This is a genomic window from Flavobacterium gillisiae (assembly GCF_900107635.1).
GTDB lineage: Bacteria > Bacteroidota > Bacteroidia > Flavobacteriales > Flavobacteriaceae > Flavobacterium > Flavobacterium gillisiae.
Map to the genome: position 1 here is coordinate 1 of NZ_FNRD01000018.1, position 48,680 is coordinate 48,680.

Genomic DNA, 48,680 nt, shown 5'->3' on the forward strand with positions numbered 1-48,680 from the left:
AATAAAAGCATTTAGATCTCAATTTAGAGGTGTGAGGAACATAGACTTTTTCCTTTTTAGGCTAACTAATATTTACGCCTAACTTTTGCTACTCCACAGGTTTTCGTTATGATCCCTGAAAAGAATACTTCGGTTCAGTTTAGAACAAAAAAAAAGCCTTTACATTGCTGTAAAGGCTTTCTGCTTTTCGCTCCCTCTCTTGGGCTCGAACCAAGGACCCTCTGATTAACAGTCAGATGCTCTAACCAACTGAGCTAAGAAGGAAACTGAGCGATAAATTGTAACGTGTGTTACAGTTGTAAAGCGGTGCAAAGATAGGTTATCATTTGATTTGTGCAAATAAAAATTAAACTTTTTTTAATTTTTTTTACTTCCCTATAATTGCTTTGTAAATATCGTTTCCATTGGCAAATAATAACAGCGTTATAAGTAATACGAAACCAACCATTTGTGCGTTTTCAAGGAACTTGTCGCTTGGTTTTTTACCACTAACAATTTCATATAATAAAAACATCACATGACCTCCATCAAGTGCCGGAATAGGCAATAAGTTCATAACACCAAGCATGATTGACAGCAAAGCGGTGATAGTCCAGAACGTTTCCCAGCTCCATGTACTAGGAAAAATATCAAATATGGCTTTAAAACCACCTACTTGTTTGTAGGCTCCCGTACTTGGGCTGAAAATCATTTTCAATTGTTTTCCGTATCCTACTAACTGGTCTTTTCCTTTGGTGATTCCAACTGGAATCGATTCCATAAAGCCAAATTCTTGTTTGCTTACTTTGTAGTAGCCTAATTTCTCCATGGAAGCAAAACTTAATCCGCCACGTTGAACGCCTAATTTTCCGTCAGTATTGATTGTAACCTGAATTTGCTCCTCTTTTTGATCGCGTAAAACTGTTGCCGGAATAGTCTTTCCTTTATTGTTTTCTAGGATGGTTACTGCCTCGTCAAAATATTTTGTAGGTTGGCCATTAAGGGCTACTACAATGTCTTTAGGTTGCAATTGGGTATTGGTAGATTCGTCAGACACCGCACCAATAACAAAAGGAGTTCTAATATCTAGTAAGGTTCCCTTTTCAAATTTAGACAATTGATCTACAAAATCAACAGGCATTTTTATGGTTTGCTGTGTTCCGTTTCTTTCGATAAGAACTTCTTTTCCCAATATAATTTTCATGTTGATGTCATTATCGAACTTTGCGATTTTTGTACCATCAACCGAAATTATTTTGTCTCCTGTTTTAAAACCGGCATTAATCATCGCTTGATTTTCAATCAACATACCGTCTTTGAAATCTGAATTGGCAATATAAGTATCGCCATAGGCAAAGGCCATTCCGATATAGATAATAAAAGCCAAAATGAAGTTTACCGTAACTCCACCTAACATGATAATCAATCGTTGGTAAGCTGGTTTAGAGCGAAATTCCCAAGGTTGCGGTGGCAATGCCATTTGCTCCTTGTCCATGCTTTCGTCAATCATCCCTGAAATCTTCACGTAACCACCTAGCGGCAACCATCCGATTCCGTATTCAGTCTCTCCAATTTTCTTTTTTATAAGGGAATATTTAACGTCAAAAAACAAATAGAATTTTTCGACTCTGGTTTTAAATAATTTAGCAGGAATAAAATGTCCTAATTCGTGAAGTATAATAAGTAATGATAAGCTCAATAAAAATTGAGAAAGCTTGATAAATAGATCCATTTTTAAATTTTAATTCTTTTTATGACTCACAAAAGTAAGGTTTTCTATTTGTATAATTTGCAATAATTGTTCCACATGGGTTTAAAAGTTTGTTAATTAATGGAATTTGAGTTTTATGTTTCGGCGATGTCCACTAACTTTACTTTTTAGAAAAGTGTGGTAGGTACCCACAAGTCAAGAAAAACATTTTTAGATACCCGTCTTTTAGAAAATGCCGCTTTTAGGTATTGACTTTCAGCCTGTATCTTTTTTTTGTAATGCTTTTGCAAAATATACCAAAGCAGGTACGACTTGTGTTGCTTGATCAACTTCTCCATTTATTATATTAACCTTTAAAGACCTCACGTATATATGTCTTCAAAATTATTTACTTCGTTACAATTAAAAAGTATTTCGCTTAAAAATAGAATCGCTATTTCACCTATGTGTCAATATTCTGCTGTCGATGGTTTTGCCAATGATTGGCATTTGGTGCATTTGGGTAGTCGTGCCACAGGAGGTGCGGGTTTAATAATTCAGGAAGCCACCAGTGTTTCTCCAGAAGGTCGTATCTCTCCCGAAGATTTAGGTCTATGGAAAGACGAGCAGATAGAGAAGTTAGTGCAAATCAATCAATTTATTATTAGTCAGCATTCAGTTCCCGGAATTCAATTGGCGCATGCCGGAAGAAAAGCAAGCAGTTCTGCTCCTTGGAATGGTCATAAAAAACTGGATGCCACAGAAGGCGGATGGGAAACCGTGGCGCCAAGTGCAATTCCGTTTCAAGATACGGATACGATGCCAGTAGCTTTAGACAAATCCGGAATTGAAAAAGTGATTGCTGATTTTAAAGCGGCCACCATAAGATCGGTAAAAGCCGGATACCAAGTGATGGAAATTCATGCTGCTCATGGTTATTTATTGCATCAATTTCTTTCTCCTTTATCCAATCTTAGAACGGATGCTTACGGAGGAAGTTTTGAAAACAGAATCCGTCTAACGCTTGAAGTGCTAGAAGCAGTACAATCGGAATGGCCAAAAGACTTGCCTTTGTTTGTACGTATTTCGGCGACTGACTGGGCAGATGGAGGTTGGAATGCAGAAGAGTCTGTGCAGCTTTCTACAATTTTAAAAGAAAAAGGAGTTGATTTAATTGATGTTTCATCAGGTGCATTGGTACCTTATCAACAGATTCCCGTAGCGCCTAATTACCAAGTACCTTTTGCGGAACAAATTAAAAAAGAAAGCGGAATCCTAACGGGAGCTGTAGGTCTAATTACCGAAGCGCATCAAGCAGAAGAAATTATTAGCTCTGGAAAAGCAGATTTGGTTTTGTTTGCGAGAGAATCTTTAAGAGATCCTAATCTAGCATTGACTTTTGCTAGAGATTTAAATGAGGATATTGCTTGGCCAAAACAATACGAAAGAGCTAAAAGAAAATAAGCGGAGTTTTTAAGATATAGTTTATTTTTTCACCATTAAGGAATTTAGAAAAATTAAGGTTGGCTTTTTTTTAAAACACATAGAGTCATATAATTTAGAAGTGTTAGAAGGCGTTTCACTTTTTTTAAGCATTACATAGATATGTCATCTGAGAATAATGGTAGGCGAGACGAAGTAATAGACTCTTGGTTTTATAAAGTATCAAAAAACGTATATGACTTATATTTTTAAGAAAACGGTTTTTGAATTTGTGTGTTCTATGTCAAAGCGTAGCTTTCTCAGCCCAATAAAAGAAACCTATGTTTCTATGTGTTTAAATAAACGTAACAGAATTAAAATCATTAAAAGGTTTTGTTACATAGTTTCTTTTTTAACCATTAAGGAATTTAGAAAAATTAAGATTAGTGTTTTTTTAAAACACATAGAGGCATAGAATCTAGAAGCGTTAGAAGGCGTTTCACTTTTTTTAAGGATTACATAGTTATGTTGTCTGAGAATAATGGTAGGCGAGACGAAGTAATAGACTCTTGGTTTTATAAAGTATCAAAAAACGTATATGACTTATATTTTTAAGAAAACGGTTTTTAAATTTGTGTGTTCTATGTCAAAGCGTAGCTTTCTCAGCCCAATAAAAGAAACCTATGTTTCTATGTGTTTAAATAAACGTAACAGAATTAAAATCATTAAAAGGTTTTGTTACATAGTTTCTTTTTTAACCATTAAGGAATTTAGAAAAATTAAGATTAGTGTTTTTTTAAAACACATAGAGGCATAGAATTTAGAATCGTTAGAAGGCGTTTCGCTTTTTTTAAGCATTACATAGTTATGTCATCTGAGAATAATGGTAGGCGAGACGAAGTAATAGAATCTTGGTTTTATAAAGTATCAAAAAACGTATATGACTCCTATGTTTAAAAAATCCATGTTTCAATAAAATAATAAATATGCAAAAAATAAAAACCGCCTTACTATCCTACGGCATGTCCGGAAAAGTATTTCACGCACCATTTCTTGAGTTTCACTCTGGTTTTGAACTGCTCGGATCTTGGGAGCGAAGTAAAAAATTGATTCAACAGGATTATCCCAATGTAATAAGTTATGCCACTTTGGAAGAAGTTTTGGAATCTGATGCCGAATTGATTATTGTCAATACCCCAGTGGGAACCCATTTTGAATATGCCAAGAAAGTACTACTGGCGGGCAAACATGCCGTAGTCGAAAAAGCCTTTACCACCACGGTAGCCGAAGCAAAGGAATTGGTCGCTTTAGCAACTGAAAAAGGAGTGAAGCTGGCCGTTTTTCAAAACAGGAGATGGGACAGTGATCTTAAAACCGTGCGACAAGTTCTTTTAGATGGTGTATTGGGAGAGATCGTTGAAGCCGAATTCCATTTTGATCGTTACAATCCACTTTTAAGTCCGAAGCAACACAAAGAAACGGCCAATGATGGGGCTGGAATTTTGAAAGACCTCGGGCCGCACTTAATAGATCAGGCTTTGTATTTGTTTGGTTTTCCGCAAGCGGTTTATGCGGATATCCGTACGACACGTGAAAATTCTCTAGTTGACGACTGGATTGATATTTTACTGTATTATCCTGAATTCAGAGTGCGCTTAAAAGCTAGCTTTTTTGTTCGGAAAGCGAATCCGGCTTATACCATTCACGGAAAAAAGGGATCTTTCCTGAAACCTCGTGGTGATGTGCAGGAAGACGATTTGAAATTAGGTAAAAAACCTGATCTAGATACTTGGGGAACAGAATCAATAGAAAAAGAAGGGCTATTGCATACCGAAATTGACGGCAAAATAGTGCAGGGCAAAATTCCAACACTACAAGGGAGTTATTATGAGTTTTTTGACGGGGTCTACAATTCTATTGTAAATGACAAAGAAGAACCTGTTACCGGAGAGGATGGATTGAGGGTCATGCAAATTATTGAGGCCGCAATTCAAAGTAGTGCTCAGAAAAAAGCAATTGATTTATAGATATTAGCTAACCATTAAGGAATTGAGAAAAGTTAAGAGTTCATTCCTCAGTTAGCCTTGACTCCCTAATGGTTTAAAAGTAAAATTTTTAAGTTTTCCCAAAGCACATAGCTCTTTTTATAAACAATAACGTTGTAATTACGGACCGGTGTTGTTTTGATACAATCCTCGCCTCGCTTTTGTGTATTTTTGTGCCTTTCAAATAATAAAAGAGCTTGTTTTGATAGATTTAAATTTTATAGACCGTTTTAAAACCGAAGGGAAACTCAAGAAATCCTACACAAACGCAAAACTTTCTTATCTAAGAAGGATTCGTTGGGCTGTTTCGGCATTTTACTTTGGGATGGGGTTGTGTTTTGCAACCTGGGCTAGTAGAATTCCAGATATTAAAATGGCATTGCATTTAAGTGACGCTGATTTAGGGACGATCTTATTCGCACTTCCGGTAGGACAGTTAATGATGATGCCTTTTTCGGGAAAATTAGTTACTCGATTTGGGAGTCACCGTATCGGAATATTTTCGTTAATAATGTATGCTTTTAGCCTTACTAATATGGGATTGGCCACCACTTCATGGCAATTGGCATTGGGTTTATTCCTATTTGGCTTATTCGGGAATATGAATAATATCGCTATCAATACACAAGGTGTTTACACAGAGAAATTATACAAGAAAACGATCATGGCTTCTTTCCATGGAGTATGGAGTTTTGCAGGATTTACAGGAGCACTGATTGGTTTAGCTATGCTTTCATTAGACCTTGCTCCGTATCATCATTTTTTAATCGTTGGTTTTATTGTGATTACATTGATTGCATTTAATTATAAATTTCTGATAAAAGCCAAAAGAACTCCTGTAACCGTAGAGAAGAAAAAATTATTTACAAAACCAGACAGTGCCTTGATTTGGCTGGGTGTCATAGGTTTTGGGTGTATGGCGAGTGAAGGAATTATGTTTGACTGGAGCGGAATCTATTTTAAAGATGTAGTCAAAGCACCCGGTCCTTTAATTATTTTAGGATACACTTCTTTTATGATCATGATGGCGAGCGGACGCTTTTTAGGTGACGGCTTGATTCTCCGTTTTGGAAGAAAAAAAGTAATACAAACCAGTGGTCTTTTGATATCTACAGGGCTTTTTACAGCAGTAGCTTTTCCGTACTTAATTCCATCTACACTTGGTTTTATGCTAGTTGGACTTGGAGTTTCCACTATCGTACCTACTTTATATAGCCTTGCAGGAAAAAACCCAACGGTTCCGCCTGGAGAGGCTTTAACGATCGTTTCGAGTGTCAGTTTTCTTGGGTTTTTAATGGGGCCTCCCGTTATTGGCTACATTGCAGAAATGATGGGTTTACGGTTTTCTTTCGCCTTCATTGGTGTTTTCGGCGTTTTAATCGCTTTAATGGTGAGCCGAATCAAAGCCATTCAGTAAATTTTCAGGAGCACTACTTTTTATATTTTTCAAGAACGTAACACCTGCTCTTCGCTATATCTTTACTCTCGTTTTAAGAACGAGAGGAAAGGATGCCGCTACGATCAGGGCTATTTATTGCGTTCAGTGGTCTTAACTATGAAAATATTTTTCTTTACTAAAACACAGCGTTACTTTGATTTTAATGTCAAGTAAATAGTCAAATTAACATTAAATAGTATTATTTAATTAAAAATTAACAACGGTGTTAAATTTTAATTACATTTATAATGTGAAACTAATAAATAGAATTGTTCTATAGGTTTCTCAATACCACTTTTTGTCCTGTTTTCAAATTAGTCCATTTTGGTTTTAAACCAAATTTCCCAAAAACACTTTTCTTTTATTACCGCTGCCTTATCCTTTTTTGGATATTTTTTTATGCCCGGAAATAAAGTCAATCCTATTTTATATTAAAAGTTTACAAATCACTTTGCGGACCAATTGCGGTTATATAAAAAAAGGAATCTATGAAAAAAGCTGGGCTGATATTTTTCGTTCTATTACAAATGGGGTTTGCTTTCGCACAAAATAAAACGGGAATTTCAGGAACTGTTTTGGATGCCAAAACACAACAGCCTTTAGCCTTTGTAGTTGTTTCTATCCAAAACACTAATGCGATGCAGCTTACTGAGGCCGACGGAAAATTTATTTTCGATGACTTAATTCTAGGCGATCAATTGGTGCTTTTCCACAGTCAGGGCTACAAAGACGCTTTGTTTCCGGTGACGCTTCAAGAAGGCCAACTACTCGATTTAGGCACGATAATGCTAGAGGAAGATGAAATTTCAGACCAGCAAAGGAGCTTGATAAGGCTTTTCGAAAATGATTTAACTGATGACAATAGTGGTTCAGAAAGTACTTCGGGATTGCTGCAGTCTTCTAGAGATGCTTTTCAGCAAGCTGCCGCTTTCAATTGGGGTCAGGCGCGTTTCCGAATTCGAGGATTAGATAGCGAAAATGCAACCACCATGATCAATGGCGTGTCCATGAATAAATCCTATGACGGCAGGCCACAATGGGGCAATTGGGGCGGACTAAACGATGCCACCAGAAATCAGGAATTTACGGTTGGTACCGCGCCATCTGATTATACTTTCGGCGGAATTTTAGGAACTCAGGAAATCAATACTCGTGCTTCCATTTATAGAACAGGGACTAGAGTCACAGTGTCAGGAACTAACACGAATTACAGTTGGCGCATGATGGGAACCTTTGCTTCAGGGATGAGTGACAGCGGTTGGGCCTTTGTCATTTCGGCGGGAAAACGATATGCAGAAGAAGGCTATTTTGAAGGAACCACCTATGATGGGAATTCTCTTTTCCTGAGTGTCGAGAAGAAATTAAGCGACAGTCACTCCCTGAATTTTACCGGTTTTTATACCCCAAATAGTCGAGGGAAGAATTCTCCAAATACCGCTGAGGTAAGAGAACTAACCGGTGGAACCTACAATTCCTATTGGGGATATCAAGACGGAAAGAAGAGAAATTCCAGAGTAAAAACCATCGAAGAGCCCATCTTTATGCTCAATCATTATTTTAAGATAAACGATCATAGTAATCTTAATTCAAGTGTGATGGTGCAGTTTGGTAAAATTGGCAACAGCAATCTCGATTACCAAAATGCTAATAGTCCAGATCCAACTTATTTTAGAAAACTGCCTAGTTATTACAGTTCGCTATATGGCAAAGACGAGGGAGAATATTCAGGGGCTTTTACACCAGATTATGAAAACGCTGAAAAGAGCCGCGTCCAGTTTCTAGCAAATTCTCAAATTGATTGGGATGCGCTGTATCAGGCCAACCAAAAAACAATTATAGATTCTAATGGGAATACCACAGGCTACGAAGCAGCCAAAAGTCATTATGTTTTATATGAAGACCGTACAGACGATAAAACTGTAGTGGCTTCTTCGAATTTCAATACGCAACTCAATGAAAACTTGATTTTTAATGCGGGTGGTTCATTCCGGAAATTAGAATCACACAATTACCAACACGTTTTGGATTTGTTGGGTGGTGCTTATTTTGAAGATATTGATGGTTTTTATAAAGGAAATCAAGCACAGTCTGATTTGAATAACCCAAATAGGCAGGTCGTTAAGGGAGATGCTTATGGCTACAATTATAAGTATGCAGCTAACGTTTTTGATGCTTTTACCCAGTTTAAATTTTCTTATGATAAAGTGGACTTCTATTTGGCGCAGTCTTTTTCGGCTACCAATTACCAGAGAGATGGCTTGTACAAAAACGGAATTTATGAAACGATTTCCTTTGGCAAAAGCGAGAAAGTACCATTTGAGAACTTTGGGTTTAAAGGCGGAATGCTATTTAAAATTTCGGGAAAACAATCATTAAATTTCAACGGAGCCCATTTGTCTAAAGCACCTACGATCCGAAATACGTTTCCCAATTCCCGACTGAATAATTCCGTCGTGGACGGACTACAAAGTGAAACGATAAATAGCCTTGACGCAACCTATGTTTTCCGTTCGCCAAAACTAAAAGCACGATTAACTGCTTATTATTCGACCATAAAAAACGCCACTAAAACTTCCTTTTTTTATGCAGAAGGTATTTTTGACAATGGCGCCGGATACACGAATACGAACGCTTTTGTGAGCCAAACATTAACCCAGCTAGATCGAAAGAATATTGGTGGAGAATTTAGTTTTGAGTACCAACTAACGAGTACAATAAAAGGCAATTTTTCCGCGGGATACGGTCAGTTTACTTATGATAGTAATCCTAATGTGAGTATTAATAACGATGCATTGGCTACGGTAGAAAATACAAAACCTTCATTCGATTTTGGAACGGCACTTTTAAAAAATTATAAACAAGCAGGTATGTCACAACAGGCGTATGGTCTAGGGATTGAATACCGTGATCCCAAGTACTGGTGGATAGGAACCAATATTAATTATTTGACCGATAACTATATTGATGTTTCGCCAATAGCGAGAACGGATGGTTTTTATACTAATCCTGCCAGCGGATTTGCTTTTCCAGAAGCTACAGAAGAACGCGCTAGGGAATTATTGAGTCAAGAAAAATTCGATCCAGTCGTGCTGCTTAATCTTATAGGAGGGAAGTCGTGGCGCATCAAAGGGAAATTTCTAGGGCTTTTTGTTAGCGTGAATAATGTGCTCGACAGTAACTATAAAACGGGTGGCTACGAGCAAGCAAGAAATGCTAATTTCAGACAACTCAATCAGGATGTTTCAAGTGGAACACCTTCTTTTGGTAATAAATATTTTTACGGCTACGGAAGAACGTATTTCGTTAATCTCTACTTCAGTTTTTAAATTAAAAAAACACATCTTATGAAATCTACTTTTTATAGTTTCCTTATGTTGATGGTATTTGTCACCGTTTTTTCGAGTTGTACAAACGATGTCGTTGAGGTACCAAAACTGCGTTGTACCCAGCCAGATTTTACAAAAAATAAAACGGTAGCGGAAGTTCACACTAATGCCGGTGCCATCGTTACACAATACACATATGACGACATCATTGAAGCCTACGTGGTTTCTAGTGATGAAAACGGTAATTTTTTCAAAGCTATTTCTTTGCAGACTATTGGAAGTGCGACAGCTCCTGCGGTAGGATTTAGCGTTCCTGTTGATGCGACGAATACCTATGTTGATTTTAGAGTGGGAAATAAAGTATATGTGAAGTTAAAAAACCAATACACTGATATCAATTATGGAAGCCTGCGTATCGGCGGTATTTATGTTAACTCCTATAATGAAGGTGCGGTGGGACGACTTTCGCAAAACGATTATAAAAATGTTTTACACGCTTCTTGTACAACCTTGGGAGAAGATGTTTTAGTTCGCCGCCTTACGATTCCGGATTTAGTTTCCGATGCCAATATAAATACGTTGGTAGAATTGTCTGATGTGCAGTTTACCGAGGCAGCGATTGGCCGACACTATTTTGAAGCGACAAATAATGTGGGTGGTGCGACTAATTGGAGTCTGATAGATAAATTTGGGAATCAGGTGCTTTTCAGAACCAGTAGTTATGCTGATTTTGCCCAAAGTATGGTTCCCGGCGGAAATGGAAAGGTAAGAGGGGTTTTGACTAAATTTGGTTCGGATTATCAGTTACTGGCTCGTTCCGAAAAAGATGTGGTTATGACTGCGCCAAGAACAGTTCCTTTTTTCTCTCAAGATTTTCAGACGGTAGTGGATAAAACCAATTTGAGTCTTCCTGGCTGGGCCAATATTGTTCAGAGTGGCACGATATTCTGGAAAGGAACCGTGTATTCTGGTAATGGATATGCCGAGTTTAATACCACGGGAGCCAAAGTGCTGTCTAATATCGCCTGGTTGATTTCGCCCAAAATTGATATGGATACACATACTAATGAAATACTCACTTTTAGAACTGCGCAACATCATCTGGATGTGGATTCTCCGCTGAATTCGTTGGAAGTATATATCTCGTCTAATTTTGATGGCTTGAATGTCACGAAGGCAACTTGGACACCGCTCAAAGTAATTTTGCCAAAACAGGCCACGCCTTGGTATCAGTTTGTTGGTTCTGGCGGAGTGGACTTGTCTTCTTACACTGGGAAAATCAATATCGCTTTTAAGTATACTGGTTCTGGAAAAAATTTGGCTTTAGACGGTGCTTTTCAGGTGGATGATGTGCAGGTTTTTGGGAAGTAAGAGGTTTTGAAAAATAAGAATCCTTTTGTTATGCGATAGTTTTTTGTCGGAAATTTGCAAGTTTTAATGTAAAAAGAGGAAGCAGTTATCGAGTGATTGTAAAAAAAATAAATTATGAGTATCAAATGGTTTGGATTCGTTTTATTGGAACCCATTCAGAATATGATAAAATTAACGCCAACGAAATTTAGAAATGGAAATTAAACCTATAAAAACAGAACAAGATTATAATAAAGCACTTCGTACTTTATAATTGCTCCGTTAATATTTTTAATTTTATTTCTAATAAGTGATAAGTAGCATATGTAATATCATTAGAGCGAGTTATAAAGTCTCTTAATTTTATATATTTGCAACTCTATAAATCAAATTAAATTATGAAATCTATTTTACTATCACTTGTTTCTTTATTATTTGTTTCTTGTCTATCAGATACAGAAAAACAAACGAATACTGATTATACAGTTCAAAATGAAAAAGAAATTGTCGACTATATTGCGGCAAACAAATTAATTGCGCAAAAAAGCAGCACAGGTTTATATTATGTAATTAATGAGGTTGGAACTGGAACTCAACCTACTGCATCATCTAACGTAACTGTAGCTTATAAAGGGTATTATACTAACGGAAATGTATTTGATAAAAGTAGTGATGAAGGTATATCGTTTGGTTTAAATCAAGTTATACGAGGATGGACAGAAGGGATTCCTTATTTTAAAGAAGGAGGTAGCGGTATTCTATTAATTCCATCTGCTTTGGGTTATGGAAGCAATGGTAGCGGCCCAATTCCAGGAGGTGCCGTTATTCTTTTTGATGTTAAATTAATCAAAGTGAATTAGTTTAAGTTCACTATAGAAATAAAAAAAGGCTGTCTAAAAATTTAGACAGCCTTTTCTACTTTTATAAAGGAATTGTTATTTAATTTCAGTAATGCTAACGGCATAACCTCCGCCTGGTGCACTCAATTGAGATAGCTTAGACTTGCTAGTCACAACTACTTTACGAATGACATAGGCTTGCGGGTTTGTTTTGTAATGCGCATCTTTAGCATCGGCATAGATAGTCGCGGTGTATTTTTTTCCTTTCTCTAAGAAGTCAAATTTAATATTTGAAGTACGAGGCGTTTCACCATTTACATTCCCTACAAACCAGTTGTTAGTTCCTTTTGCTTTACGAGCGACAGTAATGTATTGTCCTGGCTCTGCTTCAAGGTATTTGCTTTCTGTCCAATCGATAGCCACATCTTTGATAAATTGAAAAGCATCCAAAAAGCGGTTGTAGTTCTCCGGTAAATCAGCCGCCATTTGAAGCGGACTGTACATAGTAACATACAAAGCCAATTGGTTTGCAATCGTACTGTTTACATGCGAATGATTGTCAGGATTCAATTTGCTCAAATCCATTTCGAAAATCCCTGGCGTATAATCCATTGGTCCTCCAATTAATCGTGTAAAAGGCAATAAAGTAACATGGTTAGGTTTAGAACCTCCAAAAGATTGGTACTCCGTTCCTCTAGCTGATTCGTTCCCGATTAAGTTAGGATACGTTCTGGATATTCCAGTAGGGCGAACAGCCTCATGCGCATTCACCATAATTTTATATTCGGCTGCTTTCTCTAATGCATACTGGTAATGGTTTACAACCCATTGGTTGTAATGATTTTCTCCTTGCGGCAAAATATTTCCTACATAACCACTTTTTACAGCATCATATCCATTGTCATTCATGAATTGGTAGGCTTTGTCTAGATGGCGCTCGTAGTTGCGAACAGATCCTGAAGTCTCATGATGCATAATCATTTTAACTCCTTTAGATTTTGCATACGCTTGAATTCCTTTCACATCAAAGTCTGGGTAAGGAGTTACAAAGTCAAAAACATAATCTTTAGAATGACCAAACCAGTCTTCCCATCCTTCATTCCAACCTTCGACTAAAACACCACCAAAACCATTTGCAGCAGCAAAGTCAATATATTTTTTGACATTTGTAGTTGTCGCTCCATGTGTGCCATTTGGTTTTGCTTTCGAAAAATCAGTTATTCCTAATTGAACAGCAGGGTATTCATTAGTATACGACCAAGAACTTTTTCCTGTAATCATTTCCCACCAAACACCAACGTATTTCACTGGTTTAATCCAAGAGGTATCCTCGATTTTACAAGGATCATTTAAGTTCAATGTCATTTTTGAAGCCAAAATATCTCGGGCATCATCGCTCACCATTACAGTACGCCAAGGAGAGGTATTTGGAGCTTGCATGTATCCTTTGTCTCCTATTGCATCTGGAGTTAACCAAGATTCAAAAATCATGTTTTTATCATCTAAATTCAAATGCATACAAGAATAATTAATCAATGCAGCTTCGTGAAGGTTGATGTATAATCCGTCCGCCGATTTCATCATTAATGAAGTCTGTACTCCCGTAGTTGAAAACGAAGTTTGAGATACATTAGCTGTTTTTGCTTTTTCACTTAAACCTCTAATTTCAGATAATTTAGAAGTGGTAAAATCGTATTCCTGAGTATCGTAATCACCCGGAATCCAAAAAGCAGTATGATCAGCTGCCATCGCAAACTGCGTTCTTTCTTCTTTAATTATAAAATAAGTAAGGTTCTTTTGGGATGGAAACTCATAACGGAAACCTAGACCTTCGTCAAATAAACGAAAACGAATTACGATTTGTCTGTCTGTTCCTTTTTGGTTTAACGTAACAGCAAGTTCATTATAATGATTGCGAATTTCGGCTACTTCACCCCAAACAGGTTTCCAGTTTTCGTCAAAAGTGGCCGTTTTTGTATCTACTACAGTGAAGTCATTTAGCAATGATTTTTCATCGTTTTTAAGCTCTAAACCTAATTTACTGGTTTTTATGACTTCTTTGTTTTTGTATTTTAAAGCATATGTAGGAGTTCCGTCAGATTGTAACGAAAAGTCCATTATAAAGGCTTGATTCGGGGATTTTAATTGTTGTGCATGGGCACCACTAAATAAGGCAAGCCAGATAAGTGAAGTGAAAATTAAATGTTTCATTTTTTGGAATAAATTAATGATTACTATTTTTTGGATCGTACTATTTTTTTGTTGGTCTTATATAAGTTCGATATAGTAAATATATGCCCTTTATGCCTTGAATGTTTTTGTGATTTTTAAAAAGTAGATTGCATAATGTTTTTAAACAATTAAATACCTGATTTATAGATGTTTATAATTATTTTGTAATGAAAAAAAGTAGTGTATTTTTAATCTAAAAAGGGAACAATCAGACTGTTTTAACGATCAAATCTACTTTTAGTATTTAGGTTTCGTTATTTTATACCCGTTCCTATTCGCATGACATTAGCCTCGAATTCTTCACGAGGACCCGCTGCTTTGTTTTTGATTTGGGAACGATAATTATAAATAGTGGATACAGAGTAGCGAAGAAAAATAGCAATTTTAGCACTGTCTTTAATATCCAAACGAATCAGTGCCACAATTCTTAATTCGGTGTTCAGAAACTCTCCGTCTTTCAGTTGAGTCAATTCAGTATCTATAAGCAACCCTTCAAATTCGTTGATAAAGTCAGGAAATAGCAGTAAAAAGGTTTTGTCAAAATTAGTGTAAAACTCTTTTAATTCGGCTTCAATAAACTGTTTTGATTTAATGGCGCTGATGAGGTTATTCATTTTACCTGCGGTTGCCATCACATTCAGTTTTCGGCGATAACCTTCTAATTTCCCAATATAATCCGAACATTGATCCATGTATTTACCAATGTAAATCTCTTTTACAAGGTTGGCTTCCGTAAGCGTACTGTTCGTCTCCTTTAGTTTTAAATTAATGGCTTGTAAGGCAATATTTAGTTCTGACAATTGTGAATTTGCATTGTTCAGATCCTTTTGAGCAATCTTCAATTTTTTCATTTGCTTGAAAAGTAGAATCAGTACAATTAACAAAATTACAGTCAATAGACTCACACTTACTAGAAATAACCAGAGTTGCCTTTGGTTTGTTTGGTTCTGATGTTCATACGCTTCGCTGATAATGGGCATCATTTTAGATATCTCGTAGGTTCTTAAACGCGCGTTACAAAAGAGCGCATCTTCTAGCGAGCGTTGTATGTATTTGTAAGCTCTGTCGATGTCGCCTTCTTCGTATAGTAAAAAGGCAAGATTTCGCAGCGAAATATTTTCTTTTTTGGCCAACTTTAAGTCGGAAATTGCAGAAATGGCCAACCATTTTTTCTCAGAATCTCGGTCTTTTTTTTGATGGTAGGCGTGAGAAATGATATAGGCAAAAACCGCCCTGTCGGGATCAGAAAGGGAAATAGTAGGGAAAATACTAAGGAGTTGTTGCAACGCTTGGTCCTCTTGTCCTTTTTCGATTAGTAACTCTGCTTGAATAATTAGGTGTTGGCGAGACTGCTTGGGGAAATATTGAAGCGTGGAATCACGGTATTTTTGTGTTAATGTAGCATATTTTTCTTTTTCATAAATAGAGGTTGCATAATCGTACATATAGCCATAAAGCACACGGTTTACAACATAGTAAGAGCCTTTTAATTCTGGAGAACGATTGCCAGGATTTTTTGTAAGAATGTCGGTAGCTTCTTTGTACATTCCTAAAGTACCCATTATGGAAGCGAGATTAAGGGCGGCTTGATCACTTCTTTTAGGATCGTTCAAACGAATTGCGATTTGCATACTTTTTCGAGCAAAAACCAATGCAGAATCCGATTTGTAAACTCGGTATTCTTCATAAAGTTGACCGTAAACTTTTTGTTTTTGAAGGTCGCTCAAAGCAGGTTTTAAAAGCTGTTTAAGGGAATCAATGGTGTGCTCTTTTTGGTTGGAATAGAATTGATGATTCTCGATTGTCTGATCCAATTCCCTTAGCAAAGACGCTGAATTCTCCTGAGCAAAAAGCAATGCTGGAAAAAGAAGAACAAAGAAGAATGGCAACAATCGATTCATTAAAAGGGAATTATGGTCGGGTAAAATTAACTAAAAATACAAAGGAATCTGTGTTTGCTAATACTAAATATATAGCGGTGTTTTTGGTTGTAACCAGAGGGAAACAATAATTTTCAAACCGCGGGTAGCTAACAGTGACAGGATTTCGTAGTTGAAAACGATAAATACTATCATTTTTTACGGCTTTCGTTTTTTATAAAGACATATATTCCATAAGTAGCGCGTAAATCATTAAATTTGTAGCTTATACAAAGATATGTTAGAAAAAGAAGTATTAAATTTCGAAAAAACAGCCATTGTTGGGATTGTAACTCAAAATCAAAGTGAAGAGAAGCTTAGAGAATATCTTGACGAATTAGAGTTTTTAACCTTTACGGCAGGTGGGCAAGTGGTCAAGCGTTTTTCACAAAAAATGGAACGACCAAATCCTAAAACATTTGTAGGAACAGGGAAAATAGAAGAGATCCATCAGTATGTAAAAGAGAATGAAATTTCAACATTGATATTTGATGATGAATTGACTCCTTCGCAACAAAAAAATATTTCTAAAGTAATAGTGGAATGCAAAATTCTTGACAGGACACACCTTATCTTGGATATATTTGCGCAAAGAGCAGAGACTTCCTATGCTAGAACCCAAGTAGAATTGGCACAATGCCAATACCTTTTACCTCGACTTTCTGGAATGTGGACTCACTTGGAGCGTCAAAAAGGGGGAATTGGAATGCGTGGACCTGGAGAAACAGAAATTGAAACAGACAGACGTATTGTACGTGATAGAATTGCCTTATTGAAAGATAAAATCAAAGCGATTGACAAACAAATGGGTACACAGCGCGGCAATCGTGGGGCTATGGTTCGTGTGGCTTTAGTGGGATATACCAATGTAGGAAAATCAACTTTGATGAATGCCATCGGAAAAAGTGATGTTTTTGTCGAAAACAAGCTTTTCGCTACTTTGGATACCACAGTTAGAAAAGTAGTCATTAAAAACTTGCCTTTCTTGCTTTCTGATACGGTAGGTTTCATTCGAAAATTGCCTACACAATTAGTAGATTCTTTTAAGAGTACGCTGGATGAGGTTCGTGAAGCTGACCTGTTATTACATGTAGTTGATATTTCACATCCTGAATTTGAAGATCATATTGCCTCGGTAAATCAAACGTTAATGGATATCAAAGCAAGTGACAAACCGGTAATTATGGTTTTCAATAAAATTGATGCCTACACTCATTTGACGATTGACGATGATGATTTAATGACCGAAAAAACACCAAGACACAATACACTTCAAGAGTGGAAGTCTACTTGGATGAGTCGAGTAGGAGAGGAAAATGCCTTGTTCATTTCGGCAACAAACAAAGAAAATTTTGAAGAATTAAGAGAACGTCTTTATGAAGTGGTAAGACAAATTCATATTACCCGTTTTCCATACAATAAGTTTTTGTATCCTGATTATAAAGATGCGGTAGAGAAAGAAGTAGATGAAGAAGATGAGGACGAATAATTAAATCTTGTCATTATAAAAAGCCAAATCCCTTTTGAATTTCAAGAGGGATTTTTTTTTGGGCATGCCCCAGCTTCCACTCCGTTGCAGCTGCGTCGCGCTGTACGTTGCAATCTTTTATTTCGCTGCGCTACATAAAAGGATTTCCACTTCCATCCCTCATGCAAGACTGCTGCGATAATAACGATTAGTTTTAAAATTACTGTGGGTATAGTATTTAGACTATTTGCAGTAAAAAAGATTATATTTGATAGTAAATTCTGACTGCTTCTTAATAATAAGCCCCCTCTGGTGCTCGTCTGCGACGAGTACCTACTTAAATTGGAAGACAAATTTTAGCGTTTGCAACGCGGTTCACTACATCTATAGTAGTAAATGGCAATTCTGCTTCTATTTTTTCATATTATGGTTTTCTTAAAAGTAATATATTTGAATAAAAAACAATGTCTGAGAAATCCCTCTGGTGCTCTGGTGCTCGTCTGCGACGAGTACTTACTTAAATTGGAAGACAAATTTTAGCGTTTGCAACGCGGTTCACTACATCTATAGTAGTAAATGGCAATTCTGCTTCTATTTTTTCATATTATGGTTTTCTTAAAAGTAATATATTTGAATAAAAAACAATGTCTGAGAAATACAAAGTTATCGACAGTACAGTCCCAACTTTTATTACGATAACAATTGTAGACTGGGTTGATTTACTTGTACGACCTATCTATTGTAATATATTAGATGAATCCTTAAATTATTGTATCAAGGAAAAAGGTTTGAGTGTACATGCGTATGTATATATGACCAGTCACATTCATTTAATTGTAACTGCATTTGATGGTGAATTGCAAAATGTCATTCGGGATTTTAAAAAATTCACATCAAAAAAATTAATTGAAGCTATTAAAGAACATCCAGAGAGCAGACGAGAATGGTTATTACGAAAATTTAGTTTTGAAGCTCAAAAAACAGGAAGGGCTACAAATTATAAATTATGGAAAGATGGTTTTCATCCCGTTTTATTGAATACTTTGGAAAAAATTGAGCAACGTGTAAACTACATACATTATAATCCAGTTGAAGCAGAAATCGTTTTTCATGAGAGAGATTATGTAAACAGTAGTTATAGGAATTATGAAGAAGATAACACTGTTTTTTGTAATGTAAATGTCGAACCTTTATGGTAAGTTACTTATAGGAGCCGCATTGCAAACGCTTTATATGGTTCGCGCAAGAAAGTAGGTACTCGTCGCAGACGAGCACCAGATTAAAGCGGAAAACCTGCCTATCAAATAATTGAAAAAAACTTTATAATTGAAGGCTGGAGAGAAAGAAGTAGATAAAGGCAATGAGGACGAATAATTAAATCCGGTCATTATAAAACACCAAATCCCTTTTGAAGATTTTCAAAAGGGATTTTTAGATTCTTATTATGCTTGGTTTCTAGAAACCGTAATTCACGCCTATTCCAAAGACTTCTTTGACTTGCACTGCTTGTACAGAATTGTCGTCATATATAGTTTGTAAAGCGACATTTGCCGATAGGTATTTGTTGATTTTCATTACCACATTCATTTGGTAATCGATATCCACATTTTGTGGGTCATCTAAATAATTAGAATATAGATTTAGACGATTCTCGATAGAAACGTTCGCCATCACACTCAACTTATAATAGGCTGAAATACTAGCTCCAAATTCAAATCTAGAGTTGTCGCCTTGCAAAACACCAAAAGAAGGGCCAAAGTCAGTAAAGTGATTGTGTACCAAGATTAGTTTTGATGTAGCGGGAGAAAAGTTGACACTCAGGTTATTGCTTTTCTTCCATAGCATCCCAGGTCCCAATTGGAAATAGGCCGGAGAGAAAAAATGGGATATATTCAGATCATTTTTATCGTAACCCACGTCCATTTGCGTTTTAAAATTAAAAAAGACCGAGTAGTACCAATCGCCTTTTGCTTTTTTACCCCAAATTGAATTCAGCTCTAGACGGTCATCTGTTTTGGCAGTTTTATTGTCGCCTTTAATTTTACTTAATCCATAAGCAAGGATAAATTTATTATCCCAAACAACAGCGTCTTTTTTATAATTGAAGTCGTAGTTAACGCCAAAATTCCCTGCTATGTTTGATGTTCCTCCACCGAGCCACTGTCTGTTGTAAGCAGATTGGTTAAAAAGCAACGAAAGATTTCCTTTTTTTGTCCAAAGTTTGGTGGTGTCTTGTTGAGTTTCCTGAGCACTTCCAACAAGTACAGCTAGAATGAAAACAATGGAAAGTAGTGATTTTTTCATGTTTCAGTGTTTTTAAATAATTCTATTTTTTTGCTTTATATAAGGGAACGGCAGAGCAAGCTTCACCATACATAATGCTACGGGCGAAGGGTTGCAAGTTTTGCGCAGCCAAAACATAGGCACGCATAGGTACCGGTTTTTGCGAACAGCCTTTTATAATAATGGCTTTATTAGCATACGCCGAGTAGTCAATTTTAGCTAGTAATTCCTCATACAAAGCAGCATTTAGATCGTCGATGTTTCCATTTACGATTTTCTTGGCAAAAGGAGCAAGTTGAATAGTCACTAAGATGGAAGCCCATGCCGGAACAATGGCGTCCGTACTGCAATTGACTGCCACAAACTGATCCTGATACTGTGTCCAATCGTGATTTTTAAGATGTTCCCTAAAATCTTTTTCTTTCAATAGAAAGCCTTCCAGAAGCCATTGTGAAATGTCAACCTGAGACCGAATACCTTTTGGATAGTAGTCTTCTAAATCGAATACCTCCAGTGCACTATTTGCCACTTTATTTATTATCTCTTCCATTTTGTTAGTGTTCAATAATCAGTGTTCAGTTTTTCAGTGTTCAGCTACTAACGGAATACTAAAAAACTGACTACCGAATACTATCTTTAAAGCATTCCTAATTCTAATTTTGCTTCTTCGCTCATTAAGTCTTTGCTCCATGGCGGATCAAAAGTAATTTCTACTTCAGCGTCTTTTACATGCTCGATTGACCTTACTTTTTCTTCCACTTCTCTTGGTAAACTTTCCGCAACGGGACAGTTAGGAGAGGTTAGAGTCATCAGGATTTTTACTTCGTAATCCGTGTTTACCATTACGTCATAGATTAATCCTAATTCATAAATATCTACAGGGATTTCAGGATCGTAAATTGTTTTTAATTTTTTTACGATCGCTTCTCCTAATTCGTTAGTGTCTATATCTTGTTCCATTTTATTTTAATTTTTTAATCTGTTTTAGTGTTTGTTATTTTTCGAACCATATAAGTAAAATGAGTTTTTTAATCAAGTTCGCATATGACTTATATGTTAAAATTATTTTTGTGAGTTGAATGCCAAAGCATACATTTTTATATTCTTAATCATTGATACTAATCCGTTGGCGCGAGTAGGTGATAAATGTTCTTTCAGTCCTATTTCGTCAATAAAATCCATATCAGATTCGAGAATGTCTGAGGCAGTTTGATTTGAAAAAGTACGAATCAAAATGGCGATGATTCCTTTTGTCAAAATCGCATCACTATCTGCGGTGAAGACCACTTTATCATCATTTTTCTCTCCTTGCAACCACACTTTCGATTGGCAGCCTTTTATCAAATTACTTTCAGTTTTAAATTCTTCTTTAATTAACGGAAGCTTTTTTCCTAATTCGATGATGTATTCATAGCGCTCCATCCAGTCGTCAAACATGGAGAATTCGTCTACTATTTCATCTTGTATTTCTTTAATTTTCATCGTTTTGTTTTGCAAATGAATTTATTTTATTTACGAATTTTTTAATTTCTTTTGGTGGAAAACCATGGTCAAAACTAGTTGTTTCGTAGGTTTTATCTTGAAACGTGATTTTAAAATTAGCAATAGCAGCACCGTCATAAAAACGTTTTTCAGTTGGTGCTTTCAGTTTTGGTAAGCTATCTAATTCCATTTTTTTGAAACAGTTTACTAGTTCTTCCCAATCTTCGGATGCTATTTTCGTAGCCACGGCTTTGTCTTGTCCGCTTCTATCTTTTGAAATTGTGACCATTTGATTTTGAACCGTTATCTTTTGGTAAAACCCTCTTGTATTTGCGGTGTATTCAATAACAGCAGATTCTAAATCTTGTTTGTTTTGGCCTTCACAGCTTTTTCCAAGAAAAATTGTCAATAATAATAAAGATAGTATTCTCATCGTTTAAATAGTTAAGATAACATTAGTGTTGCTCTTTTTACCGCTTCAACCATAACGTCAATTTCTTCTTTGGTATTGTAAAAAGAAAATGAAGCTCTTATTGTGCCCGGAATATTGAAATAATTCATAATCGGTTGCGCACAATGATGCCCCGTTCTAACCGCTATTCCTAATTTGTCAATTATGGTGCCAATATCGTATGGATGAATGCCTTCAATATTAAACGAAATTACGGAAGTTTTTTCTTTTGAAGTACCAAAAATTTTCAATCCTTCAATTTCTAATAAACGTTTGGTTCCGTATTCCAACAATTCCAACTCTTGTTTCTGAATGTTTTCGAAACCAATCTCATTCATATAATCTATTGCAGTTCCTAAAACGATTCCACCAGCAATATTTGGCGTACCCGCTTCAAATTTATGAGGTAGTTCAGCATAAGTTGTTTTTTCGAAAGTCACCTCTTTGATCATTTCTCCACCGCCTTGATAAGGAGGGAGTTTATTCAACCAGGCTTCTTTTCCGTACAAAACCCCTACACCGGTTGGGCCACACATTTTATGTCCTGAAAAAACATAAAAATCACAATCTAGTTCTTGAACGTCAGGCTTTAAATGGGGAACGGCTTGTGCTCCATCAATTAAAACAGCAGCGCCAACAGCATGTGCTTTATCAATCATATACTTGATCGGGTTGATTGTCCCCAGCGCATTTGATATATGATTAGTTGTAACAATCTTTGTTTTTTCGGATAGTAATTTATCGTATTCGGCCATGATCAATTCCCCTTTTTCATTCATAGGAATGACTTTTAGGGTTGCACCAGTTTTCTCACACAACATTTGCCAAGGCACAATATTACTGTGGTGTTCTAATGCCGAAACTAATACTTCGTCACCCGGTTTTAATATAGCTGCAAATCCGTTAGCTACTAAATTGATTCCAAAAGTAGTTCCGGAAGTAAATAGCACTTCATGGGGAAATTTGGCGTTGATGTGATTTTGAATTTTACCACGTGAGATTTCATAAGCATCAGTAGCCAATTGGCTCAAAGTATGTACTCCGCGATGAATATTGGCATTAATTTCTTGGTAATATTTTGAAATGGCATCAATCACAATTTGTGGTTTCTGCGATGTGGCTCCGTTATCGAAATAAACTAAAGGTTTTCCGTTCACTTTTTGCGAAAGTATCGGAAAATCGGCTCTTATTTTTTGAATGTCTAGCATAATTATTTAGAAAAGTTCTAAATACAAAAGTACTAAAATCCAATTTGTTTTCGGTGCTAATTTGCTGTTTTTTATGTTTGTTTCTTATGCTTTCATAGAAATATCCTATTGAATTAATAAGGAGAAATTTTACTAAATTGCAGTAAAATAGTATCACATGAAAAAACTCTTCAAACTTGTTGGTTTTGCCTCTTTTATCGGGATTCTTTATTATGGATTCATAACCTATCCCAAATTGGATTTGATTTCTGGCTTTTCAGCCAAAAGTATTGCCTCAGGACATTTTATAGACCAGCGTTCCATGGAAATGATTGAAAAGGGAGACAACGATATTAAGATGATCGACTTGGCTACAAACACAATTGATGAAAACGGACAATTTGCGACCGCTTCCGTTTATGGGTTGAAAGAAAGAAAGGCGATTTACCGCGAAGGTTTAGGTGCTACTTTAATTGATGATAATTTTGATATCAACAAGCCTTATGATACTCCAAAGCGAAATAAAACGACGAACAATCTAATTTTTCCTTATGGAGATATAGAGCAAAAGGATACGGTTTTTAGCGAGGTGGATTATGCTAAATTGAATGCGGCTGTAGCCAATGCATTCGACGAAAAGGGGATAGTTGATAAGAGAACCCGATCCTTATTAGTGATTTATAAAGACAAAATTATAGCCGAGAAATACGATACGGGTTTCAATAAAGACAGCAAAATTCTCGGCTGGTCGATGACTAAAAGTATAACGGCAACACTATTTGGAATTCTTCAAAAACAAGGGAAGTACGATATTAATAAACCAGCTCCAATTGTAGAATGGAAAAATGATAATCGTAAAATAATCACGACCAATGATTTGCTACATATGAATTCTGGTTTGGCGTGGGAGGAAAATTATAGTGCAATCAGCGATGCGACTAAGATGTTGTTTCAAGCAGAAAATATGGGAAGAGTGCAACTAGAAAAAGAAGTGGCATTTAAACCTAACACGCATTGGAATTATTCTTCAGGAACAACCAACTTATTGTCCTACATTTTAAGAAATCAGTTTAAGTCGCATCAAGAATATCTGGATTTTTGGTATTCGGCGCTGATTGATAAAATAGGAATGAAATCGATGATTGTTGAAACGGATATGGCAGGAAATTTTGTAGGATCATCTTATTCTTGGGCTACTACGAGAGATTGGGCAAAATTTGGTTTACTTTATTTACATGAAGGAAATTGGAATGGCGAACAGTTATTCGACAAAAGTTGGGCTAAATACGTAGCTACACCAACGAATGATTCGAAGGGAGATTATGGCGCACATTTTTGGTTGAACGCAGGAGGAAGATATCCGGATGCGCCAAAGGATTTATACTCGGCTAACGGTTTTCAGGGACAGAAAGTATTTATTATTCCGTCACATGATTTGGTGATTGTACGAATGGGATTAACCGAAGATGCTAAGTTTGATGTAAACGGAATGTTGAAAGGGATTCTTGGAAGTTTGAAGAAGTGAGTGTAATCTTTTTCGTCTATTTTAAGTACATTAGACAAGAATTAAAGCTTAGTTATTGCAATTTATGAAAAATATAATTTTTATTGGAGGAATTCACGGTGTTGGTAAAGGGACAATTTGCAAAGAATTAGCTTCGAATACAACTATAAGCCATATCACTGCAAGTGAAATATTGAAATGGAATGAAATAAGTGATAGTGATAATAAGTTTGTAGCAAATATTTCTACTACACAAGAAAGATTAATTAATGGTCTTAAAAATTTAATCAAAAAAGATAAACAATATCTTCTAGATGGCCATTTCTGTTTATTAAATTCAGAAGGTTTTCCAATCAGAATTGATGAAGTTACTTTTGACAAAATTAATCCAAAAGCTATTGCGATTGTAATTGATGATATTGAAAAAATATCAAAGAGGTTAGAAAAAAGAGACGGTAAAATTTATGATATTAAAATTTTGAATGAATTACAACAAATGGAAATAGAATATGCCAAATATCTTTCTAAAAAATATTCGGTTCCTTATATCGAGATACAAGACGGAAATTATACTAAACTAATTGAAATTATTTAATAATGAAAATTTTACTAGATACCAATATCATTATTCATAGAGAAGCGAGTAAAATATACAAGCCAGAAATTGGCCAACTTTTCAAATGGATTGACAATCTTAAGTACTCAAAATACATTCATCCTTTAACAGTTGAAGAATTAGAAAGATATAAAGATCCGAATGCTCTCGATACGATGAGCATTAAGATTCAGAGCTACAATTTACTAAAACATCAAGCTCCATTAGGGGAAGAAATATTAAAAGTAAGCAAAAAAGTAGATAATCAAGACAACGATATAAATGACACTCAAATATTGAATGAAGTTTATGAAGGGAGGGTTGATATTTTAATTTCAGAAGACAAAAAAATCCATACTAAAGCAAAGCTTTTAGGGATAGAAGATAAGGTTTTTAAAATTGAAAATTTTTTAGAAAAAGTAACAGCTGAAAACCCTGAATTAGTTGATTATAAGGTTTTATCTGTTCAGAAAGTTGATTTTGCTGAAGTTAACATAAGAGATGTTTTTTTTGATAGTTTTAGGGAAGATTATGCAGAATTTGATAAGTGGTTTAATAAAAAGTCTGATGAGATCTGTTATGTCTGTTATAGCGAGGGTAGATTAACCGCTTTTTTATTTATAAAGAGAGAAGATGAAAATGAGAATTATTATGAAATCAATCCTGTTTTTGCGAAGAAAAAAAGATTAAAAATTGGAACATTCAAAGTAACTGCAAATGGTTATAAAATAGGGGAACGGTTTTTAAAAATAATTTTTGATAATGCCTTACAATTTAGAGTTGATGAAATATATGTAACTATTTTTGACCAAAGAGATGAACAAGAGAGGTTAATAGAACTTCTTAAAAACTGGGGTTTTAGTCATTACGGAACAAAAACAACTCATAATGGAGATGAACAAGTTTATGTTAGAACCTTTAGTAAAGAAATAATTGACGTTGAAAATCCTAAACTAACATTTCCATTTTTTTCTCGACAACAAAACATTTTTATTGTTCCAATATATCCGGATTATCATATAGAGTTATTTCCTGATTCAATTCTAAACAACCAGTCGCCAAAAGATTATATTGAAAGTTTTCCCCATAGAAACGCTTTAAGTAAAGTATATATATCACGTTCTTATGAAAAGAAAATGCAATCTGGTGATGTACTAGTTTTTTATATGACGGGTGGAAAATATAAAGGAGTTGCTACCACTTTAGGAATAGTTGAATCATGCGTACTAAACATCAATACTGAAGAAGAATTTCTTTCATTATGTAGAAAAAGAAGTGTGTTTACAAACGAAGAATTGTCTAAGCATTGGAATCACAATCCTGCTAATAGGCCTTTTATCGTTAATTTTCTTTATACATATTCATTTAGAAAAAGACCTAATCTTGAATGGCTAGTTGATAATGGAATTATTTTAAATTATGAAAATGTCCCAAGAGGTTTTACAAAAATTAGTATCGAGCAATTTGACAAACTTCTGAAATACGCTTATTAACATGAAAAGTATAGCGATTTGGTATAAACCCTTAGATTTCAATCTAGAAACTATTGAAAAGTTAGATTTGCATTTCAATTTTTGGAAAATTCCTAATGGAACAAGTAAATCTCATAAGTTCTTAGACATAGGAATTAAAATATCTAACACTAAAAATATTGAAGCCTTAAAAATCTATTTTCCAGTAAGAATCAAAGACGCAGATTTTGAAGACATTGTTGAAAAATTTATTCATAAAGTAGATTTAGTTAGTGCTATTTTTAATGAAAATTATAAGGTTATTTCGACAGCAACAAGCAAATCTTTTGAAATAAAAGATACAAAGAACGAATTTGTATTTAATATATATAAAACATCTATCTCCGACTTAATTTTTGAAGATAAGTATGAAGGAACTGTCGTTAGCATTTGTATTCCTAAAGAAGAAAAGACAAATTATTTTAGGTTCAGAATTAAAGGAGATTTTATAAATTCATTAACTACAATAAGTAGGCCTACAAACTCAATTTTTCAAAGTGCTTTTTCTGAAATTGAAATGATAGACTTTAGAGTCAATGAAATACGAGATTTAAATCACGATTTGCTTGAACAAATTAATGTAGAAAGATTATTGAAAATTCAAAAACAACATTTTTTCTTTATTTGTTCAAAAGATGAAGAATTAATTGGTAATCACCAACCTTTTTTAAGTTGTAGAAATTTAGAAAATTATAAGTGGGATGATTATGTAGGAAACAAAAAAATAGATAATCAAACATATTTAGCTTATCATTGGAAAGAAAAAGAAGTCGAAAGCGTTAGTACACTTATAAAAACAAAATATGAGAAAAATAATTGGAAAACGATAGCCAAATATACGATATTTGCAGTCATATTTGCTGTAGTTGTGAATTTGGTTAGTAACTGGCTATATGAAGTTATAAAAGGCATATAAAAGTTTAAATCTAGGTAAAGAATGAAAGTAGTAATGTCAATTAAGCCAAAGTTTGCAAATAAAATATTTGACGGAACTAAAAAATTTGAATTTAGGAAAGCTATTTTCAAAAACCAAAATGTTACTTCCGTTTTGGTTTATGCGTCATCACCAGTGCAGAAAGTAATTGGTGAATTTGAAATTGGAGAAATATTTAATTTTGACCTTAAAACTCTATGGGATAAAACCAAAGAACATTCAGGAATAACGGAGGATTATTTCTATGAATATTTTGCTGATCGTAAAAACGGATTTGCAATTCAAATAAAAAATAAGAAAAAATTTAAAATACCCAAAAGCCTTAAGGAGGATTATAATTTGACTCCGCCTCAATCTTTTGCTTATTTTAACTCAGATGAATAGTGTTTTTTAGCCCCGATAGAAGTGAAAATCCTTTTTAAGGTTTTTACCGAAAAAAGATTGTAGCGGATAGCGGGAAATAGCTCCAAAAAAAATAACCCTTTCAAAGTTCAAAACTCTGAAAGGGTTAAATGTTTTAAGTCCTTAATTATTACAAATCAAATCCAATTTTAACGCCTAATTTGTTGGCGATAATTTTAGTAATTCTCTGTTTTAATTCTGGTATTTTGATGCTTTCGATAACGGCATTCGAGAACGCGTACATCAATAAAGCTTTGGCTTCTTTTTGTGGAATTCCACGTTGTTGCATGTAGAACATGGCAGTTTCATCTAATTGTCCTATGGTACAACCGTGTGAACATTTTACATCATCAGCAAAAATCTCTAATTGTGGTTTGGCGTTGATAGTCGCTTTATCACTCAATAAGATATTATTGCTTTTTTGGAATGCGTTGGTTTTTTGAGCCTCTTTTTCTACGAAAATCTTCCCGTTGAAAACACCAGTTGAACGGTCAGAAAAGATTCCTTTGTAATCTTGGTGGCTTTCACAATTTGGAGTAGCATGTTGTACCAAAGTGTAATGGTCTACGTGTTGTTTTTCTCCAATAATCGTAATTCCGTTTAAGTAACTTACTATTCTTTCTCCAAAATGGTAGAAGTTCAAGTTGTTTCTAGTTAGGTTTCCACCAAAAGAAAAAGTATTAACTGCCACACTACTTTCTTGTTTTTGCGAGACATAAGTGTTGTCAATCAAGTTAGCGGTTAGCTTGTCGTTTTGAATTTTATAGAAATCTACAATGGCACGTTTTTGAGCAAAAATCTCCGTAACCGAATTGGTCAATACTGGGTTTTCAGTCAAACTTTGGTGGCGTTCAATAATTTGAACATGTGAATTTTCGCCCACAATCACCAAGTTTCTTGGTTGTACCATAAGTGCAGACTCATTTCCTGTTGAGAAATACATGATCTCAATAGGTTTGTCAGCGACTTTGCTTTTTGGGATATTGATATAAGCTCCTTCAGTGGCGAAAGCCGTATTCAATGAAGTTAAACTTTCCTCTTTGTTGGCAATTTGATTATAATAATTATCAATAATCATCTTGTATTTTGGTTTATTCAATGCCGAAGACATTAAGCAAACATCAATTCCTTCGTGAGTTGTAGACGATAAGTATGAGCTGAAAATACCATCAATAAATACTACTTTGTAAGTGTCTACCTCATGTAAAAAATATTTTTTTACATCAGAATATTGAATGCTGTTTTCTTTTTTAGGGAAAACGGTAAAGTCGTTTTTTAAGAGAGCGTTTAGCGAAGTATATTTCCAAGCTTCGTCTTTCTTAGTTGGGAACCCTTTATTTTCAAAGTTTTTTATAGCCGAAGTTCGTACATCATGAAGTTCAGAGTGAACATCAAGGCGCTCTTCAAAAGCCATAAAAGACGAGATTAATTTTTCTTTCAAATCCATTTTCTTTGTTGTTTAAAGTTTAAGGTTTAAAAGTTTAAAGTTGTTGTGGGAACTTTAAGCTTTAGACTTTAAACAAATTTTATGCTTCTTGTTCTTGTTTAATCCAGTCATATCCTTTTTCTTCTAGCTCTAAAGCCAAAGAAGCGTCTCCAGATTTCACGATTTTACCATTAAGTAAAACATGAACGAAATCAGGAACGATATAATCTAATAAACGTTGGTAATGCGTGATTACTACAATTGCGTTTTTTTCGCTTTTTAATTTGTTCACTCCATTAGCTACGATACGTAACGCATCGATATCTAATCCAGAATCAGTTTCGTCAAGGATAGCCAATTTTGGCTCTAGCATTGCCATTTGGAAAATCTCATTACGTTTTTTCTCTCCACCAGAAAATCCTTCGTTAAGAGAACGAGAAAGAAACTTTCTGTCAATTTCTAATAATTCTGATTTTTCACGAATCACTTTTAGCATTTCGTTAGCCGGCATTTCTTCTTGTCCGTTTGCTTTACGCGTTTCGTTGATTGCTGTTCTGATGAAGTTCGTTACCGATACTCCTGGAATTTCAACAGGGTATTGAAAAGAAAGGAATACCCCTTTGTGGGCTCTTTCTTCCGGAGCTAATTCACTAAGGTCTTCTCCGTCTAAAGCAATTTCTCCACTTGTAACTTCGTAGTTTTCGTTTCCAGCAATGATGGACGCAAGTGTACTTTTTCCAGCACCGTTTGGTCCCATTATCGCATGAATTTCTCCTGCTTTTACCTCAAGGTTGATTCCTTTTAATATTTCTTTATCTCCAATGGAGGCGTGTAAATTTTTTATGCTTAACATTAGTTTTTTATTTTAAACCATTAAGGTATTAAGATTCATTTAGTTCTCTTTTTGCAATAGGAAAATTATCCTACAGATCCTTCAAGAGATATTTCCAATAATTTCTGTGCTTCGACAGCAAACTCCATCGGTAACTTGTTCAGTACATCTTTACTGAAACCATTCACGATTAAAGCAATTGCCTTCTCAGTTGGAATTCCACGTTGGTTGCAATAGAAAACTTGGTCTTCACCAATTTTACTTGTTGTCGCCTCATGTTCAATTTTTGCTGATGGATTTTTGCTTTCGATATAAGGGAAAGTATGCGCTCCACAGTTGTTACCCATTAATAAGGAATCACATTGTGAAAAGTTTCTTGCGTTATCCGCATTTGGCGAAATACGAACTAAACCTCTGTAACTGTTTTGTGATTGACCCGCTGAAATACCTTTAGAAATAATAGTCGATTTAGTGTTTTTTCCTAAATGGATCATTTTAGTTCCAGTATCAGCCTGTTGAAAGTTATTGGTAACAGCAATCGAGTAAAACTCCCCTACTGAATTGTCTCCTTTTAATATAACAGATGGATATTTCCAAGTTACGGCAGAACCCGTTTCTACTTGTGTCCAAGAAATTTTTGCGTTTTTCTCGCAGATTCCTCTTTTAGTCACAAAATTGAAAACTCCACCTTTACCTTCTTTGTTTCCAGGATACCAGTTTTGTACGGTAGAATATTTAATTTCGGCATCGTCCATAGCAATTAATTCTACTACGGCAGCATGCAACTGATTTTCATCACGACTTGGTGCAGTACAACCTTCAAGGTAACTTACATAACTACCTTCATCGGCAATTAGTAATGTTCTTTCAAATTGACCTGTTCCCGCTTGATTTATTCTAAAGTATGTCGAAAGTTCCATTGGGCAACGAACCCCTTTTGGAATATAACAGAATGAACCGTCAGAGAAAACAGCTGAATTCAATGCAGCATAAAAATTATCTTTTTGTGGTACAACAGTTCCTAAATATTTACGAACTAATTCTGGATGCTCTTTAATGGCTTCAGAAATACTCATAAAGATGATTCCTTTTTCGCCTAATGTTTTCTTGAATGTTGTTGCAACTGAAACGGAATCAACTACGATATCCATGGCTACATTATTCATCATCTTTTGCTCATCAACAGAGATACCTAACTTTTTATACATTTCTAAAAGTTCCGGATCTACATCGTCTAATGTTTTATTAGGATCAACCGCTTTTGGCGCAGAATAATAAGAAATAGCTTGAAAATCTGGTTTAGTATAATGTACGTTTGCCCATTCTGGTTCGATCATTTCTTGCCAAGCGCGAAATGCTTCAATTCTCCAGTCAGTCATCCATTGTGGCTCTCCTTTTTTATGGGAAATAGCGCGAACGATATCTTCATTTAAACCAATAGGAAACGTATCCGCTTCTAATTCGGTGTAAAATCCGTACTCGTATTCTTTAGTTTCGAGTTCGATTTTTAAGTCGTCTTCTGTGTATTTTGACATTTTTTTTCTAATTAGAACCATTTAGGAATTAAGTTTCATTTTGGCGTTGTATGCGCTTCATTTTCTTAATTTCTATATAGTGTGAAATTTATGTTTTTAATCGATGTGTAATTAAAGTGAGAAACTTTCCCCACATCCACATGTTCTATTTGCATTAGGATTGTTGAAAATGAATCCTTTTCCGTTTATTCCGCCTGAGAACTCTAAAATTGTTCCAGCTAAATAAAGAAAAGATTTTTTCTCCACTGCAATTGTTATTTCGTTGTCTATGAATATTTTATCGTCTTCGCTTTTGGCTTTGTCAAATTTTAAATCATAAGACAAACCGGAACATCCGCCACTTTTCACACCTACTCTTACGTAGTCTGTAGCAGCATCAAAACCGTCCTCTGTCATCAAATCGATGATTTTCTTTTTGGCAGTATCTGAAACCTTTATCATTGTTATATTGATTTTGTCTAAATTAACGACAAAGATACTATATAAAAACCTTTTTCCATAACTGATAACATTTTTATAACTAATAGCAAAATAGAAAAAGTCGATGTGATTTCATTTAAAGCAGATCAATTTTCATAAATTGCAATCTAATTATGAAAAAGACGAAGATTTAAAGTAAAATCTCTTATTTGTTAATGGATAGGGCGATCTAATTAGAATCTTTTAATTCTTCAATTTTTTAATCTTTCAATTCAAAAAAATGAAACTATATCCTATCGAGACCGGAAATTTTAAATTAGATGGTGGCGCAATGTTTGGTGTTGTACCAAAAACCATTTGGAGCCGAACCAATCCAGCCGATGCTAATAATTTGATCGATATCGCAGCAAGATGCCTGCTTATTGAAGATGGTAACCGATTAATTTTAATCGATACCGGAATGGGAGACAAGCAATCAGAGAAATTCTTCGGCTACTATTCGCTTTGGGGTTCTCATTCTATGGATAAATCATTGGCAAAATATGGTTTTAGCCGTGATGATATTACCGATGTTTTTATGACGCATTTGCATTTTGACCATTGTGGAGGAAGTGTGCAATGGAACAAGGAAAAAACAGGCTACGAACCAGCTTTTAAAAACGCTAAGTTTTGGTCTAACGAAAATCATTGGGAATGGGCCACAAAACCCAATCCGAGAGAAAAGGCTTCTTTTTTGTCAGAAAATATTTTACCAATGCAAGAAAGTGGGCAGTTGAATTTTATCAAAAGACCCGAAGGTGATTTTCTGGAACAATCAGAATTAGGTTTTGGCATTTTCTTTGCTGATGGTCATACCGAGAAGCAAATGATTCCGCACATTCAATACAAAGGCAAGACAATTGTTTTCATGGCAGATTTATTGGCGACAGCCGGACACATTCCAGTTGCTTATGTAATGGGATACGATACCAGACCGTTGTTAACGATGCCGGAGAAAACAAAGTTCCTGAATGCCGCTGCTGACAATGATTATTATTTGTTCCTAGAACACGATGCACATAATGAGATTATTACCGTGCAACATACCGAAAAAGGAGTGCGATTGAAGGAAATTTTTAAAGCGGACGAAATCTTAACATAGTGTTAATCGTTTTTATTATGTAACAAAATAAATTATTTTAGACAAATATTTACAACTCATAAAGAAAATTATCAATGAATAGTATTAAACCGATTTGCCTTTCTGCCTTTGCCGTTTTGGTTTTGGCTGGATGTGGAGCTCAAAAACAAGTTTCAAGTTTTAGTTCTTTAACGGCAATTACTGCCCCTTTAAATGTTAAAAAAACTGCTGCTTTAAAAGAGAATGAATTAAAACGTTGGAGTCATTTAGACATCGTAAATGATACAATTCCTGGAATGAGTGTTGACAGAGCTTATGCAGAACTTCTTAAAGATAAAAAGGGAGTAAAAGTTATTGTTGGAATTGTAGATTCAGGTGTTGATATTGAACATGAGGATTTAAAATCAGTAATTTGGACCAACTCAAAAGAAATTGCGGGTAACGGAATTGATGATGATAAAAATGGATATGTTGATGATATTCATGGTTGGAATTTCCTTGGAGACATCACTAAAGAAAATCTAGAATACGAAAGAATCATCAAGGACAAAAACTTGGTAGATGAAGTAACGTATCAAGAAGCGAAGAAAATCAATGATGAAAAAATAGCTAAAGCACAAGCAGGGAAGACGCGTTTAGAGGGACTGCTAACTAGTACAGCAACTGCTGATGCTGTTATCGAAAAGCATTTAGCGAAGCGTGTTTATACTATTGATGAAGTAAATGCAATTGATTCAAAAGATGCTACAATATTAGAAAGTAAAGTAACAATGCAAAGAATGCTTTCTTATGGAATGAGTATAGTTGATCTAGAAAAAGCAATCCAAGGTGATATTGATGAAATGTCTGCCATTCTTAATGGAGATAATCTAAAACAAAATTACAGAGACGTTGTTGGAGATAACCCAAACGATTTATCGGATACTAAATACGGAAATAATAACGTAATGGGACCAGACAAGGAAAAAATCCTTCACGGAACTCACGTTGCAGGAATCGTTGCTCAAGTTAGAAATAACAATTTAGGTGGAGATGGTGTTGCTAATAATGTTGAAATTTTGACAGTTCGTGCTGTTCCAGACGGAGACGAATATGATAAAGATATTGCGTTAGGAATTCGTTATGCAGTTGATAACGGAGCGAAAGTAATCAACGGAAGTTTCGGAAAAAGTTTTTCTCCTCACAAACAATGGGTGTATGATGCGATTAAATATGCCGAAAAGAAAGATGTACTAATTGTTCACGCTGCCGGGAATGATGCAAAAGATATTGATAGTTACGATAATTTTCCTAACGATTCAGATGATAAAAAAACAGAATTTGCGGATAATATGATTACTATCGGTGCTTTGAATTTTGAGTATGGTGATAAAGTGGTAGCACGTTTCTCTAACATTGGGAAAGTGAATGTGGATGTTTTTGCACCAGGAGTGAAAATTTATGCTACAACGCCAAATAACACTTACAAATATTTGCAAGGGACTTCAATGGCTGCACCAAATGTTGCTGGAGTTGCTGCTATAATTCGTTCTTATTACCCAACATTAACGGCAGCACAAGTAAAACACATCTTGATGGATTCAGGTGTAGCGATTACTGAAACTGTTGTTGTAGGAGGGAACCCAAAAGACAGTCGTTCTTTTACGACTTTGTCTCAATCAGGAAAAATAGTAAACGCATACAACGCCTTATTAATGGCGGATAAGATGTCGAGAAAATAAATAGAATAGTTAGAAACCCAATGGAAGGACAACTGTCCTTCCATTTTTTATTTAAATACCATGAAAAAACTGCTGTTAATTTCTTTTATTACTTTCAATGTAGGAGCCATCTCTGCGCAAAGCACGGCTTATTGGCAACAACATGTTGACTACAAGATGGACGTTGCGATGGACGTTAAAAACTATCAATACAAAGGGAAGCAAGAATTAGTGTATACTAATAATTCGCCGGATACTTTGAGAAAAGTGTATTATCACTTATTCAATAATGCTTTTCAACCAGGAAGTGAAATGGATGCGCGACTACACAGCATCAAAGATCCTGACGGAAGAATGGTAAACAAAGTAAAAGTAGATGGTAAAGAGGTTAAAGTAAGTCGTATCGAAAGTTTAAAGCCAGATGAAATTGGGTATTTAAAAATTTCTAATTTTAAGCAAGATGGTGTTGCCGCTGAAACAAAAACAGTAAGTACAATTCTTGAAGTTACTTTGGCTAAGCCAATTCTACCAAATAGTAAAACTACTTTTACCTTAGATTTTGACGGACAGGTTCCAGTACAAATTCGTCGTTCTGGTAGAAATAATTCAGAAGGAGTTGAGTTATCAATGGCACAATGGTATCCTAAAATGGCCGAATTTGATTTCGAAGGTTGGCATGCTGATCCTTATATCGCTAGAGAATTTCACGGTGTTTGGGGAGATTTTGATGTAAATATTACAATTGATAAAGACTATACTTTAGGAGGTTCTGGATATTTACAAAACCAAAATGAAATTGGACACGGATACGAAGACGCTGGTGTTAACGTAAACTATCCTAAAAAACTAAAAATGTTGACTTGGCATTTTGTAGCGCCAATGGTTCATGATTTTACTTGGGCTGCTGACAAAAACTACATTCACGATGTGGTAAAAGGACCCAATGATGTTGCTTTACATTTTCTTTACAAAAACTATCCAAAGACCATTGAAAACTGGAAGAAAGTAGAGCCGATGATGGTTGATGTAATGGATTTTTACAATAAAAATATTGGAAATTATCCATACAAACAATATTCATTTATTCAAGGTGGTGATGGTGGAATGGAATATGCCATGTGTACTTTGATGCTAGGAAACGGAACTCTTGAAGGAATTTACGGAACAGCAACGCATGAATTAGGACACTCTTGGTTTCAACATATTTTAGCTTCAAATGAATCTAAACACCCATGGATGGACGAAGGATTTACAACTTATGTTGAAGACTGGGCACAAAATGAATTAGGGGCTAAAAAAGTGGAAAACCCTTTTGAAGGAAATTACAAGGCTTATTATAGTTTAGTGAATTCAGGGAAAGAGCAACCGCAAACTACTCATGGCGATCGTTATGATGAAAACAGACCGTACAGTATTTCGTCTTATGTGAAAGGAAGCTTGTTTTTATCACAATTAAACTACTTGATAGGGAAAGATAAAACGGCAGAAACCATCAAAAGATATTACCACGATTTTAAATTCAAACATCCTACACCTAATGATGTCAAAAGAACTGCTGAACGTGTTTCGGGAGCAAATCTAGATTGGTATTTAGTTGACTGGACAGAAACGTTGAACACGATTGATTATGGTATTAAAGCGGTAACGGATAACGGTGACAAAACGACTGTAAGTTTAGAAAGAATTGGTAGAATACCAATGCCTATTGACTTACTAGTAGAGTATACTGATGGAACTACGGAAAGTTTTTATGTTCCGTTGCGTTTGATGAGTTTCGAAAAAGAAAACCCAAATCCTGCAGTGAAAAGAACGGTGTTGAACGACTGGACTTGGGCACAATCTAACTATGATTTTACTATTGCTAAAGCAAAAGGTACAATCAAGAAAATCACTATCGATCCAAGTGGATTAATGGCTGATGTGAAACAAGAGAATAACGTTTATAAACAATAAATAGTAGTACTAAATTTAAGTAATGGTTCATGAATATTAACTATAACGAATCTAATAAATCCATCGAGATTAAGGACGGACTTAAAAACTATGTCTTCTTACTGAACTTTCTGATGGTTTTAAACCTACTGAATGCGATTCTAAATTTATCAGATATTAAAGCAAGCTTTGGTTTCATGAAAATAATATGGTTGGTATTAGGAGTTGTTTCAATTGTGATACTTTATAATTCTATTTTTAAAAAATCAACAAGAGAAAAAATACCAATTGATAAAATTAAAGGATTGAATCAGCGGATCTTTTTAGGAAGAAAAAAATATTTTATTGAATTAAAGAACGGAAAAACCCGCGATTTATTAGAAGTAAAATCAGAATCAGAATTTACCAAATTGCGTACGATGTTTACAAAAAACGGAATTCTACAATAAAAGTAAAAGGTCGCAAAATATATATTTTGCGACCTTTTTTATGTTTAGGAAAAAGAGAGTATTGTGTTCGACGAAAGGAAACACTAAATTTGTAACAAACGATTTTATAAATACGATATGAATCCAACTATAACAATTATTGGCGCAGGAATTTCAGGGCTTACAGCAGGATTGCATTTGCATCGCCAGGGTTTTTCTGTAAAAATCATAGAGGCTAGTGATAGGGCAGGTGGGAGAATAAAGACAGATAGTATCGATGGATTTAAGCTTGATCGTGGTTTTCAAGTTTTGCTTACTTCCTATCCAGAAGCGAAAATGCTATTGGATTACGAGGCATTGCAACTCAAGACTTTTTTACCTGGAGCAACTGTACTTTATGACGGTGGTCAATTTGAAATTGCCGATCCGTTTCGAAGACCTTCAGCATTATTGGCTACTGTTTTTGCTCCAGTTGGGTCCTTGAAAGACAAACTCAACACTTTTTTATTAAAGCAAAAATTAGTGAGCAAATCAATCGAAGGAATCTTTATGCAAGAGCAAAAGTCAAGCTTAGAGCAATTGAAAAATTACGGATTCAGTTCTAAAATGATTAACCGTTTTTTCAAACCATTTTTCTCAGGTATTTTTCTCGAAAACAATTTGTCAACGCCTAACCGGATGTTTGATTTTGTGATGAAAATGTTTTCGGAAGGCGATGCTGCAATTCCCGCATTGGGTATGGAAGAAATTCCAAAACAATTAGCAAGTCAATTGCCTGCAGATTCTTTTTTGTACAATACTAAAGTAGTCGACATTCGCGAAAATACTATTTTTACTGATACGGGTGCTGAAATAAAATCGGATATTATTATAGTTGCGACCGAGGCGAATAATCTGATTTCGAAATTAAAAAACAATGTTGAGACCCAACATCATTCTGTTACCAATGTCTATTTTCAAACTAAAATTGTACCTTCAAACAAAGCGGTAGTCATTCTAAACGCCTCTGAAAGTAAAAAAGTGGTAAACAACTTGACGGTAATGACAAACGTCAGTAAAGCGTATGCTCCGGCAGGGAAAGTATTAATTTCGATATCCTGTAATGGTATTTTAGATTTGTACGAACAGGAATTAGTACAAAAAATAAAAAACGAATTGCAACCTTGGTTTGGAAAACAAGTCGAAGAATGGTCACACTTGAAGACTTATAAAATTAAATATGCATTGCCAAACCTCAAAGTTCTTAAAGATGATTTAACAATTGATGATATGAAAATCAAAGACAATCTATATTGTTGTGGCGACCATTTGCTGAATGGCTCTATAAACGCCGCTATGAAATCAGGTCGTTTGGTGGCCGACTTGATAATTGCAGAGAATCGCCAAAATTATATCGAGAAGAATTGATTGAACAAAAGTTCTCGATACATTTTGACTATTGAATTCACTTAATTATTATAATTCTATCAGCCAAAACACTCGAACTGACGATTTGGAAATTTTTTATACTGAGATTCTGAATTAGTCTTCATAGTGAAATAATTATTCAATAAAAAAACCCGTTATGAAGATTTCATAACGGGTAGGGATGCATTCATTGTATTAACTAAATATTGAATTATCTCCCAAAATCATCTTGAAGACGTACAATGTCCTCTTCATCTGATGGCTGATTCAAGTCTGTATGTTGCCAGATCTCTGCCACAATACCCCACGAATCTAGTCCAATTAATCGATGTCTTTCTCCTTTATCCATTTGTATAAAAGCACCTGAACTAAGTTCTTGAATCTCGCCTTCTTCATCTGTCAAGCTTGTTTTTACTCCTACTTTTCCTCCAATGATTTTCCAAATTTCAGATCTTCTAAAATGATATTGCCAAGACAATCTTTTATTAGGTGCTACAACCAGTATTTTAGGACTCAGTTTATTGGTGATTTGTATTTGTGACATTTCAAGATTCGGAAAAAATAATTTTGCAAAAGCACTCGCTTGATCTTCTTCTATTACAAAAAAACCGCCCCATGGTCTTGTCATATCTTGTTGAACAATAGTGAAATTTTGGTCTTTTATAATGGCAGCAACTCTTTCAGAGATTGCATTTTTATCCATAGTACCGTCTAAATTGAAATTCATTTTAGCTGTGTATTTTAAATTTTAGTATTCTCTTTTATTACTTGATATCCCAAAGCAGTTAAATATGTCGCGGCATTTTGCATCGCATCCTCAGTAGTCACGCCCATTTCCATAATAGAATGAATAGTTGAAGGATGTAAATTGTCCTGAATAAGTTTTTTATCTTTTACAATTCCCGCTATAATTGAAAAGGGAATTTTATTTTTAAGGGCTCTTTCGCTAATACCTTTGATTACTTTACCTTCGATTGTTTGTTTGTCAGCAGAACCTTCTCCAGTAATAATTAAGTCAATATTGTCTTTTAATAGAGCGTCAAAACCGGTTTGTTCCATTACAAAATCAATCCCAGATTTTATTTTGGCATCCAAGAAACAAACTGCTCCTGCACCTAAACCGCCTGCAGCTCCCGCACCTTCAATAGTTTCTACTTTTTTGTTAAGGTATTTTAGAACTTGATTACTAAAATGTCGAAGTCCCATGTCTAATAATTGAATCTCTTCTTCTGATGCGCCTTTTTGACTCCCGTAAACATAAGCAGCACCATTTTTGCCGAACAATGGGTTTTTGACATCACATACTACGGTGCAGTTGATTTCTTTTGGATTAAATAATAGATTACTATCCGCAATTGTATCAATATGCAATAGCTCCTTGCCAATAGGATTTATGAGTTCTTTTTTTGAATTATAAAGCTGATACCCCAAAGCGGCTGCCATACCTATTCCTGCATCATTTGTAGCGCTTCCGCCAATGAATAATACAATGTTTTTATATCCTTTTTGAATGGCATTAAGGATGAGTTGTCCAGTACCAAAAGTAGAAGTATAGTAACAGTTTTTTTCGTTTTCTTCTAATAGCTGTAGTCCGGAAGCATTTGCCATTTCAATATAAGCAGTGTTTTCAGACACCTTATAAGTAGCTTGGATTTCCTTAAACAAAGGATTCATCACTTGGATAGTAATGGTTTCCAGTTTGAAATAATTCTGCAATATATCCAAGGTTCCCTCACCACCGTCAGCCAGCGGATGTTTTAAGGTTTCTATTAACGGATTCGCTTTTTTAATCCCGTCTTCAATGGCGTTACAAACTTCCATGGCAGACAAAGAACCTTTAAATTTATCTGGTGCGATTAAAATTCTCATTTTGTAATTTTTTAGTTCGTGTATTTAGCAGCAACTGAGATTAAAAAAAGCAGCACAATTCGTTTCCTCCTCATGCCGCCACATTAACCAACTCAATGTATTTTATGGATTGAAATACTAGAATATCAATCTATTTTATCGATGCTAAAATGTCTGGAAGTGCAAATGATAACGCAAGTATTACAATGAAGAATGCAGCTAATATCAACACATCTTTAGAGTATAGATCTTCTTTACGGACGCTAAACACAATATTGGTATCCGTATTCTTTTCTGTTTTATAGATTGCGCTAAATACTAACGCTAAAACGAAAGTGATAATAAAACCGGTAAGGTTAAACCAAATCCAGAAAATATCATCAAAAAAGTATTTGATTGTAACATTAATCAAAACACCTCCAATGATTCCCACATTCATTCCAATGTAATTTACTCTTTTTACTAAAATAGCGATAATGAAAGTGGCCAAAATAGGGCCGTAAAATTGTGACGAAATCATATTAATCAATTCAATCACAGTTCCTCCATTATTCCCAAAAAGATAGGCAGAAGCGATACAAACAAAGCCCCAAAAAACAATCGCTATTTTAGAAAATTTCATGTATTTAACTTGGCTTAATTTTACTTTACCTCTGTTAAAAAGATCTTCTACCGTTACCGCTCCCAAGGAATGGATTGTAGCACTCACTGAGGACATTGCTGCCGATAAAATTCCTACAATCAAAATCCCAATCAAACCATGTGGTAAATATTTCATGATAAACACCGGCAACATCAAATCAGGTTTGATTCCGTTTTTTAAGAATTCCTCTGGGTAATGTTGTTTTGTTACCGCAGCGATTTCATTCATAAAATCAGGTGTTAAATTTACCAACGCTCCAATAATTAAACCCATTATACAATAAGTCAATACCACTGGAAAACGCAGCAATCCATTAGTCAATAATATTTTCTTAGAAGCATTTTCATCTTTTGCAGATATTAATCGTTGTGCCTGAGTTTGATCTGTTCCATAATAAGACATGTATAAAAATAAACCTCCTAAAACCATTGGTAAAAGTCCGTAAGTACCTCCATCAAATCCTAGATTAGGAATGTCAATTACTTGTAAACGTTCGCTATCAAAACCTGTGAAATTTGGATTTGCTTTTAATAAATCCCATCCAAAATAAATACAGATAAGCAAACCTCCAAAAAGGATCACCATTTGAATAGCATCGCCCCAAACCACCGCTTTCATTCCGCCCATATAGGAATAGACGATAGTTATTATGGTAATTAAAATAATGGTATAATGAAAACTAATATTCAATACCGATTGCAAAATAATGGCAATGGTATAAACACCTACACCTGTCGATAAAGACCTACTTATTTGAAAAACAGCACTCAGGATAATTCGAGTAGAGGTTGAAAATCGTCTTTCGACAAATTCATAAATACTTACAATATTGGCACGGTAAAGTGGTGGAATTATTATTAAAATGATACCAATCATCGCTAATGGAACGGCTAATTCAAATGTTAACCATTTCATTCCGCCTCCTTGCGCTAGACCAACAAACGCTGGAGCCGAAATAAAACTGATTGCCGAAAGCTGGGTTGCCATTGCAGATAAACTCAACGGAAACCATCCCATACTTTTTCCTCCAAGGAAATAATCCTTTGCATCTTTGTTTTCTTTAAATAAGAATCCTAATCCTAAAAAAGCAATTAAGTAAACAATAATAACAGTGTAGTCTAACCAGTTCATAATGATTGTTTTTTAATTAATTATTCAGCATATCCAAAAACAAGGCAGCGCTCCATGAGAAATTGCCTCCTCCGTAACCTTTTGCTCCTTCTGTATATTCGGATTTTCTAGCGTCAAAATACTCATAGAATCCTACTTTTGTTAGTATTTCGATACTATCTGCTTTTACTCTAGCGGCAATTTCATCATAGCCATAATCCTTTAAACCATTGTATAAAATCCAGTTTAAGTTAATCCAAACGGGTCCTCTCCAATATTTTTTTGGATTGAAACGTTCACTTGTTGGGTCGAATGAAGCACATAAGTACATATCGCCACCGCCAAATTTAGTCATCATCGTATTAATGATTTTCGCAGCTTGTTCCTTACTCGGGATTCCCGCAAACAAAGGGGAGAAAGACGACGAACTTACAAAACGGATTGGCTTTTCGTTTCTTAAATCATAATGAATATAAGCGCCTAATTCAGCATCATATAATTTTTCATTAAAAGTACGAATACTTTTTTCTTGCCATTTTTTCAGTTGTGCAACTTTATCCTCGTTACCGCCTATTAATTGGTACAAGTTAATCAATGAATCATTCGATTTAATCAACATCGAATTAAACAAAGGATCTTGAACTAAAAACGGAGATAGCTCCGCTATTTTTGCATCATCATAATTATGCTCTTTTGCTATTTCGATAATATGTAAATAATGATCGTATTCACGGTTAGACGGTCTTTGTGATGCATCAACGTGCGTAGTATCTCTTCTTTCAAAAGTATATTCTGGGGGGTTCATTGTTAACCAAATATCATCCCATATAGGGGAATTATCCGTGCCTGATTCCCAGTTGTGGTAGATGTACACTAAACCTTCATTTTGAGGATCTCTTTTAGTGTAAAAATAATTATGGTTGTCGTAAACTTTATCAATATTTTCTTTGATGAAGCTTAATACATCTGCTTTGTCGGCCCCAATTTCATACATTTTTTCTAATGTAAAACCTAAAACGGGTGGCTGTGTCATTCCTGTCGAAGGATATGCGTCATTTGATTCAGGATGTAATTTTGATAAATGAAAATCACGTCCTGGAAAATAACTATCTGTTTCAACATGAAAAACAATATGCGGAATAAATCCGTTCCCCCATTGTGAATTCAAGAGTGTTTGCATTTCCTTTTTGGCTTTTTCCATATCATAATGGGCAAAACCAATAGCTATAAATCCGGAATCCCATTTCCATTGGAACGGATATAAACCCTTACATGGTATAGAATATCCTTTTTCTTGGAAATTACCATCTAAAATATTTTTGGCTTCTGTAATTAAGTCTTTTTCCATGCTGTTATATTTTAAAAAAAGACACCTTGATAAATGAATACCAAGGCATCCTAGGTGTTATTGTTTTAGAAAGTAAATGTTAAGTTCATCAAAGCAGTTCTAGGAATAATAGGTCTTCCTACAAAGAATTGCTCGTCTGTTTGATTGTCACCTAATCTTGGTGAACCTTCAGTAATTCCAGCCGAGTTAAACAAGTTGAACGATTGAGCTCCTACTCTAAGTGTTTCATCGTCTTTTCCAACATTGAAAGTATATCCTAAACTTAAATCAACAATTCCAAAACCTTTTAACTCAACTGTATTTGCGTCATTTGTGAATTTATCACCAGCATAGTTGTAATCAAAATTGGCATCGAAGTTTGATTTGTCATAAGACAATCCCAATTTTGTCATTACATTAGGTTGTCTTGCTAATTTGTTACCTACAAAAGCGGGGTTGTTTTCAGATTTAGTCAATTCATGTTTTTGGTAAGTAAACGTTCCGTTAAATGCAAAACCGTCGATGAATTTCCAATTCCAAGTACTTTCAATACCATACGATTTGGTGTCTTGTAAATCTACTTTTTCAATAAATCCACCGAATCCGTCATTCAAAAATGCAATGTTTCTTCTATCAGATAAGTTCAGAGAGAAAAGCGCTGCAGTTCCTGAAAAACTTCCTTTACCGTATTTAATACCTGCCTCACCTTGAATAATATTCTCAGGAGAATAAGTAGAATGAGCTCCAGCAGCATTGATTTTTACCGAACGTAATTCTGGAAAGAAATAACCTTTAGAAAAGTTACCATAAACACTAGTACTTGTGCTTATTTTGTATAGAGCTGCCATTGAAATTGCAAATGCATCTGTAGAAACTTTTGCGGTTTGATAAGCTCCAGTTCCCCATGTTACATTTTCAATCTTAGCATTTCCTGCGAAAGTGCTCATTTTAAATTGGGCTGTTTTTTCGTTTTGAATAGTTCCAGAAGCTGTTTCATGTCTGATACCTATATCAAAATTCCATTTGTCTAATTTGATTTGATCTGTTAAGAAAAAAGCCAATTTGTTACTGGTAACATTTTTGTTAGAATATCCAGCTCCTCTATTAGTTACACCATCTACAGTATAACCAGAAAGGTTAACTAACCCTGGACTATTGCTGTATTCACTTAAATAACTTGAGGTAACATTCATATCTCCTGCAGAAGCTCTAGACATAAATGTCCCCGCCGTTACAGTATGAACTCCCATTTTGTTAATCAATTTAATCTCAGATACCAATTCATCTAATGGACGAACTCTATCTAATATTCTGTTTTCGAATAAAAGTGCATCTGCCGGCAAAGCTGCGCCGTTTAGCGTTGTAAAATTACCTGCCGTTATATTTCTTGCTGCTTTGTATTCAGCTTGTGTTTCAACGACTTTAGGACCAGTTAATCCACTTCCGTCTAAGAATAAATTAAACTGGTGCTTGTAATTCGATTTTCTAATTTTAGCATCAATAGAGAAATTATCAGAAAAATCATGAACGAAATTCGTCATAAAGTAACCTCCTTTTGTAGCAACCCCATCTCTAATATTAGTTTTGAAAATTCCATCAGGAGTAGCATAAGAAATATTTGCCGCTGCCGCTGTTTGCAAAGTCACGATTTCGTTACCATCATTTCCAATAGGTCTAGATCTACTTCCGCCTTGTAATGGGTAAGGTAAAAAGAATTGTACTTTGTCGTCAATCACTTGTCCTGAGAATGTAATTGTGCTTTTTTCAGTTACTTTTTTTACATTAGCGCGAATTTGATACCCTTCAGTAGGTAATCCTGTTTTTATAGGCCCTTCATCATAACGGTAAAAACCGGTTACAGCATAGAATAAATTAGAATCTTTTCCTCCTAATTGTCCGCTAGATAAAAAATCAGCTTTGTATCTAGAATTAGTTCCTACTTCAGTCTTTAAAATGTTTTTTGGAGTAGTTGAACCTGTTTCACTTGTATAGTTAATAATACCTGCTACAGAACCTGCACCATATAATACTGACGAACCACCACGAATGAATTCTAAACTTTTCATTCCTATATCAGTTCTAAAGTAAACATCATGAGCAGAGGAGTTCAATCCGAAAGTTGATAATACTGGCATTCCATCGATCTGAATAGGATTAAACTGGAATTGTCCTCCTGAAGGTAAACCTCTTACAAACACATTAGATCCTACTTCACCACCACCATTTTCAGTAGTAATTCCAGGAACACTTCTCAAGATATTAGCCTGACTACTTGTGTTTAGTTTCGTTAAATCTTTAGCACTGAAAGAAGTAATCGAAACAGGAGTTTCTTTTTGTGAACGCTTAACCGAAGTTCCTGTTAAAACCACTTCATCTAATGTCTCGATACTTTCTTTTAAAATAAAATCTACAGTTACATCTCCACTAAAATTAACCGTTTTAGTTTGAGCAAAGTAACCGATGTAAGCAATTTTTACTTTTTGCTCACCTGTTAACTTAGAAGGGAATGAATAATTTCCGTCCATGTCTGTGGTTGTTCCTTCTTGAGCACCTACAACTACCACATTAGCCATTGGGACTGGATTGTTTTTTTCATCCTTCACCGTTCCTTTAACAGTTGTTTGAGAATAGGAAACAGTCCCTATTAACAACAAGAATACTTTTAAATATTTTTTCATTTTGGTTGAAATTAAATTATGTAATTGGTTTATTTTTCTGCTAAGCTATATCGTTTTCAATGCTTTAGATGTTGAAAATTCGCTTAAAAGAACCGCAAACGTTTGCGGTAACGTTTGCAATCAAAATAAAATTAGTACTTTTGCTATTATATCAATAAAAAATGCGCAAAAAAAATATTGTTACCCTAAAAAAAATGGCTTTTGATTTAGGATTATCCATTTCAACGGTTTCGCGTGCACTAAATGATCATATTGACATCAGTGAAGAGACAAAAGAGAAAGTGAAAGCGCATGCTAATAAAGTAAAGTATGCTCCTAATTTATTTGCCAAAGGTTTTAGATCGCATAAATCAAATATAATTGGGGTTATTATTCCCAACATCGAACATCAATTTACGGCTACCTTATTAAAAGGGATTATTTATAATGCAGACTTAAATGGGTATAAGGTTATTATATGCGAATCCTTTAATAATGAACAAAAACAAGCGGAACTGCTAGAAACGATGGTGCAATTTGGTGTCGACGGTGTTCTATTGTCCCTAGTGAAAAAAAATACTAATGTTGATGATATTCTCGACATGATGCAACACATTCCGCTGATTCTTTTTGATAGGATTTCTGCAAAAGTACCTTGCACACAAATTGTTATTGATGATGAGGACGCTGCCTTTAAAGCTGTTGAACATCTTATTAATACCGGCAAAAAAAGAATTGCCATCATTAAAGAAACCGAAAGTTCCATCCTATCTGAAAAAAGATATGCGGGCTATTTAAAAGCTTTAAAAAAGTACGGGATTACTTTAGACGAAAGTCTAGTTATGAGCTGTGAAGACCTTACTATTGCTGAGGGTAAAAAACTTGCAAAGGTTTTAGTTGGTTTACAGCATAAGCCAGACGCAATATTTGCGATTACTGACGAAGCAGGGATAGGAGCAATACAAGTTTTGAAAAAAAACAAAATAAAAATTCCCGAAGAGATTGCAGTCGTCGGATTTAGTAATTCAGTTTACTCGACAATCATCCAGCCTAAACTTACAACGATTGATCAACCCGGAAATAGAATTGGAGAGATAGCGATCAAATATTTAATTGATGAAATTAATAGTGATAATGAAATCAGTTATAAAACGATTGAAATTAAAACTAATTTGATTGTTAGGGGTTCTTCTTTTAAATCCTTAAAAAGGAATAGCTTAGCTTAGTCCGTATGGGAGCTTAGGAGGCATGTTTTTTAGTATATTTGATATACTATGGAAAACAGTTTTCAAAAACCAAGTAAAAGACTTCGTTCGGGGGCGGGAGTATAAAAAATTATGAAAAAAACCACAAAAAACTTTTTAGTTACAATTGCGTTTGTGCTTGCCGCGGTAATTGTATTTTCTTTCACAATGAAGGGTTCATTCAACCAACAATCAACCAAGGACGGAATTGTTGGTTCATGGGTTTCCGATAGTGACTCTAATAGTATTTGGGTTTTTTCATTAGATGGTAAATGCAAAAGATACTATGCAAGTAAACTTTTGAACACATCTGATTTCATAATTACAAATACGTCTTGTGGAAATAAAATTGATTCGGAATATGAATACTTAAAATTGATAAAAAGTACAGGGAAAATATATTGCTATGCAATAAATGGTATTACTCAAGTAGGTAATGATACATATTTATCAATAGAATACAATGGAAACCCAACACCAATGCTGTTTAAGAAACAATGAGTATGACACATTATCGATTTATACAACAATCTACTAATGTTCCTTTCTCATACATTTCCTTGGGTAATGATTCTTTACTACTAATTACAAACATTGGTAATGTAACTGATAAATATTTTGTAAATTAAATTGCTCTCAAACCAAAAAAGTCTAGTTTTTCAAGCTAGACTTTTTTTAAATTCTTATTTTTTTGGATTATTTCAAATGTTCCAGCATATCCACCGTCATGGTCTCCAAGTCATCTTTATGATTCCAGTTCCAATCTGTTCTGGCGTCACTGTCATCAATGCTTGCAGGCCAGCTATCAGCAATTTTTTGAAGGAAGTCCGGTTTTTTATCAATAATAATTGTGATCTTCATGTATAAATCAAGAAAAAAATAACGTTAGGAAAACTTATAAAGAATATTTTTCTTACATTAGCAAAAGCTACACAAATAAAATAGCTTTCTTTTAACCAGATAATTATGATAAAAAAACTACTTACCCCCCCCC

40 protein-coding genes and 1 tRNA gene are annotated in these 48,680 nt (G+C 34.9%); 21 read left to right on the forward strand and 20 right to left on the reverse strand.

What is annotated here, in order from left to right; genetic code table 11:
* Positions 1-190: 190 nt before the first annotated feature.
* Positions 191-264, reverse strand: a tRNA-Asn gene (locus BLV35_RS18465).
* Positions 265-367: 103 nt separating this feature from the next.
* On the reverse strand, positions 368-1,711 hold the full coding sequence (gene rseP, locus BLV35_RS18470; protein ID WP_091093719.1) for an RIP metalloprotease RseP: 1,344 nt from the start codon (positions 1,709-1,711) through the stop codon (positions 368-370).
* A gap of 351 nt (positions 1,712-2,062) precedes the next feature.
* Here rseP and BLV35_RS18475 point away from each other — a divergent pair, with 351 nt between their 5' ends.
* The 7 genes from BLV35_RS18475 to BLV35_RS18505 all read left to right on the forward strand — a co-directional run bounded on the left by BLV35_RS18475 (position 2,063) and on the right by BLV35_RS18505 (position 12,110).
* Positions 2,063-3,133 (forward strand): NADH:flavin oxidoreductase/NADH oxidase, encoded by a 1,071-nt coding sequence (locus BLV35_RS18475; protein ID WP_091093721.1) that lies wholly within the window; start codon positions 2,063-2,065, stop codon positions 3,131-3,133.
* A 944-nt stretch (positions 3,134-4,077) separates the two neighbouring features.
* Entirely contained in the window at positions 4,078-5,118 is a 1,041-nt protein-coding gene (locus tag BLV35_RS18480) for a Gfo/Idh/MocA family oxidoreductase (RefSeq protein ID WP_091093724.1), read from the forward strand.
* Positions 5,119-5,338: 220 nt separating this feature from the next.
* Complete coding sequence (locus BLV35_RS18485; RefSeq protein ID WP_091093815.1) at positions 5,339-6,553, forward strand: MFS transporter; 1,215 nt, start codon at positions 5,339-5,341, stop codon at positions 6,551-6,553.
* Positions 6,554-7,062: 509 nt separating this feature from the next.
* Positions 7,063-9,900, forward strand: coding sequence for a TonB-dependent receptor (locus BLV35_RS18490; RefSeq protein WP_091093727.1), 2,838 nt, complete (start codon positions 7,063-7,065; stop codon positions 9,898-9,900).
* Between the two features lie 18 nt (positions 9,901-9,918).
* Positions 9,919-11,271, forward strand: coding sequence for a DUF5689 domain-containing protein (locus BLV35_RS18495; protein WP_091093729.1), 1,353 nt, complete (start codon positions 9,919-9,921; stop codon positions 11,269-11,271).
* Between the two features lie 35 nt (positions 11,272-11,306).
* A complete protein-coding gene (locus BLV35_RS18500) occupies positions 11,307-11,462 on the forward strand; it encodes a type II toxin-antitoxin system HigB family toxin (RefSeq protein ID WP_091093731.1) in 156 nt (51 codons plus the stop codon).
* Between the two features lie 186 nt (positions 11,463-11,648).
* Entirely contained in the window at positions 11,649-12,110 is a 462-nt protein-coding gene (locus BLV35_RS18505; RefSeq protein WP_091093734.1) for an FKBP-type peptidyl-prolyl cis-trans isomerase, read from the forward strand.
* A gap of 75 nt (positions 12,111-12,185) precedes the next feature.
* Here BLV35_RS18505 and BLV35_RS18510 read toward each other — a convergent pair whose 3' ends face one another.
* Together BLV35_RS18510 and BLV35_RS18515 are read right to left on the reverse strand one after the other, a co-directional pair.
* On the reverse strand, positions 12,186-14,300 hold the full coding sequence (locus BLV35_RS18510) for a glycoside hydrolase family 97 protein (RefSeq protein WP_091093737.1): 2,115 nt from the start codon (positions 14,298-14,300) through the stop codon (positions 12,186-12,188).
* Between the two features lie 275 nt (positions 14,301-14,575).
* On the reverse strand, positions 14,576-16,222 hold the full coding sequence (locus BLV35_RS18515; protein WP_143031887.1) for a DUF6377 domain-containing protein: 1,647 nt from the start codon (positions 16,220-16,222) through the stop codon (positions 14,576-14,578).
* A gap of 256 nt (positions 16,223-16,478) precedes the next feature.
* On the opposite strand from BLV35_RS18515, the gene hflX reads away from it, so the two are divergent.
* Both hflX and BLV35_RS18530 read left to right on the forward strand, forming a co-directional pair.
* Positions 16,479-17,729 carry a GTPase HflX gene (gene hflX / locus BLV35_RS18525; protein WP_091093743.1) on the forward strand — a complete coding sequence of 417 codons (1,251 nt, stop codon included), beginning with the start codon at positions 16,479-16,481 and terminating at the stop codon, positions 17,727-17,729.
* 623 nt (positions 17,730-18,352) lie between these two features.
* Positions 18,353-18,907 (forward strand): transposase, encoded by a 555-nt coding sequence (locus tag BLV35_RS18530; RefSeq protein WP_091093745.1) that lies wholly within the window; start codon positions 18,353-18,355, stop codon positions 18,905-18,907.
* A gap of 256 nt (positions 18,908-19,163) precedes the next feature.
* On the opposite strand, the gene BLV35_RS18535 is transcribed toward BLV35_RS18530, so the two are convergent.
* From BLV35_RS18535 to BLV35_RS18560, 6 genes are all read right to left on the reverse strand, one after another.
* Positions 19,164-20,012 (reverse strand): DUF3078 domain-containing protein, encoded by an 849-nt coding sequence (locus BLV35_RS18535; protein WP_091093748.1) that lies wholly within the window; start codon positions 20,010-20,012, stop codon positions 19,164-19,166.
* Positions 20,013-20,034: 22 nt separating this feature from the next.
* Complete coding sequence (locus BLV35_RS18540) at positions 20,035-20,541, reverse strand: DUF2480 family protein (RefSeq protein WP_091093751.1); 507 nt, start codon at positions 20,539-20,541, stop codon at positions 20,035-20,037.
* An 86-nt stretch (positions 20,542-20,627) separates the two neighbouring features.
* The gene (locus BLV35_RS18545) at positions 20,628-20,951 is read right to left on the reverse strand and encodes an SUF system Fe-S cluster assembly protein (RefSeq protein WP_091093754.1); all 324 of its coding nucleotides are present in this window, start codon (positions 20,949-20,951) and stop codon (positions 20,628-20,630) included.
* Positions 20,952-21,053: 102 nt separating this feature from the next.
* On the reverse strand, positions 21,054-21,473 hold the full coding sequence (locus tag BLV35_RS18550; protein ID WP_091093756.1) for a SufE family protein: 420 nt from the start codon (positions 21,471-21,473) through the stop codon (positions 21,054-21,056).
* A complete protein-coding gene (locus tag BLV35_RS18555; protein ID WP_091093759.1) occupies positions 21,463-21,906 on the reverse strand; it encodes a hypothetical protein in 444 nt (147 codons plus the stop codon). Before BLV35_RS18555 ends, BLV35_RS18550 begins: the two co-directional genes overlap by 11 nt.
* Positions 21,907-21,917: 11 nt before the next feature.
* On the reverse strand, positions 21,918-23,132 hold the full coding sequence (locus BLV35_RS18560; protein ID WP_091093762.1) for an aminotransferase class V-fold PLP-dependent enzyme: 1,215 nt from the start codon (positions 23,130-23,132) through the stop codon (positions 21,918-21,920).
* Positions 23,133-23,289: 157 nt separating this feature from the next.
* On the opposite strand from BLV35_RS18560, the gene BLV35_RS18565 reads away from it, so the two are divergent.
* From BLV35_RS18565 to BLV35_RS18585, 5 genes are all read left to right on the forward strand, one after another.
* Positions 23,290-24,636: a serine hydrolase domain-containing protein gene (locus BLV35_RS18565; protein WP_091093765.1), complete on the forward strand. Its 1,347-nt coding sequence runs from the start codon at positions 23,290-23,292 to the stop codon at positions 24,634-24,636.
* Between the two features lie 64 nt (positions 24,637-24,700).
* Positions 24,701-25,210: an ATP-binding protein gene (locus tag BLV35_RS18570; protein WP_091093767.1), complete on the forward strand. Its 510-nt coding sequence runs from the start codon at positions 24,701-24,703 to the stop codon at positions 25,208-25,210.
* A gap of 2 nt (positions 25,211-25,212) precedes the next feature.
* Positions 25,213-26,703 carry a PIN domain-containing protein gene (locus BLV35_RS18575; RefSeq protein ID WP_091093769.1) on the forward strand — a complete coding sequence of 497 codons (1,491 nt, stop codon included), beginning with the start codon at positions 25,213-25,215 and terminating at the stop codon, positions 26,701-26,703.
* Between the two features lies 1 nt (position 26,704).
* The gene (locus BLV35_RS18580; protein ID WP_091093771.1) at positions 26,705-27,637 is read left to right on the forward strand and encodes a hypothetical protein; all 933 of its coding nucleotides are present in this window, start codon (positions 26,705-26,707) and stop codon (positions 27,635-27,637) included.
* 21 nt (positions 27,638-27,658) lie between these two features.
* Positions 27,659-28,039, forward strand: coding sequence for an ASCH domain-containing protein (locus BLV35_RS18585; protein WP_091093774.1), 381 nt, complete (start codon positions 27,659-27,661; stop codon positions 28,037-28,039).
* A gap of 148 nt (positions 28,040-28,187) precedes the next feature.
* Here the strand turns inward: BLV35_RS18585 and sufD are convergent, their stop codons facing one another.
* From sufD to BLV35_RS18605, 4 genes are all read right to left on the reverse strand, one after another.
* Positions 28,188-29,504 carry a Fe-S cluster assembly protein SufD gene (gene sufD, locus BLV35_RS18590; protein ID WP_091093778.1) on the reverse strand — a complete coding sequence of 439 codons (1,317 nt, stop codon included), beginning with the start codon at positions 29,502-29,504 and terminating at the stop codon, positions 28,188-28,190.
* A 79-nt stretch (positions 29,505-29,583) separates the two neighbouring features.
* Positions 29,584-30,336: a Fe-S cluster assembly ATPase SufC gene (gene sufC / locus BLV35_RS18595; protein WP_091093779.1), complete on the reverse strand. Its 753-nt coding sequence runs from the start codon at positions 30,334-30,336 to the stop codon at positions 29,584-29,586.
* A 65-nt stretch (positions 30,337-30,401) separates the two neighbouring features.
* Complete coding sequence (gene sufB / locus BLV35_RS18600; protein WP_091093782.1) at positions 30,402-31,850, reverse strand: Fe-S cluster assembly protein SufB; 1,449 nt, start codon at positions 31,848-31,850, stop codon at positions 30,402-30,404.
* Positions 31,851-31,961: 111 nt separating this feature from the next.
* Positions 31,962-32,291, reverse strand: a complete 330-nt coding sequence (locus tag BLV35_RS18605) for a HesB/IscA family protein (RefSeq protein WP_091093784.1) — start codon at positions 32,289-32,291, stop codon at positions 31,962-31,964.
* Between the two features lie 259 nt (positions 32,292-32,550).
* Here BLV35_RS18605 and BLV35_RS18610 point away from each other — a divergent pair, with 259 nt between their 5' ends.
* The 5 genes from BLV35_RS18610 (at position 32,551) to BLV35_RS18630 (ending at position 38,857) form a co-directional block, all read left to right on the forward strand.
* The gene (locus tag BLV35_RS18610) at positions 32,551-33,411 is read left to right on the forward strand and encodes an MBL fold metallo-hydrolase (RefSeq protein ID WP_091093787.1); all 861 of its coding nucleotides are present in this window, start codon (positions 32,551-32,553) and stop codon (positions 33,409-33,411) included.
* 74 nt (positions 33,412-33,485) lie between these two features.
* Positions 33,486-35,111 (forward strand): S8 family peptidase, encoded by a 1,626-nt coding sequence (locus BLV35_RS18615; protein ID WP_091093789.1) that lies wholly within the window; start codon positions 33,486-33,488, stop codon positions 35,109-35,111.
* A gap of 60 nt (positions 35,112-35,171) precedes the next feature.
* The gene (locus BLV35_RS18620) at positions 35,172-37,043 is read left to right on the forward strand and encodes a M1 family metallopeptidase (RefSeq protein WP_091093791.1); all 1,872 of its coding nucleotides are present in this window, start codon (positions 35,172-35,174) and stop codon (positions 37,041-37,043) included.
* 29 nt (positions 37,044-37,072) lie between these two features.
* Positions 37,073-37,471 carry a hypothetical protein gene (locus tag BLV35_RS18625; protein WP_091093793.1) on the forward strand — a complete coding sequence of 133 codons (399 nt, stop codon included), beginning with the start codon at positions 37,073-37,075 and terminating at the stop codon, positions 37,469-37,471.
* Positions 37,472-37,588: 117 nt separating this feature from the next.
* Positions 37,589-38,857, forward strand: coding sequence for an NAD(P)/FAD-dependent oxidoreductase (locus BLV35_RS18630; RefSeq protein WP_091093796.1), 1,269 nt, complete (start codon positions 37,589-37,591; stop codon positions 38,855-38,857).
* A gap of 211 nt (positions 38,858-39,068) precedes the next feature.
* On the opposite strand, the gene BLV35_RS18635 is transcribed toward BLV35_RS18630, so the two are convergent.
* The 5 genes from BLV35_RS18635 to BLV35_RS18655 all read right to left on the reverse strand — a co-directional run bounded on the left by BLV35_RS18635 (position 39,069) and on the right by BLV35_RS18655 (position 46,463).
* Complete coding sequence (locus BLV35_RS18635) at positions 39,069-39,584, reverse strand: cupin domain-containing protein (RefSeq protein ID WP_245712111.1); 516 nt, start codon at positions 39,582-39,584, stop codon at positions 39,069-39,071.
* Between the two features lie 14 nt (positions 39,585-39,598).
* Entirely contained in the window at positions 39,599-40,726 is a 1,128-nt protein-coding gene (locus tag BLV35_RS18640) for a glycerate kinase (protein WP_091093799.1), read from the reverse strand.
* Between the two features lie 130 nt (positions 40,727-40,856).
* Positions 40,857-42,479 carry a sodium:solute symporter family transporter gene (locus BLV35_RS18645; protein ID WP_091093802.1) on the reverse strand — a complete coding sequence of 541 codons (1,623 nt, stop codon included), beginning with the start codon at positions 42,477-42,479 and terminating at the stop codon, positions 40,857-40,859.
* Between the two features lie 16 nt (positions 42,480-42,495).
* The gene (locus tag BLV35_RS18650) at positions 42,496-43,806 is read right to left on the reverse strand and encodes an amylo-alpha-1,6-glucosidase (RefSeq protein ID WP_091093805.1); all 1,311 of its coding nucleotides are present in this window, start codon (positions 43,804-43,806) and stop codon (positions 42,496-42,498) included.
* A gap of 65 nt (positions 43,807-43,871) precedes the next feature.
* Positions 43,872-46,463: a TonB-dependent receptor gene (locus tag BLV35_RS18655; RefSeq protein WP_091093808.1), complete on the reverse strand. Its 2,592-nt coding sequence runs from the start codon at positions 46,461-46,463 to the stop codon at positions 43,872-43,874.
* A gap of 161 nt (positions 46,464-46,624) precedes the next feature.
* On the opposite strand from BLV35_RS18655, the gene BLV35_RS18665 reads away from it, so the two are divergent.
* Positions 46,625-47,668: a LacI family DNA-binding transcriptional regulator gene (locus BLV35_RS18665; protein ID WP_091093813.1), complete on the forward strand. Its 1,044-nt coding sequence runs from the start codon at positions 46,625-46,627 to the stop codon at positions 47,666-47,668.
* A 111-nt stretch (positions 47,669-47,779) separates the two neighbouring features.
* Complete coding sequence (locus tag BLV35_RS18670) at positions 47,780-48,187, forward strand: hypothetical protein (protein WP_016991323.1); 408 nt, start codon at positions 47,780-47,782, stop codon at positions 48,185-48,187.
* Between the two features lie 195 nt (positions 48,188-48,382).
* On the opposite strand, the gene BLV35_RS19360 is transcribed toward BLV35_RS18670, so the two are convergent.
* Positions 48,383-48,547: a hypothetical protein gene (locus BLV35_RS19360; RefSeq protein WP_176980660.1), complete on the reverse strand. Its 165-nt coding sequence runs from the start codon at positions 48,545-48,547 to the stop codon at positions 48,383-48,385.
* Positions 48,548-48,680 lie beyond the last annotated feature (133 nt).

Bases quoted from the DNA above. Each gene is read 5' to 3' on its own strand.
- BLV35_RS18630 (WP_091093796.1), top strand. From the start codon at position 37,589: ATGAATCCAACTATAACAATTATTGGCGCAGGAATTTCAGGGCTTACA.
- BLV35_RS18565 (WP_091093765.1), top strand. From the start codon at position 23,290: ATGAAAAAACTCTTCAAACTTGTTGGTTTTGCCTCTTTTATCGGGATT.
- rseP (WP_091093719.1), bottom strand. From the start codon at position 1,711: ATGGATCTATTTATCAAGCTTTCTCAATTTTTATTGAGCTTATCATTA.
- BLV35_RS18615 (WP_091093789.1), top strand. From the start codon at position 33,486: ATGAATAGTATTAAACCGATTTGCCTTTCTGCCTTTGCCGTTTTGGTT.
- BLV35_RS18480 (WP_091093724.1), top strand. From the start codon at position 4,078: ATGCAAAAAATAAAAACCGCCTTACTATCCTACGGCATGTCCGGAAAA.
- BLV35_RS18560 (WP_091093762.1), bottom strand. From the start codon at position 23,132: ATGCTAGACATTCAAAAAATAAGAGCCGATTTTCCGATACTTTCGCAA.
- BLV35_RS18635 (WP_245712111.1), bottom strand. From the start codon at position 39,584: ATGAATTTCAATTTAGACGGTACTATGGATAAAAATGCAATCTCTGAA.
- BLV35_RS19360 (WP_176980660.1), bottom strand. From the start codon at position 48,547: ATGAAGATCACAATTATTATTGATAAAAAACCGGACTTCCTTCAAAAA.
- BLV35_RS18475 (WP_091093721.1), top strand. From the start codon at position 2,063: ATGTCTTCAAAATTATTTACTTCGTTACAATTAAAAAGTATTTCGCTT.
- sufD (WP_091093778.1), bottom strand. From the start codon at position 29,504: ATGGATTTGAAAGAAAAATTAATCTCGTCTTTTATGGCTTTTGAAGAG.
- BLV35_RS18620 (WP_091093791.1), top strand. From the start codon at position 35,172: ATGAAAAAACTGCTGTTAATTTCTTTTATTACTTTCAATGTAGGAGCC.
- BLV35_RS18510 (WP_091093737.1), bottom strand. From the start codon at position 14,300: ATGAAACATTTAATTTTCACTTCACTTATCTGGCTTGCCTTATTTAGT.
- BLV35_RS18540 (WP_091093751.1), bottom strand. From the start codon at position 20,541: ATGGAAGAGATAATAAATAAAGTGGCAAATAGTGCACTGGAGGTATTC.
- BLV35_RS18605 (WP_091093784.1), bottom strand. From the start codon at position 32,291: ATGATAAAGGTTTCAGATACTGCCAAAAAGAAAATCATCGATTTGATG.
- BLV35_RS18645 (WP_091093802.1), bottom strand. From the start codon at position 42,479: ATGAACTGGTTAGACTACACTGTTATTATTGTTTACTTAATTGCTTTT.
- BLV35_RS18575 (WP_091093769.1), top strand. From the start codon at position 25,213: ATGAAAATTTTACTAGATACCAATATCATTATTCATAGAGAAGCGAGT.
- BLV35_RS18640 (WP_091093799.1), bottom strand. From the start codon at position 40,726: ATGAGAATTTTAATCGCACCAGATAAATTTAAAGGTTCTTTGTCTGCC.
- hflX (WP_091093743.1), top strand. From the start codon at position 16,479: ATGTTAGAAAAAGAAGTATTAAATTTCGAAAAAACAGCCATTGTTGGG.
- sufC (WP_091093779.1), bottom strand. From the start codon at position 30,336: ATGTTAAGCATAAAAAATTTACACGCCTCCATTGGAGATAAAGAAATA.
- BLV35_RS18505 (WP_091093734.1), top strand. From the start codon at position 11,649: ATGAAATCTATTTTACTATCACTTGTTTCTTTATTATTTGTTTCTTGT.
- BLV35_RS18585 (WP_091093774.1), top strand. From the start codon at position 27,659: ATGAAAGTAGTAATGTCAATTAAGCCAAAGTTTGCAAATAAAATATTT.
- BLV35_RS18625 (WP_091093793.1), top strand. From the start codon at position 37,073: ATGAATATTAACTATAACGAATCTAATAAATCCATCGAGATTAAGGAC.
- BLV35_RS18545 (WP_091093754.1), bottom strand. From the start codon at position 20,951: ATGGAACAAGATATAGACACTAACGAATTAGGAGAAGCGATCGTAAAA.
- BLV35_RS18580 (WP_091093771.1), top strand. From the start codon at position 26,705: ATGAAAAGTATAGCGATTTGGTATAAACCCTTAGATTTCAATCTAGAA.
- BLV35_RS18530 (WP_091093745.1), top strand. From the start codon at position 18,353: ATGTCTGAGAAATACAAAGTTATCGACAGTACAGTCCCAACTTTTATT.
- BLV35_RS18665 (WP_091093813.1), top strand. From the start codon at position 46,625: ATGCGCAAAAAAAATATTGTTACCCTAAAAAAAATGGCTTTTGATTTA.
- BLV35_RS18655 (WP_091093808.1), bottom strand. From the start codon at position 46,463: ATGAAAAAATATTTAAAAGTATTCTTGTTGTTAATAGGGACTGTTTCC.
- BLV35_RS18570 (WP_091093767.1), top strand. From the start codon at position 24,701: ATGAAAAATATAATTTTTATTGGAGGAATTCACGGTGTTGGTAAAGGG.
- BLV35_RS18555 (WP_091093759.1), bottom strand. From the start codon at position 21,906: ATGAGAATACTATCTTTATTATTATTGACAATTTTTCTTGGAAAAAGC.
- BLV35_RS18535 (WP_091093748.1), bottom strand. From the start codon at position 20,012: ATGAAAAAATCACTACTTTCCATTGTTTTCATTCTAGCTGTACTTGTT.
- sufB (WP_091093782.1), bottom strand. From the start codon at position 31,850: ATGTCAAAATACACAGAAGACGACTTAAAAATCGAACTCGAAACTAAA.
- BLV35_RS18670 (WP_016991323.1), top strand. From the start codon at position 47,780: ATGAAAAAAACCACAAAAAACTTTTTAGTTACAATTGCGTTTGTGCTT.
- BLV35_RS18650 (WP_091093805.1), bottom strand. From the start codon at position 43,806: ATGGAAAAAGACTTAATTACAGAAGCCAAAAATATTTTAGATGGTAAT.
- BLV35_RS18550 (WP_091093756.1), bottom strand. From the start codon at position 21,473: ATGAAAATTAAAGAAATACAAGATGAAATAGTAGACGAATTCTCCATG.
- BLV35_RS18495 (WP_091093729.1), top strand. From the start codon at position 9,919: ATGAAATCTACTTTTTATAGTTTCCTTATGTTGATGGTATTTGTCACC.
- BLV35_RS18610 (WP_091093787.1), top strand. From the start codon at position 32,551: ATGAAACTATATCCTATCGAGACCGGAAATTTTAAATTAGATGGTGGC.
- BLV35_RS18515 (WP_143031887.1), bottom strand. From the start codon at position 16,222: ATGAATCGATTGTTGCCATTCTTCTTTGTTCTTCTTTTTCCAGCATTG.
- BLV35_RS18490 (WP_091093727.1), top strand. From the start codon at position 7,063: ATGAAAAAAGCTGGGCTGATATTTTTCGTTCTATTACAAATGGGGTTT.